The organism is Blastococcus sp. SYSU DS0510, assembly GCF_054050835.1.
Window position 1 is genome coordinate 171089 of sequence record NZ_JBJHAC010000004.1, and the last position, 56057, is coordinate 227145.

The window sequence follows — 56057 nt, forward strand, 5'->3', positions numbered from 1 at the left end:
GCCCGGTCCGAGCCCGCTCGCCGGCGCCCTCGCGCTCCCCGACGCCCCGCTGCCCGTCCCCGCCGTGCTCCTGGCGTCCGGCTCGGGCCCGCTGGACCGCGACTCGAACCACCGCCGCGCCCGCTTCGACGTCGCCCGCCAGCTGGCGCACGCGCTGGCCGGGGCCGGGATCGCCTCGCTGCGCTACGACAAGCGCGGGGTCGGCGGCAGCCCCGGTGACTGGCGGACCGCCGGCCTGCACGACAACGTCGACGACCTCGGCGCGGCGCTCGACCACCTGCGCGGTCGGCCGGAGGTCGATCCCGCGCGGGTGCTGCTCGCCGGGCACAGCGAGGGCGCGCTCCTCGCGGCCTCGCTCGCCGCGCGCGGCGCCCCGGTGGCCGGGCTGGTGCTCCTCGCGATGAGCGCGACGCCCGGCGAGGAGCTGCTCCGGTGGCAGGCCCGGCAGCTCGGCCCCACGCTGCCGCGGCCGGTGCGCGCCCTGCTCCGGCTGCTGCGCACCGACCTGGAGACGAAGGTGATCGCCAACCACGAGCGGATCCGGGCCACGACCACCGACGTCGCCCGGATCGGCGGCGCCCGGGTCAACGCCCGCTGGCACCGCGAGTTCCTGGCCCACGACCCGCGCGAGGACCTGCGCCGGATCGACGTCCCCGTGCTCGCGGTCACCGGCACCAAGGACCTGCAGGTGCGCCCGGAGGATCTGGCGGTGATCGCGGCGACGGTGGGCGGGCGGGTCGAGACCCGGCTGGTCCCCGACCTCACGCACACGTTGCGCCGCCAGCCCGGTCGCGCCTCGCTGACCGCGTACCGGCGGGAGCTGCGCGGTCCCGTGGACCCCGAGGTGCTCAGCACGGTCGTCACCTGGTGTGAGCACGAGGTCACACCCGCCGACGGCGCGACGCCCCGCTGAGCGGCGCGCCGGAAGCACTTCCGCCGCGGGGCGCCCGGCCGCAGGATCTCGATCCCACGATGGTCGCCGTCCGGTGGCCGGTCCGGAGGAGGTCCCGTGCGTTCCTGGAACAAGCGTCCAGCGGCCCATCGCCTGGCCGTCGCGATCACGGGCCTCGCCCTGGTCGTGGCCGGCTGCGGCTCCGACGACGGCGACACCGAGGCCGTGGCCGACGCCCCGGCCGAGGTCACCACCGAGTCGACGACGCCCAGCGCGGCCGAGACCTCGGCGTCCACCGCCTCCTCCGCGCCGGCCGGTGAGCAGCAGGCGGAGACCGTCGAGGCCCAGCTGATCGACTTCGCGATCGAGTTGGACGAGGACAGCTTCTCGGCCGGCACCTACGAGTTCGCCGTCTCGAACGAGGGCGACGCCAGCCACGACTTCATCGTCGAGCGCGACGGCGAGGACGTCACCGGTACCCAGGTGCTGCAGCCCGGGCAGTCGGAGACCCTCACGGTGGAGCTCGAGCCGGGCAGCTACGTCTTCTACTGCTCCGTGGGCAACCACCGGGCGATGGGCATGGAGGTCAGCGTGGAGGTCGCGTGAAGACGGCCCCTACCCGCGACCGGTCCGGGGCGCTCATCTGGCCGCTGCGTCTCATCGGCGGCGCACTGCTCGTCGCGATGGGCTGGCTGCACCTGGACCTGTGGCTCGACGGCTACCGGACCATCGACGTCATCGGTCCGCTGTTCCTGCTCAACGCGATCGCGGGGTTCGGCCTCGCCCTGCTGGTGCTCGTCACCCCCCGCCGGCTGCTGTGGCTCGCCGCGGCGCTGGGAGCACTGACCGCGCTCGGCACCCTCGCGGGCCTCCTGCTGTCGACGACCGTCGGCCTGTTCGGCTTCGTCGAGACCACCGCGGCACCGCTGTGGTGGGAGTCCTTCTGGATCGAGGCGGCGGCGGTCGTCGTGCTCGCGGTGCTCGCCGTCGAGGCCCGGCGGCGACCCGCCTGACCCGCGCGGGTGGGTGGGGGCCTCCCCACCCACCCGCGCGGGGCTGCGCTCAGCGGACGCCGAGCAGGTGCTCCATCGCCAGCTGGTCGAGCCGCTCGAAGTGCAGACCGCGGGCGCCGAGGGCCTCGGGGTCGTGCGCCTCGCTGCGCAGCGCGTCGAGCGACTCGCCCTCGCCCAGGGTCGGGACGGCGAGCTCGCCCACGCGCGCGGCCTCCAGGGCCTCGGCGACCTCGGGGTCGGCCCGGAACGCCTGCACCTTCTCCCGCAGGATCAGGTAGTTGCGCATGCAGGCGCGAGCGGTCTCCCAGACCCCGTCCATGTCCTCGGTCCGCGGCGGCTTGTAGTCGAAGTGCAGGTAGCCGTCGTAGGCCTTGCCCGTGCCCGAGCCCAGGAGGGTGTCGACGGTCCAGAACGCACCGCGCAGGTTGCCGGCGCCGAAGCGCAGGTCCTGGTCGAAGCGGGGGCCGTGCTGGCCGTTGAGGTCGACGTGGAAGAGCTTGTCGTGCCACAGCGCCTGGGCGATGCCCTGGGCGAAGTTCAGCCCGGCCATCTCCTCGTGCCCGACCTCGGGGTTCAGGCCGACGCGCGAGGGCTCCTCCAGCTCGTTGATGAAGGCGATGGCGTGGCCGATGGTCGGGAGGAGGATGTCGCCGCGCGGCTCGTTGGGCTTGGGCTCCAGGGCGAAGCGGATGTCGTAGCCCTTGTCGCGCACGTAGGCGCAGAGGACGTCCAGCCCCTCCTTGTACCGGTCGAGCGCGGCGGCGACGTCCTTGGTGGCGCCGGACTCCGCACCCTCGCGGCCGCCCCACAGCACGTAGGTCTTCGCGCCCAACTCGGCGGCGAGGTCGATGTTGCGCAGCACCTTGGCCAGGGCGTACCGGCGCACGGCGCGGTCGTTGGCGGTGAAGCCGCCGTCCTTGAACACCGGGGCGCCGAACAGGTTGGTGGTGGCCATCTCCACGCCGACGCCGGTCTCGGCCAGCGCCTTCTTGAAGCGCTCGAGGGTCGCCTCGCGGCTGGCGTCGTCGGGCACCAGGTCGTCGTCGTGGAAGGTGACGGCGGCCGCGCCGAGCTCGGCGAGCCGGTGCACGGCCTCGACCGGGTCGAGCGGGGGCCGGACGGCGCCGCCGAAGACGTCGACGCCCTGCCAGCCGACGGTCCACAGACCGAAGCTGAACCTGTCGTCCTTGCGGGGGGTGTAGTCGCTCATGCGGGGATCTCCGTCCGGGTCGATCGGTGGGGCGTGCTGGGCTCGGCGCCCTCCGGCGCGCGCTGGCTCGCGCGGCCGTCGGCGGACGAGGGGGTGTGCTGCTCGCCGGGGGCGAGGTCGGTCACCAGGTCGGCGACCTGGGCGTCGACGGGGCGGCCGCGGTCCGGGGCGGGCCGGGTGGTCACCGGGCGCCTGCCCCGGTCGGCTCGAGGGAGGGCACGGGGACCAGCGTCGGGTCGTCGAACACCGACTCGAGGGCGACGTGCGCGCCGCCGCGCACGGCAGCGGTGAAGCCCAGCGTGGAGAGGACGACGCGCGCGCCGGCCACCCCGGGCCCCAGCACCCGGACCTCCAGCTCGGCCATGAGCGGCTCCATCAGCCACTCCCCGAGCACCGCGAAGTAGCCGCCGAGGATGACCACCCGCGGGTTGAACAGGTTGATCAGGACGGCGGCGCCGGTGCCGAGGGAGGTGCCGACCTGGTGGAGCGCGGCGAGCGTGCGGGCGTCGCCGGCCTCGGCCCGGGCGGCCACCTCCGACAGGCGGGCCTCGAGGTCACGGGCCGGGTCGCCGACCGGGTCGCCGGGATCGGCGGCCGCGCGCAGGAGTGCGGCCATGCCGACCACGGTCTCCCAGCAGCCGCGCCGACCGCAGCCGCAGACGGCGTCCGGGTCGCCCAGCGACGTGTGCCCCACCTCGCCCGAGAGCCCACCGGCACCGCGCAGCAGCCGGCCCGCGACGATGACGCCGCCACCGACGCCGACCTCACCGGTCAGGTAGACCAGGTCGGGGGTGCGCGCCTCCGAGCCCATGGCCCACTCGGCGATGGCGGAGAGGTTGGCGTCGTTCTCCACGCGGATCGGGAAGTCGGCATCCAGGCGGGCGCGCAGGCCGTCCAGCACCGCGACGTCGTGCCAGCCGATGTTGGGCGCCAGCGTCACCACGCCGTCGACGCTCCGGACCAGGCCTGCGACCGCGACCGTCAGCCCGGCCGGGCGGGCGCCGGTGGCGGCGGCCGCCGCGACGGCGCCGGACACCAGGTCGGCGACGGCGTCCAGGGTCCGCTCGGCCCCGAGCGCGGGGAGGTCGAGCGCCAGCCGCTGCTCGAACAGCACCCCGCCGCGGAGGTCGAGCACCAGCACGGCGGCGTAGTCGACGTTGAGCTCGACCCCGATGCCGCAGACGCATGCCCCGTCGAGGTGCACGGTCAGCCCCGGGCGGCCCACCGACCCGGCCCGGTCGACCTCGCCGGCGGTGACGAGGCGGCGGTCGGAGAGCTCGGCCACGAGGCTGGAGACCGTCGCCTTGTTCAGGCCGGTCTCCTGGGCGATGCGGGCTCGGGAGCGCGGCCCGTGGTCGCGCAGGTGGCGCAGGACCAGCCCGAGGTTGGTGCGGCGCACGGTGGCCTGGTCAGCCGGGGCCCGACGCTCCGACGACCCGTCGTACAGCGACGGCGCCTCCCCCATGCCCACCTCCTCGGACGTCGGACCCGACATTCGTCGGATCAGCAAACAAATTAGGGGTCGCCGGTCGGGCGGTCAAGGCTGCGGGCTCCCCCGCGGCGCGGCGCCCTCCCGCGGGCGCGTGCCCGGCGGTCGGCCTAAGGTCCCGTTCCCATGACGCCCGTGTCCGCGCAGCCCCCCGCCGACCTCACCGCCACCCCGGGGCGGGAGCAGGTCCGATGACGCTCGTCGCAGGAGTCGACACCTCCACCCAGGCCTGCAAGGTGGTCGTCCGGGACGCGGCGACCGGAGAGCTCGTCCGCTCCGGGCGGGCGTCGCACCCCGCCGGCACCGAGGTCGACCCCCGCGCCTGGGAGGACGCCTTCCGCGCCGCGGCGGCGGAGGCGGGCGGCCTCGACGACGTCGACGCCCTCGCCGTCGGAGGTCAGCAGCACGGGATGGTCTGCCTGGACGAGCAGGGCGAGGTCGTCCGCGACGCGCTGCTGTGGAACGACGTGCGGTCGGCCCCCGCCGCCGCCGAGCTCATCCGGGAACTCGGCGACGGCGACGAGGACGCCGGCCGCCGCGCCTGGGCCGACGCCGTCGGGCTGGTGCCGGTCGCCTCCTTCACCGCGACCAAGCTGCGCTGGCTGGCCGACGCCGAACCCGGCAAGGCCGACCGCACCGCCGCCGTCTGCCTGCCCCACGACTGGCTGACCTGGCGGCTGCGGGCCGACCGCGACCTGGCCGCGCTGGTGACCGACCGCGGCGACGCCAGCGGCACCGCCTACTGGTCGGCGCGCACCGGCGAGTACCGCCTCGACCTGCTCGAGCGGGCCATGCGCGGGCGACTCCCGGCGGTCCCCCGCGTCGCCGGCCCCGCCGAGGGCGTCGGCACCCTCGCCGGCGGCCGCGCCGTCCTCGGCCCCGGCACCGGCGACAACGCCGCGGCGGCGCTCGGCCTGGCGGCGCGGCCCGGCGACGTCGTCGTCTCCATCGGCACCTCCGGCGTCGTGTCGGCGGTGACCCCCACGGCGGTCGCCGACGTGACCGGCACCGTGGCCGGGTTCGCCGACGCCACCGGCAACCACCTGCCGCTGGTGGCCACGCTGAACGCCGCCCGGGTGCTCGACGCCGCCACCGCCCTGCTCGGGGTCGACCACGCGACCCTTTCGGAGCTGGCGCTCTCGGCTCCCTCCGGCGCCGACGGCCTCGTGCTCGTGCCCTACCTGGAGGGCGAGCGGACGCCCAACCTCCCCGACGCGACCGGCGCCGTCCACGGCCTCACGCTGCGCACCTCCACGCCGGCGCACTTCGCCCGTGCCGCCGTCGAGGGGCTGCTCTGCGGGCTGGCCGACGGCATCGAGGCCGTCGTCGCCCAGGGCGTGGACGTGCAGCGGGTGCTGCTCATCGGCGGCGCCGCCCGCTCCGAGGCCGTGCAGCAGCTGGCCCCGGGGATCTTCGGCCGGCCGGTCCTCGTGCCGCCGCCCGGCGAGTACGTCGCCGACGGCGCCGCCCGGCAGGCCGCCTGGGTGCTCTCCGGCGCCGACACCCCGCCCGAGTGGGCGCAGCCGGGGCTCCGGGAGTTCGACGCCCCGGCGGCCACCCACGTCAGGGAGCGCTACGCCGAGGTGCGCAGCCGCACGGACGGCCAGTAGAAGGACCTCCCTGCCCCCCACCACTCGCTGCGCTCGCGGTGGGTCCCTGCAGGGAGGCCGTTCCAGCACGTCACCACGCTCCCGGCGGGTCCCTGCAGGGAGGCCGTTCCAGCACGTCACCGGGTCGACCTCGCGGTGTGCGGCGCGGTGGGGTGGCGTGCGGCGAGGACGACGGCGGTCAGAACGCGCCGAGCAGGGCGGCGAGGTCGGCGGGGTGGGTCTGCACGGTCATGTGCGCCGCACCCGGCAGCTCCACCAGCCGGCCGTGCGGCGCGGCGGCGGCCACCCGCTCGGCCCAGTCGTGGGGGCAGAGCGCGTCGCGGTCCCCGCGCACCACGACGACCGGCGCCGTGACCGCCGCCAGCCGCCCCTCGATCGCGTCGGGTGACGCCGACCGCCACAGGGAGCTCATCGCGCGCGGCCCCGTGCACAGCCACTGCCGGAGGATCAGCGGCACCTGCCACCACGGCTCGGCGAGGGCGGTGCGCACCCAGCGCGCCGCGAGCACCCGGAACCGGCGCATCCGCGGGTCGGTGGTGGGCCCGCACAGCAGGACGCCCACCACCCGGGGGGCGCGCGCGGCCGCCGCCACCACCTGGCAGCTCTGCGAGTGCCCGACCAGGACCACGGGCCCCGCGGGCAGTGCCGCGACGGGCCCGCGCGCCAGGTCGTCGACCGACGGCACCGGTGCGCGCCGCCCCATCCCCGGCAGGAGGACGACGTCGACCGCAAGTTCCGCGCGCAACCTGACCGCGGAACGTTCATCCAGGCCCAGACCGGGAACGAGAACGACGGACACCGATCGCGGCACCCGGATGGTCTACCGGGACCGCGGCCGACCCGCGAGCCGACCGAGGTCGACACGCTGTGACGTGCATCTCCCGGGGTGCTCCCGACCGGCACGGGGCCAAGTGGAAGGATGAAAACATCATGACGACATCACCAGCGCAGGCGTCCGCCCCGATCGACTCCCCCGGTGGCCGGCCTCGCGTCGTCATCGTCGGCTCCGGCTTCGGCGGCCTCTTCGCCGCGCAGGCCCTCAAGAAGGCCCCGGTCGACATCACGCTGATCGGCAAGACCGCCCAGCACCTGTTCCAGCCGCTGCTCTACCAGGTGGCCACCGGCATCCTCTCCGAGGGCGAGATCGCGCCCGCCACCCGCGAGATCCTGCGCCGGCAGAAGAATGCGCGCGTCGTCCTCGGCGAGGTCACCGACATCGACGTCGCCGCCCGCACGGTGACCTCCGAGATCCTCGGCCGGAAGCTCGTCCACCCCTACGACGAGCTGATCGTCGCCGCGGGCGCCGGGCAGTCCTACTTCGGCAACGACCAGTTCGCCGAGTTCGCGCCCGGCATGAAGAGCATCGACGACGCCCTCGAGCTCCGCGGCCGGATCTTCGGCGCGTTCGAGCTCGCCGAGATCGCGAAGGACCCGGCCGAGGTCGACCGGCTGCTCACCTTCGTGGTCGTCGGCGCCGGGCCCACCGGGGTCGAGATGGCCGGGCAGATCGCCGAGCTGGCGCGCCGCACCCTGCGCCGCGACTTCCGCAACATCAACCCGATGGGCGCGCGGGTCATCCTGCTCGACGCCGCCCCGGCGGTGCTGCCCTCGTTCGGCAAGAAGCTCGGCGAGGCCGCCCGGCGGCAGCTCAACGACATCGGCGTCGAGGTGCAGCTGGGCGCGATGGTCACCGACGTCGACGCCGACGGCCTCGAGGTCAAGGACACCGACGGCCAGGTCCGCCGCATCCAGGCGGCGACCAAGATCTGGGCCGCGGGCGTGCAGGCCAGCGGGCTGGGCCGGATCCTCGGCGAGCAGACCGGCGCCGAGGTCGACCGCGCCGGCCGGATCTCGGTGCAGCCCGACCTCACCCTGCCGGGTCACCCGGAGATCCACGTGGTCGGCGACATGATGGCCCTCGGCAAGCTCCCCGGCGTCGCCCAGGTCGCCATCCAGGGTGGCCGCTACGCCGCCGAGGCGATCGAGCGGCGGGCCACCGGCAAGCAGCCGCAGAAGCCGTTCGAGTACTTCGACAAGGGTTCGATGGCCACCATCTCCCGGTTCTCGGCGGTCGCCGACATCGGGAAGTTCAAGTTCAGCGGCTTCATCGCCTGGGTGCTGTGGCTGGTCGTGCACCTCATGTACATCGTCGGGTTCAAGAGCCGCATCACGACGGTGCTGCACTGGATGGTCAGCTTCCTCGGTCGGGGCCGCTCCGAGCGGGTGGCCACCCAGCAGCAGGTCTACGGCCGGCTCGCCCTGGAGCAGCTGGGCCCCAACTGGGAGGTGTCCAAGACCGGCGGCCCGAAGGACGTCGACCCCTCGAACGAGGACATCACCCAACGCGACTCCGCCTGACCCACCGCACCGGCGCGGGGCCCGGTCCTCGCGCCGGTGCGTATCGGCCCGGGAACGGGTAGGCGCGCCCCGTGACGCAACGGGGACAGGCGAGCGCAGCACGATCGCAGGCACCTCTCTGGGTCTGGCCCGCGGCCAGCGCCGTGATGGCCGCCGCCGCCGGGTGGGCCCTGGGCATGGTGGAACCCCGCGGCGGGTTCCTCGCCGCCCTGTGGCCGGCCGACACCAGCGCCGCCGGCACGCTCCTGCAGCTGGTGGCCACGGCCGCGGTCACCATCGCCACCCTGACCTTCAGCATCACGATCGTGGCGCTGCAGCTCGCCTCGCAGCAGTTCTCGCCCCGGCTGCTGCGCGACTTCGTCCGCGACGGGGTCACCAAGCGCGTCCTCTCGGTGCTGACCGCCACCTTCGTGTTCGCCGTCACCGGGCTGCGCGGCATCAACAGCTCTCAGCCGGTGCCGACGCTGGTGTGCCTCGTCGCCGCCCTGCTCGGCATCGCCTGCGTCGGCGGCCTGCTGGCCTTCATCAGCCACATGGTGCGCATGCTGCGGGTCGACACCATGATGACGCGGGTCCACGACGACGCGCGGCGGGCGATCGAGACGTTCTACGGCCCCTACACCGGCCACGGGCAGCGGTCCCCGGACGAGCTCGACCTGGAGACCAGCGCGGGGCGGCTGGTGAGCGCCGACCGCAGCGGGTTCGTCGAGGTGGTGGACACGGACACGTTGGTCGACGCCGCCCGCGACCACGACGCCGTCGTCCGCGTCGAGGTCCGTCCCGGCGACATGATCACCATGGGGAGCCCGATCGCCACGACCTGGGGCGGGGGCGAGGACCTGGGTGACGCCGTCCGGGCGGCCGTCGTCCTCAACAACGAGCGGACGATCGACCAGGACGCCGCATTCGGGTTCCGCCAGCTCGAGGACATCGCCGTGAAGGCGATGTCCCCCAGCATCAACGACCCGGTGACGGCGGCGACGGCGATCGGTCACATGGGCGACCTGCTGGTCCGGCTCACCGGCCGGCACCTCGGGCCGACCCTGCACGCCGACGGCGACGGCGTCGGCCGGGCGATCGTCCCCGACCGGGACATCCGGTACTACCTGGACCTGACGTGCGGCCAGGTGGCCCGGTTCGGCGGGAGCGAGCCGACGCTGATCACCGCCCTGCTCCGGATGCTCCGCGACGTCGCCGTCGTCTGCCGGGACGACGAGCAGCGCGCCGAGGTCGAGCGAGCCGCCGACCTGGTCGCCGGGGAGCTGTCCCCCGACTGGAGCCGGCCGGACGCCGACGGCGTCCGGCTGCACCGCGACCAGGTCACCGCGGCCCTCGACGGGCGGATCGCCGACGCCTTCGCCGACCGCGCCGGGGAGACCCGCTCGATGTGAGCCGGGCTCAGGCCGTGCCCAGCCACCAGTCCAGCGCCGTGCCCACGCCGTCCGGCCGCACCACGTGCCCGCCGTCGAACTCGTCGTAGGTGACCTCGTAACCCGACGCGTCGAACGCCGTCGCCAGGCGGCGGCCGCAGCGGTCCACCGGCAGCACCCGGTCACCGGTGCCGTGGGTGATCCACAGCCGCGGCGCCCCCACCTGTGCCGGCGGGTGCGCGAAACCCGGGGAGAAGGCGAGGACGGCGTCGAACAGGTCGCCGTTGGCAGGGCCGACGGAGAGCGCGTAGGAGGCGCCGTCGGAGAACCCGCCGACCGCGCGGCGGGAGACCGGTGCCCGCTCGGCCACCTGCGCGAGGGCGGCGTCCAGCACGGCGACGTCCCGGCCCAGCCGCCCGGTGATCAGGTCCCAGGTGGACGCGCCCGAGCGCGGCGCGAGGACGAGGACGCCACGCCCGGCGGCGGCCGCGCCCACCGCGGAGAGGCTCTGCGCCGGGGTCCCGCCGGCGCCGTGGAAGAACACCAGCAGCGGACGCGGGACCGGCTCGCCCGGCGGGACGGCGAGCAGCACCTCCGCTCCCCCGCCGAGGTCCAGCGCGTGCACCCCGGCCGGCCAGGCCTCGCCCGGCGGCGTGACCGTCGGGCGGCTGACCAGGCGGCCGGTCGCGGCGGCGGCGGGGCCGCTCACGCGTCGAACGCCCCGACCGGCACGTGCTCGTCGGCCCGCTCGAGGTGCAGCGGCTGCAGCGGCGTCGTGTCGTCGAGGTGGAGGAAGGCGTCGTAGCGCTCGCCGAGGACGGTGGGCACGTAGTTGCCCCACTTCTCCCGCTCGGGCCGGTAGACGACGCCGATGGCCCGGTGGTCCAGCCGCCGGGCCAGCCACTCCGGCCGCTCCCCGCGCGGGAAGACGAAGAGCGCGTCCTCCCCGAGGGCGTCGTGCAGCAGGGCCTCCAGGCTGCCGGGCCGGGCCGGGGGCACCGTCATCCGCTCCATCTGCGCGCCCCACTGCCGCCCCGCGACCACGCCGCCGCGGTAGCCGCCGAACCCCACGAGGACGACGTCGTCGACACCGTGCCGCTCGCGCAGCAGCTGCCCGACGTTCGTCATCCCGGCCGCGGCCATGTCGGTCGCCCGGGCGTCGCCGATGTGGGTGTTGTGCTCCCAGACGACGGCCTTCGGGCCGGCATGGTCCAGGAGCCGGTCGAGGGTGTCGACCATGTGCACGTCGCGGACGTTCCACGACTCCGCCGAGCCCCGCACCATGGCGCGGTAGTACCGCTCGGCGCCCACCACCACCGCCGCGTTCTGCTCCGCGGCGAAGCGCGCGTCGGCCCCGGTGACGGCCTCGGCGTCGCCCCGCCGCTCGCACAGCGCCTGCAGCAGGTCGACGGCGGCCTGCTCGCAGGACGTGGGCGCGAACCGGCTGGCGAAGGCGTACTCCGCGCCGTCCTCTCCAAAGGGCTCGAAGCAGGCCAGCGCCTGCTTGGCCTGGTCGACGTGGCCGGGCTCGTGCGCGGCGAGCCAGTCCACCAGCGCGTGCATCGAGTCCCACAGGCTGTAGACGTCGATGCCGTAGAAGCCGACGCGGCGCTCCTCGGGCAGCCCGGCGTTGTGGTCGCGCAGCCAGCGGCAGAAGTCGACGACGTCGTCGTTGGCCCACATCCAGGTGGGCCAGCGGGCGAAGGCGTCGAGGGCGTCGCGGGGGTCCTCGTCGGCGCCGGCCCGCAGCCGCACGCTGCGGTCCACCCGGTAGCAGTCGGGCCAGTCGCCCTCGACGGCCACCAGGTCGAAGCCGAGCTCCTCGACCAGCCGCCGGGTCAGCGCCGCCCGCCACGCGTAGTACTCGTGGGTGCCGTGGCTGGCCTCGCCGATGGCCACGATCCGGGCGTCGCCGATCCGCTCGAGGAGGGGGTCGAGGTCGGCAGGGCTGCGCAGCGGCCGGGCCAGCTCGCGGATCGGGGCGTGCCGCAGACCTCTCATCGCCGGCTCCCTTCGTGCACGACGGCGGCGGCCACCTCCCGCAGGTCGCCGGTGCGCCGCCAGACGGACCGTTGCCGGTCGGCGGAGGTACCCCGCGCGAACAGCCGGTCAACCAGGTCGCGCACCTCCCCTTCCTCCCCGCGGTCGGCGAGGTCGTCGGCGAGCTCGGCGAGCAGCCCGTCGACCGCGACGCGGGGGTCCACCAGCACCCCGGCGACCGGGTCGAACAGCGATCCGGAGAGGCCGTCCCGGGCGGCCCGCCAGCGCGCCGCGCGCAGCAGTTCCGATCGCGGCTGCTCGAAGGGCTCGTCGCGCCGCGCACGGGCGACGAGGACGCGGACCAGCGAGGCGGCGAGCGTGGCGTGCAGCACGGCGTCGTCGAGGTCGGTGCAGACGTCGGCCAGCCGGAACTCCACGGTGGGCAGGTGCGCCGAGGGCCGCAGGTCCCAGTACAGGTGGGAGGCGTCCTCGATGACGCCGGCGGCGACCAACCCGTCGACGACCGCCCGGAAGCGGTCCGCGGACCCCAACGGCTCGGGGATGCCGGTGTGCGGCCAGCGGCCCCACCACAGCGTCCGGTAGCTCTCGTAGCCGGTGTCCCCGCCGTCGTGGAACGGGGAGCTGCCGGTCATCGCCAGCAGCACCGGCAGGTACACCCGCGCCCGGTCGAGGACGGCGATCGCCGTGTCGAGGTCGGGGACGCCGACGTGCACGTGGCAGCCGCAGATGTCCTGGCGCTGGGCGAGCCCGGCCCACCGCCGCACCATGGCCTCGTAGCGCGGCTCCGGGGTGATGACCTGCTCGCGCCAGCCGGCCGACGGGTGCGTGGAGGCCGCGAGGAGCGCGGCCCCGGCGCCGCCCGCCGCGGCCTGCGCCTCCGCCCGGGTGCCGGCCAGCGCGCTCCGCAGCTCGCCCAGGGTGCGGCAGATGCCGGTGGCCGTCTCCAGCTGGGTGGTGGTGATCTCGGCGTGCACCCGCTCGCCGAACTCGCGCCGCGCGGCGGCGCGGACGAGCTCCGGCCTCGGGGCGAGCGCGAACGACTCGGGGTCGACGAGGTGGAACTCCTCCTCCACCCCGACGGTGGCGCCCGCGACACCCGGACGACCGGCGGTGGACTGCACACGCCCTCCTGTCCCGGGCTGGACCCCTGGCCGCACCGTACGGCCCCGGCGACGCCGCCGCACCCCCCCTGCCCCCCGCCGGACGAGCGTGGCGGCACCACCCGGACGGGTCGTTGCCCCCTTCCCCCCGGGCGCGCAGCCGGGCTCGCCCCGCAGGATGGAGGGGTCGACCTCGGGGGGAGGACGCGGAGGAACTGGGTGCACACCGGACCACGGACGGCCGCGACCCTGCTGGCGGTGGTCTACGGCATCAGCGGTCTCCTCTGCTGGTTCGGCGCCGCGGCGCCGATGGACGACGCCACACCCGTCGGGCTGCTGTGGGCCCTCGGAGGGCTCGGCCTGACCGCGGGCGCGCTGCTGCGGTCGACCGCCGGCCGTGTGCGGCCGTGGCTGCTGCACGCCGGCGTCGCCCTCCTCTCCGTGCTCATCGGCGTGGTCGCGTGGCGCTCGGCGACCGCCGTGGGCGTGGTCGGCCTCGGGCCGGCGCTGATCGCGGTGAGCCTGTACGCCGCGCACTTCCTGCCGCTGCCCGCCGCCCGGGTGCACGGCGCGATCGCGGTCCTCTGCGGCAGCGCCGGTGCGTGGGCCGCCGCCCCCTCGGACTTCCTGTCGGCGTGGGTCGCCGTCGTCGTCTCGGTGGTCGTGCTGACCGAGGTGCAGGGCCGGCTGGCCCGGCAGCTTCGCAGGGCCGCGAGCACCGACCCGCTCACCGGCGTGGCCAACCGCCGCGCCTGGGAGGAGCAGGCGGCCGGGCACCTGTCGCGGGCGGCGCGCACCGGTGAACCGCTGAGCTTCGCGATCCTGGACCTGGACGACTTCAAGGAGGTCAACGACCGCGAGGGGCACCGCGCCGGCGACGACCTCCTCCGCGAGCTCACCGTCGGCTGGCGCCGCCGGCTGCGGCGGGCCGACCTGCTCGGCCGCTACGGCGGCGACGAGTTCGTGCTCTGCCTGCCGGCGACCGACGAGGCCGCCGCGTGGGAGCTGATGGTCGCCCTGGACGGCACGCACCCCTTCGCCTGGACCGCCGGGGTCACCACGGCCCGGCCGGGCGAGGAGCTCGCGACCGTGCTGGCCCGCGCCGACGCCCAGCTCTACCGGCGCAAGCGCGACCGGCTCAGCTGAGTCCCCGGCGCGCGGTCGCGGTCAGCCGCGGCGCCAGTCGTCGGCCGCCAGGTGCGACCCGGCCATGGGGCCCATCTGCAGCATCCCGCCGTCCACCGCCCACGACGCCCCGGTGACGTAGCCGGCTGCCGGCGAGGCGAGGAAGGCGACCACCGCGGCGACCTCCCGGGCGTCGCCGGGCCGGCGCAGCGGGACGCCGGGGCGCTCGTGGCCGGGTGCGGTCGGGTCCTCGTCCTCCTGACCGGTCATGGGGGTGGCGATCTCGCCGGGCGCGACGGAGTTGACGGTGATCCCGTGCTCGGCGAGCTCCAGGGCGGCGACCTTCGTGAGCAGGCCCAGCCCGCCCTTGGCGGCGCAGTAGCCGGCCGCGCCGACGCGCGGGGCGTGCTCGTGCACGCTGGTGATGTTCACGATCCGCCCGCCCTCGCCGGCGGCGACCATGCGCCGGGCGGCGCGCTGGAGGCACAGGAACGCGCCGTCGAGGTCGGTGGCCAGCACCTCGCGCCAGGTCGCGAACTCCAGGTCCAGCAGCGGGGTCGAGTGGCCGGTGCCGGCGTCGTTGACCAGCACGTCGACGCCGCCGAGCGCGTCAGCCAGCTCGTCGACGACGTCGGCGGCGCCGGGGAGCCGGGTGAGGTCGAGGTGGCGCACCTCGGCGCGCCGGCCGAGCGCCCGCACCTGCTCGGCGGTGGCCTCGCCGGCCGCCCGGTCGCGGTACCAGGTGATGCCCACGTCGCAGCCCTGCTCCGCCAGGGCGAGCGCGATCGCCCGCCCGATGCCCGACTCCGACCCCGTGACGAGGGCGACCCGCCCGCTGCTCCCGGCCATGCCGGCGACGCTAACGATCCCGTGACAGCCCCGCACCGCGACGCGTCCGGCGACCCCGCCGGGTAGGAGACCGGCATGGCCGTCACCCGATCCCTGCTCGCCCGGCTCCTGCTCGCGCTCGCCGCCGTCCTCCTCACCTCCACCGGGTGCGTCGCCGTGGAGACCTCGCCCTCGCCCGGCGCCGGGACCGCGTCCGCGCCCGAACCCGACGAGCCGCCGTCGGCCGAGGACGGCGACCCCGCCGCCCGGATGGCCCGCGACGTCTTCGATCGGGTGAACGACGAGCGCGCGGCGCGGGACCTGCCGCCGCTGGAGTGGGACGAGGGGCTGGCGACCGTGGCGCGGGCGTGGAGCGAGGAGATGGCCGGCGCCGGCGGGATCTCGCACCAGGACCTGGGTGAGGTGCTCGGCCGGAACGAGCTGGAGGGCTTCACCGGGGTCGGGGAGAACGTCTTCACCGCGTCCGGCCCGGTGTCCGCCGGGACGGCGCACGTCGGGTGGATGCGCTCGGACGGCCACCGGGTGAACGTGCTCAACCCCGGCTGGAACCGCATCGGCATCGGCTTCTTCTGCGCCCCCGACGGCTCGGTGTGGGCGACGCAGCAGTTCGGCCGCACGGCCGGCGCCGACCGCCCCGAGGTCAGCGACGAGACGCCGCCGGAGCAGCCGATCGCTCGACCGGAGGAGGACGGCCCGAGCTGTGGTTGAGGCCCGCGAGAGGGTCCGCCGGCTCCGGAGGCGGCTGGGGAAGGGCTACCGGCGGGTGCCCCGCCGGGTCCGGCGGTTCGTGGCCTGGCTGCGCAGCCCGGAGTTCCTCACCACCAGCGCGAGCCTGGCCTTCTACGCGATGGTCTCCCTGCCGCCCATGGTGCTGCTGGGGTTCTGGGTCGCCGGTCTGGTGGTCGACGACTCCACGCTGCAGGACCTCGGGACCCAGGTGGAGGACCAGGCGCCGGACCGGCTCCCGGTGGCCGACGTGCTGCGCGCCCTGATCGACGTGGCGTCGACGACCGGGCCCGTGGCGGCCGTCGCGGCGGTCTGGCCGGCGACCACCTACGGCGCCGCCCTGGCCCGGGCGTTCAGCGCCGTCGCACCCGAGACCGAGCGGCGGATCCGCGGCTGGACGGGGCGGCTGCTGGCGCTGGCGATCATCGCCGTGCTCCCGGTCGTGGTGTTCTCGGGGCTCGCCTCGCTGTACCTGGTGCCGCGGCTGCTGGGCTCGGGTCCGGCCCTGCGGATCACCCTGGGTCTGGGCGTGCTGCTGCTCCTGGGCCTGGTCATCGGGCTCATCTACACGCTGTTCCGCCTCTGGGAGACCCGGGTCGGCGACGTCGTCGTCGGCGCCGCCACCGCCACCGGGCTGGTGGCCGCCACCACCGGCGGGTACCTCGTCTACCTGGAGTTCGCCGACTTCACCGCCCGCTACGGGGCGACGGCACTGGCGACAGCGGTGCTGCTGGGCCTCTGGCTGCTGCTGGGCAACGCGGCCCTGATCGCCGGGTACCGCGTGATGGCGCGCCGGGTGCACGCCCGGCGCGCCGCAGGAGCCGACGCCGGCCCCGTCAGCGGGTCGCCCGGCCGAACCGCTGGGCCCACTCGGCCAGCAGGGTCCGCAGCTCCGGGGGCGACTCGACGGTGAACCCGGCCCCGACCGTGCCCAGCGCGAAGGCGGCCCAGCCCAGCTGGTCGGTCTCCATGCGGACCCGGCAGGCCCGGTCCCCGTCGTCCTCGACCGCCGCCCAGGTGCCCGTGCGCGACCGGACCACCGCGGCCGGGGCGTCCACCCGGGCCACGACGGTGAACGACCCGGTGCGCGTGTCCGTGCCGGCGCGGACGAACGCCTCGGGGCTCTCGGCCGGCAGCCGGCGGGGCGCGAAACGGGCTCCGGTCGGCCGGGGCCCGGTCACCCGGTCGAGGCGGAAGCTGCGCCAGTCCCCCCGCCCGGTGTCGTGGGCGACGAGGTACCAGCGGCGGCCCAGGGCCACCAGGGCCGTGGGCTCGACGAGCCGCTCGGTGCGCGCACCGGCGGCGTCGGTGTAGCCGAAGGCGAGCCGCTCGGTGTCCCGGCAGGCCTCGGCGACCGTGGTCAGCACCCCCGGGTCCACGAGCGGCCCCCCGCCCCACGCCCCCCGGGTCGTCACGCGGTCGAGCGCCTCGGCCCGGCGCCGCAGCCGCGCCGGCAGCACCTGCACCACCTTCGTGAGGGCCCGCACCGACGCCTCCCCCATGCCCGCGACCGCCGTCTGCGCGGCCGCCTGCAGCCCGACGGTCAGCGCGACGGCCTCGTCGTCGTCGAGCACCAGCGGTGGCAGCACCGCGCCCGGCGCCAGCCGGTACCCGCCGTCGACACCCGGGCGCGCCTCCACCGGGTAGCCGATCTCGCGCAGCCGCTCGACGTCCCGCCGCAGGGTCCGGAGCGAGACCCCGAGCCGGTCGCACAGGTCGGCACCGGACCACTGGCGTCGGGTCTGCATGAGGGCAAGCAGTCGCAGGGTGCGGTTCCCGGTGTCGGCCACGGGTGGAGATCCTCCTCGATCGAGGCCGGAAAGTGGCACCGATGGCCCCTACCGTCACTCCTGACCGCCCCACCCGACGGAAGGAACCTCCCGATGACCGACAGCGCCCTCAGCCCCGAGCGCGCCGACCTGCTGGAGACCCTCGCCGCGCACCGGTACTTCCTGCGCCACACCGTGCAGGGGCTCAGCGACGAGCAGGCGCGGCAGCGGACGACCGCGAGCGAGTTGACGCTCGGCGGCCTGGTCAAGCACGTGGCCGCGACCGAGGCGGGCTGGGCCCGCTTCGTCGTGGAGGGCACCCAGGCCATGGCCGCGCCGGCCGACGCGGCCGGCGTCGGTGACTGGCAGGACGGCTTCCGTCTGCTGCCGGGCGAGACGCTCGCCGGCGTGCTCGCCGACTACGCCGAGGTGGCCCGGCGCACCGACGACCTGGTGCGCACGCTGCCCGACCTGGACGTCTCGCACCCCCTGCCGGAGGCGCCGTGGTTCGCGCCGGGCGCCACCCGGTCGGCGCGGAGGGTGTTCCTGCACATCGTCGCCGAGACCGCCCAGCACGCGGGCCACGCCGACATCCTGCGGGAGTCCCTGGACGGCCGGAAGACGATGGGCTGAGCCGCTCAGGTGCCCGGCCTGGCCACGGCGGCCGGGCTCCGCAGGACCGGTCCTCGGAACCTCCGCGCGACGTCGGCGGATGCGGGCAGTCCGGCGCCCCCACCGGCAGGAGTTCGGTACCGGCGGCTCCGGTCAGCCGGTCCGGCTCTCCCGGTCGTAGTTGCGGCCGAGGAACTGCGGCACCCGCGCCCAGCGGAAGGCGAAGATCATGACGACGAGGGTCGCCACGTAGGGGATCACCAGGAGCAGCTGCCCCGGGATGTCGGTCCCTGCGATCTCGGTGCGCAGGGCGACCACCTCCATCGCGGCGAAGAACAGGGCTCCCGCCACGATGAACTGCGGGCGCCAGCCGCCGAAGAAGGTGAGCGCGATCGCCAGCCACCCCCGGCCACCCACGATGCCCTCGGTGAAGGTGCCGGTGTAGATCAGCGGCAGGAACGCTCCGGCGATGCCCATGAGCGCGCCGCCGGCCGTCGTCGTCCACAGCCGGGTGCGGACGACGGCGATGCCGAGGCTGTCGGCCGCCCGCGGGTTCTCCCCGACCGATCGCAGGTCGAGCCCGGCCCTGGTCCGGTACAGGAAGAAGTAGAGCGCCACGGCGAGCACCCCGGCGAAGTACACCAGCGCGTTGTGCGAGAAGAAGACCGTGCCCAGGACCGGGATGTCGCTGAGCAGCGGGATCTCCAGGCGCGGCAGGGTGTCGGTGCGCGGAGTGGTCGCGGTCTGGCCGATCACCACCCGGTAGAGGAGCCCGGCCAGCCCGGTGGCGGCGAAGAACAGCGCCAGACCGACGACGAACTGGTCCAGTCGCAGGATGGTCGTCGCCCACCCGAGCGCGAAGCCGAAGACGGCGCCCACCCCCGCGGCGAGCAGGATGCCGAGGGTGCTGCTGTCCGTGGCGAAGCTGATCAGGAACCCGACCGAGGCGCCCAGCAGCATGATGCCTTCCTGGGAGACGCTGAAGACGCCGGCCAGCCCACCCAGCATGGTGCCCAGCGACGCCAGCAGGTACGGGACCATCGCGATCACCGTGAGCTGGGCCAGGGACGTGAACTCGGTCATGCGACTCTCCTCGCCAGACGGGCTGCGATCACGTCGGAGAGCAGCAGGAAGATCAGGATCAGGGCCTCGATGATCAGGACCATCTCGGCCGGGACGCCGACGGTGCGCTGCATCGAGCTCGCGCCGACCTCGAGGATCGCGATGCCGAAGGCGACCACGGGCACCCAGAGGGCGCTGCCGCGGGCGATCAGCCCGATGATGATGCCGAGCAGCAGGAAGTTGGCCTGCATGCCCTCGATGGCCCGGCCGTGCACACCGACGACCTCGAGGGCGCCGGCCAGGCCGCCGAGCGCGCCGCCGATGATCAGCGCGACGACGGCGATCTTCTCCACCCGGATGCCGTTGATCGCCGCCGCGCGCGGGTTGGTACCGGCCGCCCGCAGCTCGAAGCCCGCGGGGGTGCCCCGGGTGACCACGATCGTCGCCAGCGAGACGAGCACGGCGAGCAGGATGCCCGCGTGCACGCCGGGCGGCCCGCCCATGTCGGGCAGCAGCGCGCCGGCGCCGACGCGCTGGGTGGCCGCCACGCCCGCGGCCGGGTCGGACCAGATCTCGGTCGCGGCGTAGTCGACCACCTGGAAGGCGACGAAGTTGAGCAGGACGGTGCTGAGGATCTCGTTGACCCCGAACCGGCCCATGAGGAACGCCGCGATCCCGGCCCAGACCGCGCCTGCCAGCACACCGGCGACGATCGCCAGCGGCAGGAGTGCGGCGGCCGGCAGGCCGGCGTAGACGATCCCGACACCGGCCGACGCGGTCGCGCCGACCAGGAGCTGGCCCTCACCGCCGATGTTGAACCGGCCGACGGCCAGCGGGATCGTGAAGGCGAGGGCCAGCAGCGTGAGCGGAACCCACTTGGTCAGGGTCTCGGTGAAGCCGAACCCGGTCCGGAAGGACGTCGTGAGGATGGTCCGGAAGGCCCCGCCGACGTCGTAGCCGAGCGCGGCGATGACGATCCCGGAGACCGCGAAGGCGGCCGCCAGGGCGAGCACGTAGGGCAGCAGGCCGCGCAGCAGGCGGGCGAGCAGGCTGGGCGCCGCCGGTGCGACGGCGTCCGGCTCGGTGAGCACGGGGCTGGTCATGCGGTCTCCTGGACGCCGGCCATGAGGCGGCCCAGCGCGTATGCGTCGTAGTCGCCGCGCCGGCGCTCGCCGACGATCCGGCCCGAGTAGAGGACCACCATCCGGTCGGCCAGCAGGCTGAGCTCGTCGAGGTCCTCGGAGATCAGCACCACGGCGCACCCGCGGTCGCGTGCCTCGTTGACGCGGTCGTAGACGAACCGGGCCGACCGCAGGTCCAGGCCGCGGGTCGGGTTCTGCAGGACCAGGACCGAGGGCTCCCGATCGAACGCCCGCGCCAGCACCAGCCGCTGGATGTTGCCGCCGGAGAGGTTGCCGGCCGGCGCATCGGGCCCGGGGGTCTTGATGGTGTACCGCTCGATCGTCTGCACGGCGTGCTCGCGCACCCGCCGCCACTGGATCAGGCCACCGCGGCGGTGCGCCGGGTTGCGTTGCGAGCCCAGCAGCAGGTTGTCGGTGACCGAGGCGGCGCCGAGGATGCCGTCGCGGTGCCGGTCCTCCGGCACGTAGGCGACGCCGGCGTCCAGCCAGTGCCGGGTCGGCCGGCCGGCCAGGCCGGTGCCGCCGATCCGCACCTCGCCCGAGTGCACCGGGCGGACCCCCGCCAGTGCCTCGGCGAGCTCGACCTGCCCGTTGCCGGCCACGCCGGCGACACCGACGACCTCCCCCGCTGCGACGCCGAAGTCCACCCCGTGCAAGGCCGGCACGCCCTGGTCGTTGTGCACCACCAGGCCGGAGACCTGCAGCAGGGTGGCGGACCCGGCCGTCGTCCCCGCGTGGTGCTCGACCGGCTCGGCGCCGACCGCGCCGAGCCCCAGGGCCGCGGCCAGGTCGGAGGACGGCTCGGCGAGCTCGCCGACCATGAGCGAGGCGAGCCCCTGCGCGTCGGTGTCGGCGCGGCGCACCGTGGTCATCCGGCGGCCGTCGCGCATCACGGAGATGCGGTCGCAGATGGCCAGCACCTCGCGGACCTTGTGCGAGATGAACACGATGCTGGTGCCCTCGGCGACGATCTCGCGCAGGGACGCGAACAGGTCGTCGACCTCCTGCGGCGTGAGGTTGGTCGTCGGCTCGTCGAGGATGACCACCCGCGCGCCGCGATACAGCACCTTGAGGATCTCCACCCGCTGCCGGGCGCCCACCGAGAGGCGGTCGGTCCGCTGCCGGGGATCGACCGCGAGGCCGAACCGGTCGGACAGCTCCGACACCCGGGTGGCGGCGTTTCGCAGGCCGCCGGACCTGCCGCTCGTGCCCAGCACCACGTTCTCGACCACCGAGTAGGTCGACACCTGCAGCAGGTGCTGGTGGACCATGCCGATCCCCAGCTCGATGGCGTCGCGGGGTGAGCGGATCTGCACCGGGCGGCCGTCCACCCGGATCTCGCCCGCATCCGCCCGGTAGAGCCCGTAGAGCACGTTCATCAGCGTGGTCTTGCCCGCGCCGTTGCCGCCGACCAGGCCGTGCACCTCGCCGGGAGCGAGTTCGAAGTCGGCGTCCACGAGGGCGCGGACCGGTCCGAAGGACTTGCTGATCCCCGTCATCGTGAGGGGCCGGGCCTGGTCGGGGCCTGCGCCCCCGACCAGGCCGGTGGTTGCCGGGCCGCTCATTCGACCGGCGTCACGTCACGGTCGACCTCGACCTCACCGGCCGAGAGCTGCTCGAGGACCGTGTTCACCTGCTCCAGCACGGCCGGGTCGACGTTCTGCGGGTCCTGCAGCGAGATGCCCTGGTCGTAGGTCATCCCGAGGTAGCCGCCCGTCTCCCCCTCCTCGACCGAGGTCAGGATCTCGTCGAGCATGACCTCGAAGTCGTAGAGCACCGAGGTCAGGTAGTGCTCGGGGGCGAGGTTGGACTTGTCGGTGTACTTCGCGGTCATGAGAGCCCCGGGCGGGCCGTCGCCGACCGCCTCGAACGCCCCCACGACGCCGAGGTTCAGCGACGTGAGGATGACGTCGTTGCCGGCGGCGAGGAGCTGGCTGGTGAACTGCTGCGCCCGCGTCGGGTCGTTGAAGTCACCGGTCCACACCGCCGTCAGGTCGGCGTCCGAGCCGGTGTCCTCGAGGGCCTGCTCCACGGCGTGCACCTCGGAGTAGGAGAAGGGCAGGGTGACCCCGCCCAGGTAGGCGATCTGGCCGGTCTGCGAGGCGGCGGCGGCCAGCACCCCGAGCGGGTAGAAGGCCAGGTGGAAGTTCCGGTCGAGGACCCAGACGTTGTCCGGCACGTCGGCGGGCTCGGTGTCCTGCTCGGCGATGAAGACGACGTCGGGGGCCTCGGCGGCGACCGCGACCGTGGCGTCGTAGAACTGGCTGCCGTGCGTCCAGATGACGTTGTAGCCGTCGGCCACGTACTCGCGCAGGACGCGCTCGGCGTCGGGCACCTGGACGCTCTCCGAGTAGGTCGTCTCGGCGCCGTGCTCCTCCTCGGCGGCCTCCAGCGCCTGCAGGCCGAGGAACGTGTAGTCGGCGTCGGTCGTCACGCCGGAGAAGACGGCGGCGATCCGGGGCGCCTCACCGCCGCCGGCCGCACCCCCGCCCCCGGCCCCGGCGTCACCGGCTCCGCCTCCGCAGGCGCTGACGGTGAGCAGCATCGCGGCGCCGAGGGCGCTCGCGGACAGTCGGGCGGATCGCATGGACGACACCATCCTCGGGATCGGTGGACGTAGGAAGAGACACTTACCTCAGCGCTAAGGTGTGGCCCAGGGCACAGCTTGCACCGCAACGCAATCGAGATCGAGCTCCCCGCCCCCGCGCGGCGCGGCGGATCCACCTGGGGCAGGGCGGGCAACGGCACGCTAGGTGCCCGGCGTGACCAACCTGTGGCGGGAACATTTCCGGCAGTGACGTCTCGTGTTCCGATCCGGTCACGCTCTGCCGCTGACGCCCTCTCCGACCCTGGACACCCGGTGCGCCACAGCCGGGAGGGAGCCCGCGGTACCGACGGCCTGCCGAACAGGCGGGGGGCGCGGGGCCGTGCGCATCAGCCCGGCGCCTCGTCGGACAGCGAGGCGAGCCTGGCGACGGCGCGGTCGTGCGCCTCGGCCGCCTCCGCGGCGTCCCGCTCGGCACCGGCCCGCCGGCGCTCCTCGCGCCGCAGAGCCGCCGCCGCGTCCCCCGCCTGGCGCTCGGCGTCGGCCAGCTGGTCGGCCAGCTCGTCGACGCGGGCCCGGAGCTCCTGCTCGCGGGCGGCCAGCTCCGCCGTGACGCGGCGGTGCTCCTCCAGCACCTCCGCCGCCTCCGCGGCGGCCGCCTCTGCCCGGTCGACCGCCTGCTGCGCGGCGGCCAGCTCGCGCCGCCGCTTCTCCTCCGCGGCCCGGGTCCGCTCCTCGTCGGCCCGGCGTCGCCGGGCGGCCGCCGACTCCCCCGCCTCCTCCCGCTTCGCGCGTGCCGGCGGCCGGGCTAGCTTCTCGGCGGGCTTCGGGCGCGGTGGGTGGACCAGCCGCAGGTCGGGCCGGGCGACCGTCGTCCCCATGCCGCTGTAGGACATGGGTGAGGTCAGCCGGCCGGTGAGCAGCGCCCGGCCCGCCTCCGGGTCGGACATCGCGGCCCGCAGTGTCTCCTCGACCTGCGTCGCCACCGACGCGCTCACCGGGTGACCCTGGGCGTGCGCCAGCGCCCGCGCCTGGCGGGTCAGGGCGGTGAGCAGCTGGCGCCGCTGCACGTCCAGGGCCCGCAGCTGGTCGCCGGCGAGGTTCTCCTGGGCCTCCCGCAGCAGCTCGCCCAGCTCGACGAGGCCCTCGATCTCGGTGCGCTGCTCCCGCACGAGCACATTGCACGCCCACGCGGCGGCCGAGGCCTTGGGCAGCCCGCCGATCTCCTTGGCCAGCGCCTTGTCGCCCTCGGCCCGGGCCTCGTCCTGGCGCGCCTTCCGCAGGGAGACGAACTCCTCGGGCGGGACGGCGTACAGCTCGTCGGCCACCTCGTCGAGATCCACGGCGGCATCCTGCCCTCCCGTGTCGACCAGGTCACCTGGTTCCCCGGGGTCCTGGCTCACGGTCGGTGCTGAGCCGGGACCCCGAGCGGTGAGCCAGGAGCGGCGGGGGCTCCGCTCGCGCGGCGTCAGCAGCAGGCGGCGGCGGGTTGCGCGTCCGTCCGGCAGCAGGTGCCGTCCCCGGAGACGGCGGAGAGCTCCGCGTCGGTCTTCCCCTCCAGGTCGGGACGCGCGTCCGCCGTGACGGTGTAGACCTCCCACGGCTCCCCACCGGGCCCGGTCACCCAGACCTTGTCCTGGACGGCGTAGCAGCAGGTCGTGCCCTCCTCGGCCCGCGTGGCCAGCCCCGCCTCGGCGAGCCGGCCGGTCGCGGCGGTGACCTCGTCGGTCGAGGCGACCTCGACCCCGAGGTGGTCCATGCGGGTGGGCTCCCCGGCCTCGCCCTCCAGCAGCACGAGCTTCAGCGGCGGCTCGACGACCGCGAAGTTGGCGTAGCCGGGGCGGCGCTTGGCCGGCGCGGTGCCGAAGAGGCGCGAGTAGAAGTCGACGGCGGCGTCGAGGTCGGCGACGCGGAGGGCGAGCTGCACACGGGACACGGGGGCCTCCTGGAGGGACGTGACATAGACGGACGTCGATGTCTGAACGCAGAATGAACACCTCGTATCGATGCTTGTCAATACGATGGTCATCGTTACGATGTCGGTCGACGTCCGACGAAGGAGACCCGATGAGCGAGCCCGCCCTGGCCTGCTGCACCCCGCTGTCCGGCACCGCGATGTCCGCCGAGCAGGCCGAGCAGGTCGCGCCGCTGCTCAAGGCGCTGGCCGACCCGGTCCGCCTGCGGCTGGTCAGCCTCATCGCCTCCAGCGCGAGCGGCGAGGCCTGCGTGTGCGACCTGAACGACGCCTTCGACCTCACCCAGGCGACGATCAGCCACCACCTGAAGGTGCTGCACTCGGCGGGGCTGCTGGACCGGGAGAAGCGCGGGGTGTGGGTGTACTACGCCGTCCGCCCGGCCGCGCTGCGCGCCGTCGCCGGCCTGTTCGAGACCGCGGTCCCCGCGTGAGCGACGCCGTCCGCGAGACCGCGCGCACCGACGTCCCGGACGACGCCCCCGTCCTCCGGAAGCTCTCCACCCTCGACCGCTTCCTGCCGGTCTGGATCGTCGCGGCGATGGCGCTCGGCCTGGTGCTGGGCCGCTGGGTGCCGGGCCTGGACGACGTCCTCTCCGCCGTCGAGGTGGGCGACGTCAGCCTGCCCATCGCCATCGGCCTGCTGCTGATGATGTACCCCGTGCTGGCCAAGGTCCGGTACTCCGAGCTGGACCGGGTCACCGGCGACCGGCGGCTCCTCAGCGCCAGCCTGGTGCTCAACTGGCTGCTCGGCCCCGCGCTGATGTTCGCCCTCGCGTGGCTGCTGCTGCCCGACCTCCCCGAGTACCGGACCGGGCTGATCATCGTGGGCCTGGCCCGCTGCATCGCGATGGTGCTCATCTGGAACGACCTGTCCTGCGGCGACCGCGAGGCGGCCGCCGTCCTGGTCGCGATCAACTCGGTGTTCCAGATCCTCGCGTTCGCCGCGCTGGGCTGGTTCTACCTGCAGGTGCTGCCCGGCTGGCTGGGGCTGCCGACGACGTCCGCGGAGTTCAGCGTCTGGGCGATCCTGCTGTCGGTGCTGGTGTTCCTCGGGATCCCGCTGCTGGCCGGCTTCCTCACCCGCACGCTGGGCGAGCGCCGCAAGGGGCGCGACTGGTACGAGGGCACGTTCCTGCCGCGCATCGGCCCGGTCGCCCTCTACGGCCTGCTCTTCACGATCGTGATGTTGTTCGCGCTGCAGGGCGACGCGATCACCTCCCGCCCCTGGGACGTCGCCCGCATCGCCCTGCCCCTGCTCGCCTACTTCGTCCTCATGTTCGGCGGGTCCTTCCTGCTCGGCATGCGGCTGGGCCTCGGCTACGCGAAGACGGCGACGCTCGCGTTCACCGCGGCCGGCAACAACTTCGAGCTCGCCATCGCCGTCGCCATCGGCGCCTTCGGCGTCACCAGCGGGCAGGCCCTCGCCGGCGTCGTCGGCCCGCTCATCGAGGTGCCGGTCCTCGTCGCCCTCGTCTACGTCTCCCTTTGGGCCGCCCGGCGCTGGTTCCCCGGCGACCCGACCGTCCCCACGACCGCCAGGAGCACCCGATGACCGCCAGCGTCCTGTTCGTCTGCGTGCACAACGCCGGCCGCTCGCAGATGGCCGCCGGCTGGCTGCGCCACCTGGGCGGCGACGCCGTCGAGGTGCGCTCGGCCGGCTCGCTGCCCGGCGACCAGGTCAACCCCGCCGCGGTCCAGGCCATGGCCGAGGTCGGCATCGACATCTCCGACCAGCGCCCGAAGGTGCTCACCACCGAGGCGGTCGAGGCCTCCGACGTGGTGATCACCATGGGCTGCGGCGACGCGTGCCCGGTCTTCCCGGGCAAGCGCTACCTCGACTGGGCCCTCGAGGACCCGGCCGGCAAGGGCGTCGAGTCGGTGCGGCCGATCCGGGACGAGATCGAGCGGCGCATCCGCGGGCTGCTCGCCGAGCTGGGGGTCAGCTCTCCCGCGTGAGCAGGAAGAAGAACGGGTCGGGCAGGCCGCGCAGGTCCATCAGGCCGAGCACGGTGCGGCCGTCCACCCGCCGGAAGACGTCGATGATCGGCAGCCGGTCGTAGACCATGGCGGCGGTGACGACGCCGCGGTGCTCCAGCGCGCGGAGCCGCGCCGTGGGGCGGGTCGTCGTCAGCAACGGCCGGACGGCGGTGAACGCCAGCCGGGCCGCCGTCGAGCGGGCCACTCCGGGGAGGCCGCGCAGGACCCCGACGGGGACGAGCGCCGGCTCCACCGGGCGCGGGCCCGAGCGGGTCGCGAACAGCAGCGGGTGCGCGGTCTCGGCGTCGAGGAACTCCTTGCCCCACCAGCCGTAGGCCTCCAGCAGCCCGTCCAGCGGCGACCCGGTGGGCACCCCGCTCCCCCGCCACCGTCCGGTCATCTCCTCCACGGCGACCGCCGAGCCGCTGTCGAACATCGAGAGGGCCTCGTCGCGGGGGATCCCCCGGACGGCCCTCGCGACCCGCGGGTCGCTGCTCCGGGAGTCCGTCGTCACGCCACCGGGCGCTCGAAGGTGACCAGCACGCCGTCGACGCCGCCGGGGCCGATGCGGCCCTTCACCTCCACGGAGGTGATCGCCTTGAGCTGCCAGCCCGACCGGGCGTGCTCGTTGAGCACCTTCTCCAGCTTCCCGCCGGACATCTTGCCGCCGATGAGCCCCTCGCGGATCTCCTCGACCTTGTACTCGTAGCGCGCCGCAGCCATGGTCGCCCGTCCTCTCAGCCGTCCGGTCGGTCACCCGCCAGCCTGCCGACGTCGTGACGAACCTGCCACCGCGCCCGGCGGGACCCAGCGCCACCGCCGGGCGCTACCGGCCGTCGGCACCGGAGAGCGCGCGCTCCAGCTCCGGCGTCAACCGCGGGATCGGCCGGGTGTCGTCGTCTCCCGGGCGCCGGGCGAGCGGGGAGACGAACGGGCTGCGCACCGCGGCGGCCACCGCGTCCGGGTTGGCCCGGGCGGCCGGCACCCGGCCACCCGCGACGGCAGGCTCGACCGTCACCGGCGTGACCTCCACGGCCGCCGAGCGGGCGGCGCCCGCGCCGAACGCCGTCGCCGAGAGCGCGGCCAGCTCGCGCCACTGCCGCCCGACGAACTGCAGGCGGTGGACGTCCTCGGCGCGGGACCGGACGACCGCGCGGAACACGACGTGCGCGGCGCGGTCGGGCACGCGGATGGCCAGCGCGACCTCCGCACCGACGGCGACGCCCCCGCCGCGGACCCGCACCTGCGCACCGCCGAGCGAGACGTCGACCAAGCGGGCGGGGGCGCCGTCGACGACGGCGGGCAACGCGGCCGGGAAGCGATGGCCGTCCCGGCGCTCGGCGGAGAAGCGCGGGTCGCGGATGCGGCGGATGCCGGCGACGACGAAGCCCAGGGTGCTCGCCACCCAGAAGACCGGCACCAGGGTGGTCCCGCCCAGCCGGTGCTCGACCGGCGTCCAGCCGGCCAGGCTCGCGGCGGTCCAGAGCAGGCTTCCGCCGAGCACGGCCGCGAGCACGAGCAGCAGCGCGGGCACCCGGGCGCGGGTGCGGTCCTCCCCCGTGCGCCCCTTCGCGGTGACCGCGAAGCGACCCGTGCCGCGGAGCACCAGCGACAGCGTGGCGGCGAGGTTGGAGGGCAGCCGGACGACCTCGAACAGCAGGGAGAAGCGCGCCGGGGCGAAGCCGCGTGACAGGAGACCCAGCGCCACCTGCTGCAGGAGGAACGGGATGCCCGCCATCACCGCGAACAGGACGGGCGGCGCGTCCACCGGGAAGACGCCGGTCAGGAGCACGGCGACCGGGACCAGGGCCAGACCCAGCGTCCGCCACGAGTCGAACCACGCCGACAGCGAGTAGAGGTAGCCCAGCCGCTGCCGAGCGGTCAGCCCCGTCGCGGTCAGCGGGTTGTCGTGCTGCAGCACCTGCATGGCACCCCGGCCCCAGCGCCGGCGCTGGGCGTAGAAGGCGTCCGGGCTGCCCGCCGCCAGGCCCCGGGCGAGCACCTCGTTGTGGTAGGCGCTCCGCCACCCGGCGCGGTGCAGCTTCATGGTCGTGTGGAAGTCCTCGGTGAGCGACTCGGTGGCCACTCCCCCGATCTCGCGGAGCGCCTCGGCCCGCAGCACGGCGTTGGTCCCGCACCAGAAGGCGGCGCCCGCGTGGTGCTTGCCGGCCTGGATCACCCGGTAGAACAGCGACTCCTCGTGCAGGTCGACGCCCGGGCGCAGGTGCTCGAAGGAGCTCGTGTTGTAGAAGTGCTGCGGCGTCTGGACCAGCGCCAGCCGCTCGTCGGCGAAGTAGGGCAGCGTGCGGGTGAGGAAGTCCGGATCGGGCACGTGGTCGGCGTCGAACACGGCGACGAGGTCCGTCCGCACCAGCGTCAGCGCGTGGTTGAGGTTGCCCGCCTTGGCGTGGTCGTGCTCCGCGCGGGCGACGTAGCGGGCGCCCAGCGCGGTCACCATCTCCTCGACCTCGAGCCGGTCGCCGTCGTCGAGCACCCAGGTCTCGTGCTCGCCCTCCATGGCCAGGCAGGCGGCGACGGTGGGGAGCAGCACGTCGAGGTGCTCGTTGTAGGTCGCGACGAGCACGGTGACCGACGGCGGCGGCCCGGAGCCGGGCGCCGGCACGGTCGCCGGCGCGACGTCCCAGGTGGTCATCACGAACAGCACCAGGGCCAGCCCGCCGTAGAGCTCCAGCGCCAGGAAGGGCACGCCGAGCCAGAGGGCCGGCCCCTCGGGCAGGGTGACCAGCAGCCGCCAGGTGAGGTAGCCGGCGGTCGCCAGGACGGCGGCGACGGCGACGGCGCGCACCACGAGCAGCCGCGCGGCGCTCTCCGGCGCCGGAACGGCATCCCGGGTCCCGCTGGGGCGGCCCAGGGCCGCCCGATCGATGCTCACCCCGGGGTGATCGACACGCTCGCCCTGCGTGCACATCCCCCCGAGGGGTGAGGTCGCTGCGGCGGTCAGCCCCCGGTGAGGCGGAGCCGCTCGGCGGTCCGGTCCGCCATGTCCGCGACGTGCTCCCCCTCGTGCAGCAGCGTCCAGGACATGACGAGCTCCACCGCCGTCGGCACGCCGTGCACGTCCACCGCTCCCGGCGGCGCGACCAGGTGGCGGACGCTCTCGACGAGCAGGCCCTCACCCGGCCCGCCGGTCTGCCGCGCCACCCGTCGGACACGCAGCGCCGGGCCGGCCGGGAGCGCGACCAGAGCGACGGCGGACGGCGCGAGCCCCCGCCCCACGGTGGCCCGCTCCTGCTCGGCCAGCTCCGTCAGCCCGGTGGTCAGCCGGTACCGGTCCGCGCGGAGGGTCGCGAGGACGCCGTGGGCGGGGTCGGGGACCCACATCGCGACGAGGTCGGGCGTGCCCTCGCGGAGCGCCTCGCCCAGCGAGCGCAGCTGCGCCCCGAGCCAGGCCGCCTCCGCTCCGCGGGCGTGGAGGTCGTCGCAGACCTGCTGCGTCCAGGCGGTGACGTCGCCGGTCCCCGGCAGCCACACCCACCCGTCGTCGGGCGGCGCCACGGTGTAGCTCCAGCGGTGCGCGGCGCCGGTCACGGGAGCCACCGGAAGGAGCCCGCCACGGCGTCGAAGAGCGCGGTCAGCGGTTCGAGCAGCTCGAGCAGGGGCGTCGAGAAGCTGAGCAGCACGAAGCCGCCGCCGGGCATCGGGTGCTGGTACTGCACCAGCTCCGTCGCGACCTGCCGGCCGTCCGGCGCGGGCGCGTGCGTCCGGCGGCGCACGCGGGCCACGGGGCCGCAGGCGAGCTCGACCACCTCGGCCGACGCTCCCCCGCGCCCCGCGGCGAGGAACGCGGTGACCTCCGCACCGGGCCGGTCGCCCGGGTGCGGCGGGACCACCCCCACCGCCAGGGCGCAGGCGACCGGCGGGGCCCCCTCCTCGAGGACCGAGAGGTGCACCTCGACGGTGCGGCTGTCGCGGCGCGCGGCGACCGCACCGTGCAGCAGGCGGGCGACCTGCGGCTCCAGCCGGTCGCGGTCGGGCCGGCCCCGGGTGACCGCCCGGGCGATCCGGCGGACGTCCGCGTCCCGCTGCGCGTCGTCGAGGACCCGGATCCGCACCCAGTTCCCGGGCACCGCGAAGGTGAAGTCGCGGGGCTGCCCCACGGCTGTTCCCGCCGCCACGGCCGTCACCGGGCCGCCCGGACGTGGGGGTGGGCAGCGGACGGGCCCCCGCTGCCGGCGAAGGCGTTGGCCGCGGGGATGCCGCCGACGGCGTTGGCCATCAGGGTCCCGCCGTTCGCCCGTGCCGCACGGGCCAGCCCGGCCTGCACCTGGGGGGCCGCCGTCGTGGCCGGGTGGACGAAGGGGTGCGGGCCGGCGACCGGACCCCGCAGCAGACCCGACGGGCGGTACGCCTGGCCCCACTCCCCGCGGGTGGGCAGCCAGCCGCGCGGGTCGCGCGCCCGGGACGCGAGCGCAGCGGCCGCCCGTCCGGGCGCCGGGACGACGGCCACCGCGCGCTGCGCCTCCCGGCGGGTCATGCCCGAAGCCCGCAGGTGCTGGATCAGCGAGGGGCTGGCCAGCCCGCGGGTGCCCGTGGCGACCGCGTGGCCGGCCAGCGCGAAGGCGCGACCGGCCCCGAAGGTCAGTACCCCCACCGCGTCCCACAGCACCGCCGAGAGCTCCGCCCGGCCGCTCACGAGCAGCACGGTGTTGCCCACCAGCGAGACGGCGCCGGCCACGACAGCCAGCCCGGCGGACGCCGCCGCGAAGGGCTGGAGGCCCGGGATCGCGCCGAGGAACAGCGCCACGAGGCCGAGGGCCCCCGAGAGCTTCCCCGCCCAGCCGGTGACGGCGGCGACCACGTCCAGGACGTCGTCCCAGAGACCGTCCGCGAGGTCGTCCGCGCCGAGGACGTCGTCGATGGCGTCGGCGGCGGTGGTCCCCGCGGCGCACCACTCGGCCTCCAGCTCCTCGAGCTCCACGTCGGCGGCCCGGATGCCCCCGGTGGCCGCCGCGGCGTCGTCGTGCGCCCGGCGCTCGGCGACCGGGTCGGGCTCCGGCTGTGCGGCGGCCCGTTCGCGGGCCCGCCAGGCGGCGTCGCGGGCCTCCTCGGCCCGCTTCGCACGCGCGAGGACGACGTCGGCGCGGGCCTGGACGTCGTCGAGCGTGCGCGCGTACCCGGCGAGTGCCCGCGCCGTCCCCTCGTACCGGGCGAGCGCCTGCTCGATCGTGCCGGCCACCTCGGCGGTGCGCTGCCGGAAGGCCCGCCCCGCGTCGGAGTCCCACGCCGTCGCGCCGTCGTGGATCTCGCGGAGCGCCCTCGCCGCGGTGGTGATCGCCACGGCCGTGTCCGCGTACCGCTGCGCGAGCCGGGCGATCGCCGCGGCGTCGCCACCGACCGGGTCCGACGGGCGCAGCGGCGACCAGTCCCGCGGGCGGCTCACCGCTGACCGGCCAGCGCGGCGACCAGTTCGGTCTCGATCCGCTCGTAGATCTCCGCCGCGTCCTGAGCGGCCTGGCCGAGCCCCGCGATCAGCCCCGTCATCTCGGTCCGCCGCCGGTCCCAGTTGCCGCCGAACTCCCGCAGCCGCTCCCGCAGCCGGTCGTGCGCGATCACGTCCCCGCCGACGTCGGCGGTGTCCCGCGCGCCGTCGAGCTCACCGTGCACGACGAGCAGCGCGCGTCCCGCGTCGCGCAGGACCGCTGTCTCCACCTCCAGGCCGTCACCCACACCGCGGACCCTAGGCAGCGACGGCCCTCCGCCGGGTCCGTCGTCCACAGGCGGCTCAGGCGGTGCGGGGGCCCTCCCACAGGTCGATGCCGCCCTCGACGGCGTGCTGGTCGATCGCCGCGAGCTCGCCGTCGGTGAACGCGAGGTTCTCCAGCGCCCCGACGTTCTGCTCGAGCTGTGCCACGCTGCTGGCCCCGATGAGCACGGTGGTCATCCGTGGGTCGCGCAGAGCCCAGGCCAGCGCCATCTGGGCCAGCGACTGCCCGCGCTCCCGGGCCAGGCCGTCGAGGGCGCGGACGTGGGTGAGGGTCTGCTCGGTGAGCAGGTCGGGCGAGAGCGACTTGCCCTGGCTGGCGCGCGACCCCTCGGGCACCCCGCCGAGGTACTTGTCGGTGAGCATGCCCTGCGCGAGCGGGGAGAAGGCGATGCACCCGGCCCCGACGTCGGCGAGGGCGTCGAGCAGGTCCTCGCGCTCGATCCAGCGGTTGAGCATCGAGTAGGAGGGCTGGTGGATCAGCAGCGGCGTGCCGAGGTCGGCGAGGATCGCGGCGGCGCGCCGGGTCTGCTCGGGCGAGTACGACGAGATGCCGGCGTAGAGCGCCTTCCCGGAGCGGACGGCGGTGTCCAGCGCGCCCATCGTCTCCTCGAGCGGCGTCGTGGGGTCGGGCCGGTGGCTGTAGAAGATGTCGACGTACTCCAGGCCCATCCGCCGCAGCGACTGGTCCAGGCTGCCCAGCAGGTACTTGCGCGAGCCGCCGCCCTGGCCGTAGGGCCCGGGCCACATGTCGTAGCCGGCCTTGGTGGAGATGACCAGTTCGTCGCGGTAGGGCCGGAAGTCGTCGGCCAGGTGGCGCCCGAAGTTGGTCTCGGCGCTGCCGTGGGGCGGCCCGTAGTTGTTCGCGAGGTCGAAGTGCGTGATGCCCAGGTCGAAGGCCCGCCGCAGGATGTCGCGCTGGCGGTCGAAGGGCATGTCGTCGCCGAAGTTGTGCCACAGGCCCAGGCTCAGCGCGGGGAGGTCCAGGCCGCTCCGCCCGGTGCGGCGGTAGCTCATCGAGTCGTAGCGGTCGTCGGCTGCGGTGTAGGCCATGCACCGATCCTGCGTCACCGGCGGCCGGCCCGCCGCACCCACCCCGGATCGCCGGCGCCCGTGGGAGGGTCCCCGGCCCCATTAGGGTGGACGGCGGCCGCCCCGCCTTCCCCCTGGAGCTCCCGTGCTGCTGCGCCTGATCGGTCTCCTGCTCGTCGTGTGGCTGGTGCTCTCGATCATCGGCGCGCTGGTGGAGGGGCTCTTCTGGCTGCTGCTCGTCGGCGCGGTGCTCTTCGTGGCCACCGCCGCCTACGGCTGGCTGAAGCGCGACGACCGGGTCTGACTCCGGCGGCTGCCCGCCCGGGGGTCAGTCGCCGTCGGCGTCGCCGGCCGCCCCGCCGGCGTAGGGGTGCGGGTCGCCCACCTGGCCGGTGGGCGGCGGGCCGGACGCCGGCTGCTCGGGGACCTGGTCCGCGGGCGCGACGCGGACCGTGGCCTCGAGCGCGTCCAGGCCGATGGCGAAGCGGTTGTCGGTCACGGGGTCACCATCCACCCGCGGGAGCCGGTCGTCCAGACCGGCGGTCCGCCGGGTGCGCCGAGGTCAGGCTCCGCCCGGCCGGTGGGCGTAGGTGTGGCGGTAGTAGTCGGCCAGGCGCAGCCGCGAGGCGGCCGCCTCGTCGAGGTAGACCCCTGCCCGGCGGTGCAGCTGCAGCACCGAGGCGGGGCACATGCTGCTCAGCGGACCCTCCACCGCCGCCGCGACGGCCTCGGCCTTGGCCTCGCCCTGCGCGACCAGGACCAGCTCCCGTGCCTCCAGGATGGTGCCGAGCCCCTGGGTCACGCAGTGCACCGGCACCTCCTCCGGCGAGGCGAAGAACCGGGCGTTGTCCGCGCGGGTCCGGGGCGCGAGCGCCTTCACCCGGGTGCGCGACGTCAGGGACGACGTCGGCTCGTTGAAGCCGATGTGCCCGTTGGCGCCGATCCCGAGGAGCTGCACGTCGATGCCACCGGCCGCGCGGATCAGCCGCTCGTAGCCGGCCGCCTCGGCGTCCGGGTCCGCCGCGCAGCCGTCGGGCACGCGCACCCGCGCCGGATCGAGCCCCAGCGGTTCGACGACGGTGCGCCGGATGACCGACGCGTAGCTCTGCGGGTGCGCCGGCGGGAGACCGACGTACTCGTCCAGCGCGAAGCCGCGGACGCCGGAGACGTCGAGCTCACCGGCGGCCACCTGCCGGGCGAGCTCGGCGTAGGTGCCCAGCGGCGAGGAGCCGGTCGCCAGCCCGACGACGGCGTCCCTGCGCCGGCGGACCGCCTCGGCGACCCGCCGAGCGGCGACCCGGGCCACCTCGTCCGGCCCGGGCAGGATGACCACCTCCACCGGCCCAGGATCCCACCGGCGGGGGCCCGGGTGGCGCCTGCTCCTGCGACCTGCGGGTGGTCGCCGGCCGAGCGCTTCAGCCGCGGCCCCGGGCGGCCGATGGGATGGGGTGCGACGACTGCCCACCGTGATCCTGTCCGCGCTGACCGCGACCGCACTCCTCGCCGGCTCCGCCTGCGGCACGGCCGAGGACGGCGGCACGGAGGCGGGCGGTGTGACGTGCCGCGTCGCGGAGCTCCACCGACCGGGCGCGGGCGACGGGGTCTACCTGGGGGTGAACCTCGACTGGGGCGACCGGACGCTGGCCGAGCACGCCGCCGCGCTCGGCTCGCAGCCCGCCGTCGCCGTCTCCTTCACGGGCTTCCCGTTCTCCCCCGCCGACGAGGGCAACCTCGACGCCGCCGTCGAGCAGGTGCGCGGCGAGGGCGGCCTGCTGCTGCTCACCCTGGAGCCGCACGAGGGCCTGGCCGCCGTCACCGAGGACGTCTCGATCGGCCTGGCCGAGCGGCTGGCCGGCTACAACGAGCGCGGCGTGCCCGTCGTGGTCCGGTTCGCCCACGAGATGAACGGCTCCTGGTACCCGTGGGGCCAGCAGCCGGGCGCCTACGTCCAGGCGTTCCGGCGGGTGGCCGCCGCCGTCCACGCGGGGGCGCCGGGCTCGGCGGTGATGTGGGCACCCAACTACGGCGGCGGCTACCCCTTCATCGGCGGCGCCCACGCGGCGACCGGGCCCGGCGACGTCGCCGCGCTGGACACCGACGGCGACGGCGCGGTCTCGGCGGCCGACGACCCCTACGCCCCGTACTGGCCGGGCGAGGACGCCGTCGACTGGGTCGGGATGTCGCTCTACCACTGGGGCGACGCCCACCCGTGGGGCGAGAACGAGGTGCCCGAGGCCGGCAAGTTCCTCGCCCAGCTGACCGGCAGCTACGCCGGGCGGGGCGGCGACGACCGCGGGCTACCGGACTTCCACGCCGAGTACGGCGAGCGGTACGGCAAGCCGGTCGCCGTCCCGGAGACCGCGGCGTTCTTCGCCCCGGGCGGCGGCGGCGCCGGCGAGCTGGCCGTCAAGCAGGCATGGTGGCAACAGCTGTTCGACCCGGGGCTGCCCGAGCGCCTGCCCCGCCTGGCGATGGTCAACTGGTTCGAGTGGGCCAAGGAGGAGCCGGAGGTCGGCGGCCGGGTGGACTGGCGCGCGACCGGGTCCGCGCCGGTGCGCGACGCCTTCCGCGCCGACCTGCCGGAGTGGGCCCTCGGCGCCGGCGACGTCCCCCGCTGCGGCGGCTGACCCGGCAGCCGGCAGCACGGCCCGCCGGGCGCGCAGCACCCCGCAGACGACCAGCGAGCAGCACAGCCCGACGCCGGCGGACAGCCACACCGCGGCCTGGTCGAGGCACCACCCGTAGCCGGTCCACGCGGCGCAGGAGCCCGAGCCGAGCCACCACCGCGCCGGCGAGAGCCCGGAGAGATCCTGGGTGCGGTCGCGCAGCAGGCTGACCGGCTGCGGCAGCGCCGCCGCCGCGCCGACCACGGAGGCGACGCCGCCCAGCAGCGCCGCGGCCGCCGCCGGGTCGGCGCCGAGCAGCCCCGCGCCGGCGAGCCCCCCGGTGGCCAGCGCGGCGAGGACGGCGGCGCCGGACGCCGTCCGCAGGAGCACCCGCCCGGCGCGCAGCCGCGGCTGCGTGAGCAGCAGCGCCACGAGGACGGCGGCGTTGCCGGAACCGACGACGGCGTTGGTGGCGATCTGCACGGGATCGCGGGAGAGCAGGCCGAAGGCGAGCCAGCAGAGGTTGAGCGCGACGGCGAGCCAGGCGCTGGTGGGCGAGAGACCGAGGGTGCGGCGGTGCCGGCAGGAGAGCCAGACCTGGGGCCAGACGACGGCGATGCTGAGCGCGGCCGCGAGGATGCCGAGAGCGGCGGACATGGTGGAGCCGGGATCCGTTCGGAGTCGGTGCGAGGAGTGGCCACCGGGACGGGGGGGCGCGCTCGTCGGGAGCGACGCCCGGCGGAGGCCAGGCGGTGACCGGGGACGTCATCGGCTTCCCGCCTCCGTGACCGGAACGTGATCTTCTGCTTCCGCCGTGTGACCTCCGCCGCACGCTCCTAGGCTGGGCGGCCGTGACCCCCCGGACCGAGACCATCCGCGCCGCCGCGGGCTACCTGCGGTCGTGGCTGGACGCGCAGGTGCGGCACCGCCGCGTACCGGGCGCGCAGGTGGCGGTCCGCCACGGCGGTGAGCTGGTGCTCTCGGCCGCGTTCGGGGTCGCCGACGTCTCCACCGGCGTTCCGCTGACCCCCGCACACCTCTTCCGCGTCGCCTCGCACTCCAAGACGTTCACCGCGACCCTCGTGCTCCAGCAGGTGGAGGCGGGGCGGATGCGGCTGGACGACCCGATCGGCGGGCACGTGCCGGAGCTGGCGGCGGCCGGCTCACCGGTGGCCCGCGTGACCGTCCGGGAGCTCCTCGGCCACCAGGCCGGCGTCACCCGGGACGGCGCCGACGCCGATTTCTGGCAGCTGGAGCAGCCGTTCCCGGACCGGTCGGGGGTGATCGCGGCGGCGCTGCGGGCGGGCCCCGTGCTCCGCCGCAACGAGCACTTCAAGTACTCCAACGTCGGCTACGCGCTGGTCGGCCTGGCGATCGAGGCCGTCACCGGCACTCCCTACGCCGAGGCGGTGCGGACCGGGATCCTCGAGCCGCTCGGCCTCACCCGCACCGGGGCCGACCACGACCCCGCGCGGGCCGGCGAGCACGTCAGCGGGCACACCGGGCTGCTGCTGGGCGAGGACACCCGCGAGCCCCTCGGCTCGGTCGGCACCGGGGCCTTCGCGGCGGCGACCGGGTTCTTCTCCACCGCCGAGGACCTGGCCCTCTACGGCTCGGCGCACGCGCTCGGGGACGACCGGCTGCTCGGCGACGACGCGAAGCGGCTGATGCAGCGCGTGGAGTCCGTGGTCACCGCCTACGGCACCGAGGTGGCCCGGTACGGGTTGGGGCTGGCGCTGACCACCGTCGGCGAGCGGCAGCTGATCGGGCACAGCGGCGGGTGGCCGGGGCAGATCACCGTCACCTTCGTGGACCCCGCCGACGGGCTGGTCGTCAGCGTGCTCACCAACGCGATCGACGGCCCGGCCGAGGAGCTGGCGACCGGGCTGGTGAAGCTGGTCGACGTCGCGCTGCACCCGCGCGCCGAGGTGCCGGCCGCGCCGCCCGGCGCGCCGCCGCCGTCGTCGTCCACCGGCCGGTTCGCCGGCCTGTGGGGCGTGGTCGACGTCGCCGAGCTCGCCGGGCGGCTGGTGCTCGTGCGGCCGACCTGGCCCGACCCCCTGCCCGGGGTCGAGGAGCTGCAGGTGGTCGACGCCGGCACGCTGCGGATCGCCCCGCAGCCGGGGTTCGGGCCGGCCGGCGAGCTCGTGCCGCTGGAGCGGGACGCCGGCGGCCGGTTCGTGTCGCTGCGGCTGGGCGGCGTGACCTACCGGCGGCTCCCCGACTAGGAGCCTGCTGGACAAGGGGGCTTGCCGGCGGACCCGCACGCCATGGAGGAGGCCGCGACCAGCCACCCGTCGGCGGCCGGGCGGCGGTGGCCGGGCGGCGGTGGCGGTGACCTGCCGGCTGCCCGACCGGCGCCCCGCCCGTCCCGCTCCGTCGGCGGCGCCTCCGGCCCGCGAGCCCGTCGGGAGCCAGGCGCGACGGTCAGCGGACCGTCGCGGGTCCGGGGTGGAAGGGGGCGCCGTGCGCGCAGACCACGAGGGTGGCGAGGTCGAGCACGCGCTCGCGCTGCCGGCGCAGCTCGTCGCGGTCGTGGCTGTAGGGGTCGTCGGCCGGTCCCTCCTCGGTCCACCACAGGTGCGTGAGGGCGACGACGTCGTCGGGCGTGCCGACCAGCGTGGTGATGTCCTGCGGGGTGTGCCCGGGCGTGGCCAGCAGCCGGATGCCGGGACTGAGCTGCACGCCGTCGGCGGCCCTGCGGGTGAAGGTGTCCCCCTCGATGACGGACTGGAAGTCGTGCACCGGCACCACCGGGAAGAGCGCGACGTTGAGCGTGTGGTCCAGGTGGTGGTGGCTGACGACGATGTCGGTGACGTCCTCGGGGCGGACACCGAGTGCGCGCATCGGGGCGAGGATGAGGTCCCGGTCGGACACCATGCCGGGATCCACCACGACCACCCGGTCGGCGTCCCGGACGAGGCTCACCGTGCCCGCCACGTGCGGCATGCGCACGTACCCCTCGACGAGGACGTCCAGGCGGGCGGTGCGCGACAGCTCCGGCATGCGCGGACCGTAGCAACCGCGGCGCCCCGGCGCCGGGTCGCCGTGGGGCCCCGACCCGGCGGTGGGCCGGACCCGGCCAGGGATCCGCCGGGCCTACCCGCCGGCCGGTGCCGGGGCGCGCGGGCCGCTCGCGGAACGGCCGAGCTCCTGCTGGTGTGCGGCGACGTCGCGCGCCGATACTCGGTAGTGCCGGCAGGACGATCGACCGCGCCGACCGTGGGCCGGCCCGGCCCGGCGATGTCGTACGAGGACGTCCCGCCGCCCACGGCCCACCGCGCCGGACGGCTCCAGCGCCGGCACCGCACCGGGGCATGAGCACCGGGAGCCCGCTGCGACTGGCTGCTCCAGCCCGACGGCACCGGCGTCGTGGAGCTGGCGGCGGCGAGCGGCCTGCCGCTCATGCGCCGTCCGGCCCCGTTCGCCGCGCACACCCTCGGCTTCGGGCAGGGCGTCGCGGCCGCGCTGGACCACGGGGTGCGCCGGCTGCTGCTCGGCATCGGCGGGAGCGCGAGCACCGATGGAGGAACCGGCCTGCTCACCGCGCTGGGCGCCCGGTTCCTGGACGCCGGCGGCCGGTCGATCGGGCTGCGCAACGCCGGCCTGGCCGACCTCCACCGGGTGGACCTCGGCGCGCTGCGCCCGGTGCCCCCGGACGGCGCCGTGGTGCTCGGCGACGTCGACGCCCCGCTGCTCGGGGTCCGCGGCGCCGCCGCCGTCTTCGGGCCGCAGAAGGGCGCCGGCCCGGCCGACGTCCCCCTGCTCGAGGCGCGGCTGCGCCGGCTCGCCGAGCTGACCGGCGGCGATCCGGCGGCGGCCGGGACCGGCGCCGCCAGCGGGACGGGCTTCGGCCTGCGGCTGTGGGGTGCCGCGCTCTCCGCCGGCGCGGTGGCCATCGGGGAGGCGCTCGGGCTGCCGCGGCTGATCCCGGCGGCGGACGTGGTGATCACCGGCGAGGGTCGGTACGACGACCAGAGCGCCGCGGGGAAGGTCATGTCGCACGTGCTGTCGCTCGCCCGCCCGGCCGGCGTCCCGGTGCTCCTCGTCGCCGGCGGCGCGACCGCCTCGACCGGGGTGTTCGCCGATGCCGTCTCGCTGATCGACGTCGCGGGCGGAACGGAGGCGGCGCTCGCCGATCCCGGCCGGTGGCTGCGGTCGGCCGCAGCGGGCCTCGCCGCCCGCCGGCAACCGCCCGCGGCTCCGTGACGCTCGCGCGGCCCCGGAGGCGCCTCCTCCCGCGCCGCAGCGGACGCGGGCGGCACGGAGAGCTGAGACGCCACTGGCCCGGTCCCTCGCGGGACCGGGCCAGTGGAACGGGTGGCTCAGGCCACGGGGAGTCGGTGCACCCGAGCCCGGGACACCGCCGTGGCCGACCGCATCAGCTGCAGCCGCTGGTGGAGCCGCAGCCCTCGCAGACGTAGCAGCTGCCGGCGGGGCGCATCTTCGTGCCGCAGGTCATGCACAGCGGCGCGTCGGTGGCGGTGCCGGTGACCAGCTCGAGGAGCTCGGCCGAGGAGTGTGCCTCCTTGACCGACTTCGGGCCCTCGGGGGTGACCTTCTCCTCCGTCTTGGCGGTCTCGATCGGCGCGGAGCCACGCAGCTGCTCCAGGTCGACCTCCTCCTCCTGGACGGTGGCCGTCGACGCGGAGGCCCCGTAGCCGGAGACCTGCGCCGCCCGCTCCTCGGCGGTGAAGATGCCCAGGCCGGCCCGCTTCTCGACGGGCAGGTGGTCCAGCGCCAGGCGCCGGAAGATGTAGTCCATCACCGACTGGGCGATCCGGATGTCCGGGTCGTCGGTCATGCCGGCCGGCTCGAAGCGCATGTTGGTGAACTTGGAGATGTAGGTCTCCAGCGGCACACCGTGCTGCAGCGCCAGCGAGATGCCGATCGAGAAGGCGTCCATGACACCGGCCAGGGTCGAGCCCTGCTTGCCGAGCTTCAGGAAGACCTCGCCGAGGCTGCCGTCCTCGTACATCCCGGCGGTCATGTAGCCCTCGGCGCCGGCGACGCTGAACGAGGTGGTGACGCTCGTCCGCTTCTTGGGCAGGCGCTTGCGGACCGGGTGCGACAGGGCGGTGGAGGCGGTGGCCTCGACCTTGACCTCGTCCTTGGTCCCGTCGTTCTTGCCCTTGCCACCGGAGAGCGGCTGACCGACCTTGCAGTTGTCGCGGTAGATCGCGAGCGCCTTCAGACCCATCTTCCAGCCCTGGAAGTAGATCGTCTCGACGTCCTCGACGGTCGCCGTCTCCGGCATGTTCACCGTCTTGCTGATCGCGCCGGAGATGAAGGGCTGGACGGCGGCCATCATGCGGACGTGGCCCATCGGGGAGATGGCCCGCTCGCCCATGGCGCAGTCGAAGACCTCGTAGTGCTCCGGGCGCAGGCTGGGCGCGTCGACGACGTGGCCGTGCTCGGCGATGTACTCGACGATCGCCTCGATCTGCTCCTCCTGGTAGCCCAGGCTGCGCAGCGCCCGCGGCACCGTCTGGTTGACGATCTGCATGGAGCCGCCGCCGACCAGCTTCTTGAACTTGACCAGCGAGAAGTCCGGCTCGATGCCGGTCGTGTCGCAGTCCATCATGAAGCCGATCGTGCCGGTGGGAGCCAGCACCGAGGCCTGGGCGTTGCGCCAGCCGTTGTCGGCGCCGATCTCCAGGCACTCCTGCCACTGCTGGGTGGCGATCTTGAGCACGTCGGCGTCGTCGGCGCCGACCGGGCGGATGGCGTCGTTGGCCGCGGCGTGCTTCCGCATGACCCGGGCGTGGGCGTCGGCGTTGCGGGCGTAGCCCTCGTACGGGCCGACGATCCCGGCGAGCTCGGCCGAACGCCGGTAGGCGGTGCCGGTCATCAGCGAGGTGATCGCCGCGGCCAGCGTCTGGCCGCCGCGCGAGTCGTAGGCGTGGCCGGTGGCCATGAGCAACGCGCCCAGGTTGGCGTAGCCGATGCCCAGCTGGCGGTAGGCCCGGGTCGTCTCACCGATCGGCTCGGTCGGGAAGTCGGCGAAGCAGATCGAGATGTCCATCGCGGTGATGACCAGCTCGACGGCCTTCACGAAGTTCTTGGCGTCGAACGTGCCGTCGTCCTTGAGGAACTTCATGAGGTTCAGCGACGCCAGGTTGCACGAGCTGTTGTCCAGGCTCATGTACTCCGAGCACGGGTTGGACGCGTTGATGCGGCCGGTCTCGGGGTTGGTGTGCCAGTCGTTGATCGTGTCGTCGTACTGGATGCCCGGGTCGGCGCACTCCCAGGCGGCCTGGGTGACCTTGCGGAACAGGGCCTTGGCGTCGACGGTCTCGATCACCGAGCCGTCGAGGCGGGCGCGCAGCCCGAACTCGTCGCCCTCCTCCACGGCGCGCATGAACTCGTCGGAGACGCGGACCGAGTTGTTGGCGTTCTGGTACTGGACGCTGGTGATGTCCTTGCCGCCGAGGTCCATGTCGTAACCGGCGTCGCGCAGCGCGCGGATCTTGTCCTCCTCGCGCGCCTTGGTCTCGATGAACTCCTCGATGTCGGGGTGGTCGATGTCGAGGACGACCATCTTCGCCGCGCGGCGGGTCGCGCCACCGGACTTGATGGTGCCCGCGGAGGCGTCGGCGCCGCGCATGAAGGAGACCGGCCCGGAGGCGGTGCCGCCGGAGGACAGCAGTTCCTTGGAGGAGCGGATCCGGGAGAGGTTCAGGCCGGCACCGGAGCCGCCCTTGAAGATCAGGCCCTCCTCGCGGTACCAGTTGAGGATCGAGTCCATCTCGTCGTCGACGGCGAGGATGAAGCAGGCGCTGACCTGCTGCGGGGCGCTCGTGCCCACGTTGAACCAGACGGGGCTGTTGAAGCTGAAGTACTGGTGCAGCAGCATCCAGGTCAGCTCGTGCTCGAAGATCTCGGCGTCGCCCTCGGTGGCGAAGTAGCCGTGCTCGCGGCCGGCCTCGGTGTAGGTGAGCACCACCCGGTCGATGAGCTGGCGCAGGCTGGTCTCGCGCTGCGCGGTGCCGACGGCGCCGCGGAAGTACTTCGTGGTGACGATGTTGGTGGCGTTGATGCTCCACTCGGCGGGGAACTCGACACCGCGCTGCTCGAAGTTGATCGAGCCGTCCCGCCAGTTGGTCATGACGACGTCGCGACGCTCCCAGGTCACCTCGTCGTAGGGGTGCACACCAGCGGTGGTGAAGACGCGCTTGATCTTGAGGCCCTTGCCCCGGCTGGGCGTCTTGGTGCTGCGGCGGGTGCGGGGGCCGGCCACGCGGTCGTCGGTGTCGGTCATGGTGTGGAGCTCTCCCTGGTCGTGTGTCGCGTGGTGCGTCGCGGGGTTGCGCGGTGGTGCTGCGCGGTGGCGGATCGAGGGCTGGGGAAGAGCCGCGATCGGTAACTGCTCGAACTGCTGTCTATCGGGTGGTACCGACACTTCTAGGTGCCGGCGCCGGTGCCGGTGGGGACCGGCTGCCGGGGCGCGGGCGGACCCGTCTCCCCCGGTGACGAGGCGGGCTGCCGGGCCTTGAGCTCGGCGATCTCCCGTTCGAAGTCCGCCACCGAGGTGAAGGACCGGTAGACGCTGGCGAACCGCAGGTAGGCCACCTCGTCGAGCTCGCGGAGCGGGCCGAGGATGGCCAGGCCGACCTCGTGGCTCGGCACCTCCGCGGCGCCGGTGGCGCGGACGGCGTCCTCCACCTGCTGGGCGAGGAGCTTGAGCTGGTCCTCGTCGACGGGCCGGCCCTGGCAGGCCCGCCGGACGCCGGCGACCACCTTGCTGCGGTTGAACGGCTCGCTGACGCCGTTGCGCTTGACGACGGCGAGCACCGCTTCCTCGACGGTGGTGAACCGCCGCCCGCAGGCCGGGCACGAACGACGACGACGCGTGGTGGCGCCCTCGTCGGTCTCCCGGGAGTCGATGACCCGGCTGTCGGAGTTGTGGCAGAACGGGCAGCGCACGGTGGTTCACCTCCTCCGCCGGTGGGCCTGCCACGGGCCGCCTGTGGACCCCCCTGGGGACATCCGGTGGATGCGACGGGGAGAACCTGAGGATCGGCCTGTGGACGGGCTTACAGCTTTGTAACTACTAGATGTAGGGGAACCCTAGGACGGCCCACACAAGATGTGCAAGTGATCGTCGGCTCGGCGTGTTCCGCCCCGACACTGCCGTGCGCAGGCGGAACAGCGGGCGCCAGCCGTCACAGACACACCGCGGCGACACGCCGGCGCGGGCCCCGCCGCGGCGGCCCGGCTGCACAGGGGTCGGTCGGCGCGCGGCGGGCAGGAGCTCCGGCCGCCCGCGCCGGCGCGGGGGCGCAGCCGCCGGGCGCCCCGCCCGCACAACCACGGACGCAGGGCCGGACGCGGCGGGGCGCGCAACCGCGAAGGCCCGGCGCCGGTGCGCGCGCCGCCTGCCGATCAGGCGCTGAGGGACCCGTCCACCCGGGGTCGGCGGGAGTGCGGGATCTGGTCGCTCAACCGCATGGGGCGGGTCAGCAGCTCGGGCTCGAGATCCGCCGGCGGGGTCCAGTCGCGCCCGAGCGGTCGCAGCTCCACGGGCGGCGCGGAGCGCGCGGCCGGGATCGCCCAGGCAGGTACACCCCCGTCCCGGACCGGGGACGACGCGGCCGGCGTGCCCCCGGCGACGAGGGGGACGAGGTCGGCGTCGGCCGCCCGGTGCCGCCCGACGACCGGGCCCGGCGCGATGGCCGGTGCGCGGTGCCGACCGGGCGGGTGCACGGGCACGGAGGAGGCGGTCGCCGCCCGGACCTCGTCGCCCTCGGGTGCGCGTCGGCGACCACCCGTGCGAGCCGGAGCCGACCGCTCGGGGCGGCTGTCGCGCACCCGAGGGAGGCTGGCGGTCGCCTCGGGGTCGGTCGGCCGACCACCACCCGACCGAAGCGCCGGCTGCGCGGCCATCAGCTGCGTCCCGGGACGAGCGGACGCGGGTTCCGGGAGCCGCACGGTGTCCAGCGCCGTCCACATCGCCTGCTCGACCCCGTCGACCACGGTCCGCACCCACATCTGGCACGCGCCGGAGTCGTCGTGCCGCCAACCCAGCAGCTCCCCTGCCCGCCAGGCACCGGCGTGCAGTACGTCGACGGCCTGGGGATGACGGGTGAACACGGCGGCGCGGTTCTCCATGACGCTCGACACGCGACGACCGTAAGCGGATGACCAGCACTCAGCGTGAACGTGCCCATACGCAGGGTTGACGAAGTCGCCGATCCGCATTGTGAACGTCTCGCGTGGTGCAGGGGCACCCGTCAGGGCAGCAGCAGCACCTGACCAGGGGTGATCTGTGCGGTGTCGAGCCGGTTCAGCTGTCGGATGTCCACGATGACGTCCCGCACGTCCCGCCCCTCGGCCACCGCGCCGGCGATGGACCACAGGGTGTCGCCCGGCTCGACGATGACCTGGGTCGTCCCCATCAGCTCGAGCCCGCCGTCGGCCTCGCCCAGCACCGCACCGGCCAGGGCGACCAGCCCGAGGCCGAGCAGCAGAACGGCCACCGCCACCGCCCGGCGCCCACGCGCGGTCAGCCGCAGCGGCGGCCGCGGAGCGGCGCTCCTGCTACCGGGGGCCGTTCGCACGACGGTCAGGCGCCGCGCGGGCTCCCCCACCCGGTGCGCGACGGCCGCTGAGTAGGACGTCGGCGGGGGCAGCACCCGGAGGTGCCGGCCGGGCGGGGTCCCGGCGCCCGCCTCACCTCCACCGACCGGCGACCCGCCGGGAACCCGCAGCGCAGCGCCGCCGTTCATGTCTCCCACCCTCCCGACCGACGTGAGCCGGTCCGAACACACGTTCGATTCGAACGTCTGTCCGATGTCTACCGGACGGGACCGACAGAAGCGATGCGACACGGGGAACTTTCGAACACCTGTTTGAACTGGGCGGCGATCGGCGCTACGGTTCCACTCGACGACGACGGTCGAGCGCTGCACGGGCAGCCGGCGAGGAGGAGACGTGGCGGACTCGAAGGGGACCTCCGGCGCCGGTCGCGGCACCAGGGCAACGGCCCGGGAGGCTGACGGTTCCGCGTCGGTGCGGGCATTCCCCGACCGCACGGCGGACGGCGACGGCCTCACCCAGCGGCAGCGCCGGGTCCTCGAGGTGATCCGCGACTCGATCGATCGCCGTGGGTACCCACCCTCGGTCCGCGAGATCGGCGAGGCGGTGGGCCTGTCCTCGGCGTCCTCGGTCGCGCACCAGCTGTCGGTCCTGCAGAAGAAGGGGTGGCTGCGGCGCGATCCGAACCGTCCGCGCGCCCTCGACGTCCGGCTCCCCGGCGACGCCGCCCGCGGAGTGGCCGCGCACGCCGAGCCGCCGGTGGTCGGTGACGGCATGCAGGCGTCGGCGCCCACCTACGTCCCGCTCGTCGGGCGGATCGCTGCCGGTGGTCCCGTCCTGGCCGAGCAGGCGGTGGAGGACGTCTTCCCCCTGCCGCGCGAGCTGGTCGGCGAGGGCACGGTCTTCATGCTCAAGGTGGCCGGTGACTCGATGGTCGAGGCGGCGATCTGCGACGGCGACTGGGTCGTCGTCCGCCAGCAGCCGACGGCCGAGAACGGCGAGATCGTCGCCGCGATGATCGACGGCGAGGCGACGGTCAAGACCTACAAGCGGCGCGACGGCCACGTGTGGCTGCTGCCGCACAACCCGGCGTACGAGCCCATTCCGGGCGACGAGGCGACCATCCTCGGCCGGGTGGTCTCGGTCCTGCGGCGCGTCTGACCCTCAGGTCCGGCGGCGCAGCCGTCCGGTCAGCCAGACCGCGATCGTCGCCACGCCGGCGGCGATCAGGGCCGCGGCGATCGGCGACCGGTCCGACCGGGTGAGCTCGGCGAAGGAGGGCAGCGGGACAGCGTCGGGGGGAGCCGTGCTCGCCGCTCCGGCCGGCACCGGCACCACCGTGACGGGGCTGGGCAGCCCCTCGCTCGCGACCACGAGCGCTCGGCTGTCGGCGGTGAAGCTGATCGCCTCGCCCTGCGGCGACTCCGGGAGCGCCACCCGCGTCGGCTCCCGGGCCAGCGCACCGACGATGTCGGAACCGGCCAGGGGCCAGACGTAGGCGTCGGTGTAGGTGCGCAGGGCCAGCGCACTGCCGTCGACCGCCACGGCGCCTCCGGTGATGAGGAGCTGCCCGGCTCGGCCCACCGGCCCACCCGGGGTCCCCGTCAGGGTGATGTTCACCGTGCCCACCCGCTCCAGCGGCACCACGCCGCCGTCCACGAGCGCGCCGGCCGGCCGGTACACGCCGCTGGACCCGAGGACCTCCTTGGTGACGAGGTAGGGGGTCCCGTCCGGGGCCAGGAGCAGTGCCTCGGCGTCGTGCGCGCCGTCGGGGTAGGTCATCCGGTGCAGCGCGGCCGTGCCGTCGGGCCAGAGCACGTGGAGCGCCACGGTCGGGCGGACGCCGCCGTTGTCACCGATGTCGGCCACCCAGACGCTGCCGTCGGACGCCACGCCGAGGTCCTCGGGGTCGAACGGGTCGGCCGCACCGGTCTGGACGTCGACGACGGCGCAGGAGGAGTCCAGCCCGTGCACCGCGACCTGGTCGCCGCCGTCGGTGAGGGCGAGCATCTGCTCCCCCACGACCACCAGGCCGGAGAGCTCGGCGAGCCGCGGGTCGGTGATCGAGCACCGGACCTCAGGGGCCGGTGCCGGCGGGGCGGGCGAGGCGGCGGTGGGTGCCACCGGGGCGGGCGCCTCCGCGTGAGCCGGATCGGGCGCCAGCACGACCGTGCCGACGACCAGGGTGCTCGCGGCGAGGAGCCGGCACGTCCGGGCGCGGTCAGGGACGGGGACGGCCTGCTCGGGCACGTACCCAGCGTGACAGAACCACCGCGTCCAGTGCATGAACCACGCCCAACAGGACGATGCCGACGGCGGCCCCGACGAGCGCGTCGGTGACCCAGTGGAAGTCGAGCGACACCATCGCCACCCCCGTGGCGACCGGTCCGACCACGCTCAGCCACCAGAACGCCCGCTGCACGGTCGCCGGCAGCCCGTACTCGACCGCCTGCCAGCGGGCCACCCCCCACATGAGCACCGCATTGGCCACGTGCCCGGAGGGGAACGAGACGCCGTCGGCGTGGAAGAAGTAGGACCCCGGGAACGCCGGCGCCGTGCGCCCGAGGCCGTGCTTGATGGCGTAGACCACCGCGGTCAGCACCCCCAGGGCGAGGAGCACCCGGACCGCCGGCAACCAGGCGCCCCGTCGCCAGAGGAGGTGGCCGACCAGGACGGCGAGCACGACGAGGATCGTGACCCGCCCGCCGAGCTGGGTGACCACCCACACCGCCGGGTAGCCCGGCGTGTCCCGCAGGCCCCAGTCGCTCACGATCTCGGAGACCCGCAGGTCCAGCCGCTCGGACGGGCCGTGGGCGAGGAGGTCGGCGGTGATGAGCACCGCCACGACCAGCGCCGCGGCGACCAGCCACCACGGCGGCCGGCCGACGGGGACCACGGGCACGGCCCGCGGTGCCTCCGTCGCCTGCACGGCTCCCCTGGTCACGCCGCCACGGTACCGGGCCGTGACCGGATCGTGATCAGCGCAGGCCGGTCAGCCGACCGGGACCGCGAACTCCTCGAGCACCGCCGCCAGGGCGCCGTCGACCCGGGCGGTGAGCCGGGTGCCGCCGGCCTCGTGCAGCTCGCCGAGCACCTCGCCGTCGCGGTGCACCCGCGCCACCAGGTCCCCGCGCTCGTAGGGCACCAGCACGTCGACGTCGACGTCCGGGTGCGGCAGCCGCTCGGCCACGAGCCTGCGCAGCGAGTCGATGCCGAGCCCCGTGCGCGCGGACACCCACACCGCACCCGGCAGGGCCTGCCGGAGCATGATGATGTCCTCCTCGCTCATCGCGTCGACCTTGTTCACCACGATCAGCTCGGGCACCGCGGCGGCGTCGATCTCGTTCAGGACCACGCGCACCGCGTCGATCTGGCCGAGCGGGTCGGGGTCGGAGCCGTCGACGACGTGCAGCAGCAGGTCGGCCGCGGCCACCTCCTCCAGCGTGGAGCGGAAGGCGTCCACCAGCTGGTGCGGCAGGTGGCGCACGAAACCGACGGTGTCGGTCAGCGTGTACTCCCGGCCGTCGGGCGACTGGGCCCGGCGGACCGTCGGGTCGAGGGTGGCGAACAGCGCGTTCTCCACCAGCACGCCGGCGCCCGTGAGCTGGTTGAGCAGGCTGGACTTGCCGGCGTTGGTGTACCCGGCGATTGCGACGCTCGGCGTCGCGTTGCGGTCCCGGCTGGAGCGCTGGGTCGCCCGGGCGGTCGCCATGCCGGCGATCTCCCGCCGCAGCTTGCTCACGCGGGCGCGGATGCGCCGCCGGTCGGTCTCGATCTTCGTCTCACCCGGACCGCGGGTACCGATGCCGCCACCGCCGGCGACCCGGCCACCGGCCTGCCGGGACATCGACTCACCCCAACCGCGCAGCCGCGGCAGCATGTACTGCATCTGGGCGAGCTCGACCTGCGCCTTGCCCTCCCGGCTGGTGGCGTGCTGGGCGAAGATGTCGAGGATCAGCGCCGTCCGGTCGACGACCTTGACCTTGAGCACCTTCTCCAGCTGGTTGAGCTGGCCGGGGGTCAGCTCGCCGTCGCAGATCACGGTGTCGGCACCGGTGGCGGCGACGATGTCGCGGATCTCGGCGGCCTTGCCCGAGCCGACGTAGGTGGCGGCGTCGGGCTTGCCGCGTCGCTGGCTCACGGCCTCGAGGACCTGGGAGCCGGCGGTCTCGGCGAGGGCGGCGAGCTCGGCCAGCGACCGGTCGGCGTCGGCCTGCGTGCCCTCGGTCCAGACGCCGACGAGGACGACGCGCTCCAGCCGCAGCTGGCGGTACTCGACCTCGGTGACGTCGGCGAGCTCGGTGGAGAGGCCGGCCACCCGGCGCAGGGCGCCGCGCGCCTCGAGCGCGTAGGAGCCAGTGGTGTCGTCGGCCTCGTCCCACCGCTCGGTCGGGGCGGTACGGGGCTCGAGGTCGGCCTGCTCGTCGACGGGCAGGGCATCGGGGGCGGTCGTCATCGTGTCCAGCGTGGCACGGTCCTTCGAGGAAAGCACCTGAGTTGTCATCGCCGCGTACAACGCATCTGCCCTCCTCCTGCATCCCGATCGGCGGCACGAGTACGGCCTCCGCGAGCGGAGGGCCCCGGGGACCCACGCCGACTCAGCCCGTGAGCCACTCCGCGCACAGGGTGCCGGCCGAGACCAGCACGGCCGGGCCGCTGAGCACCGTCGTCGTCGCGGTCACCTGGACCGACAGGCGGCCCCCGGGGACGTCGACGACGACGGTCCCCTCTCCGGCGCCCTCGGCCCGGAGTGCCGCGTAGGCGGCGGCACACGCGCCCGTGCCGCAGGACCGGGTCTCGCCCACGCCTCGCTCGGAGACCCGCAGCCGCACGTGCGCGCCGGGCTCGAGGACGTTGACCAGCTCGACGTTGACCCCCTCGGCGAACAGCGCCGGGTCGAACCCGGGCGTGCCGGTCAGGTCGAGCTGCTCGACGGGCACCTCGGTGAGGCAGGCCAAGTGTGGGTTGCCCATGCTGACGGCGAGCCCGGCGAAGGTCCGGCCGTCGACCACCGCCGTCCCCTCGCCGAAGGGGCGCGCCGGGCCCATGTCCACCCAGTAGCCGCCGTCGGCACCGGCCCCGACCCGCCGGGCCCCGCCGCGGGTGCCCACCAGCAGGTCGCCGGTGCAGGAGCCGCGGTCCACCAGCCCCTCGCCGACGAGCGCGTGCAGGAACAGGCGGATGCCGTTGCCGCACATCTCGGCGTAGGAGCCGTCGGCGTTGCGGTGGTCCATGAACCACTCGCACCGCTCGAGGTCATCCCCCAGCACGTCCGCCGCGTCCGGGACGTGGGCGCTGCGCACCAGCCGCAGCACGCCGTCACCGCCCAGGCCCGCCCGCCGCTCGCAGAGCCGCCGGACCATCGCGGCGTCGAGGCGGTCGCCGGCCCACACGGTGCCGTCGGGGTCGGGCAGCACGACGAAGTCGTTCTCGGTGCCGTGGCCGATCAGCACGCGGGGCGAGGAGGTCATCGGTCGATCGTAGGCCCGGTGATCACCGCCGCCGCGGCGTCGGCCAGGTCGGTCCGGGCGGCGTCGAACCACGTCGTCGCGGCGTCCCGGCGGAACCACGAGCGCTGCCGCCGGACGAAGCGGCGGGTCGTGGTGACGGTGCGCTCCCTCGCCTCGTCGGGCGTCAGGACGCCGTCGAACTGCGCCAGCACCTGCGCGTAGCCCAGGGCGCGGGAGGCGGTCGGTCCCTCGCGCAGCCCGTCGGCGGCGAGCGCCGCGACCTCGTCGACGAAGCCGGCGGCCCACATCCGGTCCACGCGCGCCGCGACCCGCTCGTCCAGCTCGGCGGGCTCGCGGTCCAGCCCGAGCACCACGGCCGGGTAGTGCGGGCGCGGCTCGGGCAGCTGGGCGCGGAACGGCACGCCGGTGAGCTCGACGACCTCCAGCGCGCGCACGATCCGCCGTCCGTTGCTCGGCAGGACGGCGGCGGCGGCCTGCGGATCGAGCTCGGCGAGCCGGGCGTGCAGCGCGGCCGGGCCGACGGCGGCGAGCTCTTCCTCCAGCCGGGCGCGGACGGCCGGGTCGGTGCCCGGGAAGTCCAGCTCGTCGAGGACGGCCCGCACGTAGAGCCCCGAGCCGCCGACGAGCAGCGGCACCGTGCCGGCGGCCCGCAAGCGGTCGATCTCCGCCCGCGCCCGCCGGCGGTACTCCGCGACCGAGGCCGGCTCGCGCACGTGCCAGAGGTCCAACAGGTGGTGCGGCACACCACCCCGCTCGGCGAGGTCGGGTTTGGCCGTGCCGATGTCCATGCCGCGGTAGAGCTGCATCGAGTCCGCGTTCACCACCTCGCCGCCCAGCCGCCGGGCCAGTTCGACGGCGAGCGCGGTCTTGCCGGTGGCCGTCGGCCCGACGACCGCGACGACCGGCGGCGGCGTCACGCGACCACCCAGTCGGCGACGGGGTAACCGACCCCGAACGGCGCGGCGTCGTGGCGCAGCCGGGCGGTGACGTGCCGGCCGGCGAGCGCGGCCCCCACCGCGCGCCAGACGGGCACCCCCGCGGCCAGCAGACCCGCCTCCGCGGCGGGGTCCAGCGCCGCCAGCGCGGCGGCGTCGCCCGACGCCAGGGCGGTGGCGACCGCGGCGTCGAACGGCTCGGCCGCCGGGTCGAGATACCCGGGCGCCTTCACCGAGCGCCGTGCCGAGCCGTCCCCCATGACCAGCACCCCGACCGGCGCCGGCAGGTCGCGCATCAGCTGGCCGACGTCGGCCGGGCCGACCCCCACGCGGGTGCCGGCGAACGCCGCCTGGTCGAGCAGCCAGGCACCCACCGTGTGCGCGAGCGGGAGCCGCCTCCCCTCGGGGCGCAGCCGGCCGTCGAACGGCAGGTCGAGGTCGACGCCGAAGCCACGGAGGTCGCCGCCGTCGCCGGGACCGAACCGCTCCCCCGGCAGCGGCCCCGGCCCGACCACCACGACCACCTCCGGTCCGGCGCCGAGCAGCGCGGTGACCGCCTCCGCACAGGCCTCGCGCAGGGCGGCGCTCTCCGGCGAGGGCCGCCCCTCCACATCCGTGACCAGCAGGGGCGGGCACGGGCAGAAGGCGACGGCGGCCGACGGACGGGGCGCCCGGACCGGGACGCCGCCGGGGAAGGAGGTCACGGCAGCAGTCTCGCCGATGCGACGTGGGACACTGCCGGACGTGTCGAGCACGGACGACCCCGGCAACGGGGTGCAGCAGGCCGCTCCGCCGATTGCGGAGACCACCGAGACCCCTGAGACCCCCGCCCCGGAGGAGGCGACGCCGACCGGCGGCCCGGACGCGGTGACCCCCGCGGCTGGCACCCCGGCCGCGCCATCGCCCGCGGAGGCGGCGCTCGCCGACCCCACGGCGGATCCGGGCGCGCCCACCGGGGACCCGGACGCCTCCGTCGAGGCCCCGGGAGCGGCGGTGGCAGCCGCCGCGCCGACGCCGACGCCGGCGCCCGCGCCGGCGCCGACGGCCGCCCCGGTGGAGACCGTGGTGAGCGACCCGTCGCAGTGGGGTCGCGTGGACGCCGACGGCACCGTCTTCGTGCGCACCGCCGACGGCGAGCGCGAGGTGGGTTCCTGGCAGGCCGGCGAGGCCGAGGCGGGGCTGGCCCACTACGGCCGCCGCTACGACGACCTCGCCACCGAGGTCTCCCTCCTCGAGGCGCGGCTCAAGGCGCACACCGGCAACCCCGCGGAGATCAAGGCCAAGGCCGAGGCGCTGGCCGGGTCGATCCCGACCGCCGCCGCCGTCGGCGACCTGGAGGGCCTGGCCGCCCGGGCCCGCGCGATCGTGGAGACCGCCGAGGCCGCCGCCGTCGAGTACCGCGCCGAGAAGGCCGCCGCCCGCGCCGCGCAGGTGGCGCGCAAGGAGGCCCTGGCCGCCGAGGCCGAGCAGATCGCGGCCGAGTCGACGTCCTGGAAGGCCGCCGGCGACCGCCTCAAGGCGATCGTCGAGGAGTGGAAGACCATCCGCGGCATCGACCGCAAGACCGACGACGCCCTGTGGACGCGGTTCGCCGCCGCCCGGGACGCCTTCGGCCGCCGCCGCGGTGCCCACTTCGCCCAGCTCGACGCCCAGCGCAGCGAGGCCCGCTCGGCCAAGCAGGAGCTGATCCAGGAGGCGCAGCGGCTGTCGGCGTCGACCGACTGGGGCCCCACCAGCGCGGCGATGCGCTCGCTGATGGACCGCTGGAAGGCGGTGCCGCGCACCGGCCGCGACGGCGACGACGACCTGTGGAAGCAGTTCCGCGCAGCGCAGGACGTCTTCTTCAGCGCCCGTGCCGAGCAGGACAAGGCGCGCGACGCCGAGCAGGTCGCCAACCAGCAGGCCAAGGAGCAGCTGCTGGCCGAGGCCGAGCAGCTGGACCCCAGCAAGGACCTGCGGGGGGCGCAGAACGCGCTGCGCAAGATCCAGGAGCGCTACGACGCCATCGGTCACGTGCCCCGCGGCGTGATGCGCCAGCTCGAGGACCGGATGCAGGCCGTGGAGCAGAAGGTCCGCGGCGCAGCCGACGCCGGTCGCGTGCGCACCACCCCGGAGAACCCGATGGTCGCCTCCATGCGGGCCGCCGTCACCAAGGCCGAGGAGCAGCTGGCCAAGGCCGAGGCGGCGGGTGACGAGCGGCGGATCGACGAGGCGCGGGCCAACCTGCAGACCCGCCGGGAGTGGCTCGCCGAGGCGGAGAAGTCCGCCCGCCGGTAGCCCCCCGGGCATAGGAAGCTTCACCTGCGGAATCGCCCCGCGGGACGCAGGTGAAGCCTCCTATGCCTCCGTCAGCAGCCGGTGACCACCGGCAGCGGTGCAGGGACGCCGACCTGCGGCATGCCCAGCGAGACGCCGGGCGTCGTCGGCCGGGTGCCGGCCTCGCTCGCGTCGCCGGCCCGCGTGCGGCGGTGGGACACCAGCGGGCCGTCGGCGACCAGGTGGTGCGGCGCGGCCTGGGTGACGACGGTCTCGACGACGTCGCCGGGCCGCACCCCGTCGGCCGCGGTGAAGTGGACGAGGCGCCCGTCGCGGGCCCGGCCGGAGAGGCGGCCGCGTGCGGCGTCCTTGCTCCCCTCCCCCGCGGCGACGAGCAGCTCCACCCGCCGCCCGACGAGCCGGCGGTTCTCCTCCCAGCTGATCTCGTCCTGCAGCGCGGTGAGCCGGAGGTAGCGCTCCTGCACGACCTCCTTGGGCAGCTGCCCGTCCATCTCGGCGGCCGGGGTGCCGGGCCGCTTGGAGTACTGGAAGGTGAAGGCGCTGGAGAACCGGGCGGCCCGGACCACCTCGAGCGTCTGCGCGAAGTCCGCCTCGGTCTCGCCGGGGAAGCCGACGATGATGTCGGTGGTGATCGCGGCGTCGGGCATGGCGGCGCGGACGCGGTCGATGATCCCCAGGTAGCGCTCCTGCCGGTACGCGCGGCGCATCCGCTTGAGGACGTCGTCCGACCCCGACTGCAGCGGCATGTGCAGCTGGTGGCAGACCGCCGGCGTCTCGGCCATCGCGGCGATGACGTCATCGGTGAACATCGCCGGGTGCGGGCTGGTGAACCGGATGCGTTCCAGCCCCTGGATGCGGCCGGTGGCGCGCAGCAGGTCGGCGAACGCGCCGCGGTCGCCGAAGTCGCTGCCGTAGCTGTTGACGTTCTGCCCGAGCAGGGTCACCTCGAGCACGCCCTGGTCCACCAGCGCCTGCACCTCGGCCAGGATCTCGCCGGGGCGGCGGTCCTTCTCCTTGCCGCGCAGCGCCGGGACGATGCAGAACGTGCAGGTGTTGTTGCACCCGACGCTGATCGACACCCAGCCGGAGTAGGCGGAGTCCCGCTTGGCGGGCAGCGTCGAGGGGAAGACCTCGAGGGACTCCACGATCTCGACCTGCGCCTCGGCGTTGTGCCGGGCGCGGTCGAGCAGGGCCGGCAGCGACCCGACGTTGTGCGTGCCGAAGACCACGTCGACCCAGGGTGCCCGCGTGACGATCTCGCCGCGGTCCTTCTGCGCGAGGCAGCCGCCGACGGCGATCTGCATGCCGGGGCGGGCGTCCTTGACCGGGCGCAGGTGCCCGAGGTTGCCGTACAGGCGGTTGTCGGCGTTCTCGCGCACCGCGCAGGTGTTGAGGACGACGACGTCGGCGTCCTCCCCGTCCGCGGCGGCGGTGTACCCGGCCGCCTCGAGCAGGCCGGAGAGCCGCTCGGAGTCGTGCACGTTCATCTGGCACCCGTAGGTGCGCACCCGGTAGGTGCGGGCGGGGCTCGCGGTGGGGCTGCTCATCTCGACACGGAGGATACGGCGCGGCCCGGGACGACCGGGGCGTTCCGGCCGACCGTCACGGAGCGGGTTCGGCACCCAGCGCCGCAGCGGTCACCCGAACGGGCG

56 protein-coding genes and 1 pseudogene (1 of these 57 cut by a window edge) are annotated in these 56057 nt (G+C 75.1%); 19 read left to right on the plus strand and 38 right to left on the minus strand.

Annotated elements, in window-relative coordinates:
- The 3 genes from ACI79P_RS05170 to ACI79P_RS05180 form a co-directional block, all read left to right on the plus strand.
- A protein-coding gene (locus ACI79P_RS05170; RefSeq protein ID WP_456579958.1) for an alpha/beta hydrolase family protein crosses the window boundary here: on the plus strand, window positions 1-913 show its 3' portion. It extends 23 nt beyond the left edge of the window; the window shows 913 of its 936 coding nt (coding positions 24-936); its start codon lies beyond the left edge, outside the window; its stop codon occupies window positions 911-913.
- A 96-nt stretch (window positions 914-1009) separates the two neighbouring features.
- Window positions 1010-1498: a cupredoxin domain-containing protein gene (locus ACI79P_RS05175; protein WP_456579959.1), complete on the plus strand. Its 489-nt coding sequence runs from the start codon at window positions 1010-1012 to the stop codon at window positions 1496-1498.
- Window positions 1495-1905 carry a hypothetical protein gene (locus tag ACI79P_RS05180; RefSeq protein ID WP_456579960.1) on the plus strand — a complete coding sequence of 137 codons (411 nt, stop codon included), beginning with the start codon at window positions 1495-1497 and terminating at the stop codon, window positions 1903-1905. Before ACI79P_RS05175 ends, ACI79P_RS05180 begins: the two co-directional genes overlap by 4 nt.
- A gap of 49 nt (window positions 1906-1954) precedes the next feature.
- Here the strand turns inward: ACI79P_RS05180 and xylA are convergent, their stop codons facing one another.
- The 3 genes from xylA to ACI79P_RS05195 are packed head-to-tail and all read right to left on the minus strand — an operon-like array spanning window position 1955 to window position 4580.
- Window positions 1955-3115 carry a xylose isomerase gene (gene xylA / locus ACI79P_RS05185; RefSeq protein WP_456579961.1) on the minus strand — a complete coding sequence of 387 codons (1161 nt, stop codon included), beginning with the start codon at window positions 3113-3115 and terminating at the stop codon, window positions 1955-1957.
- Window positions 3112-3300 carry a hypothetical protein gene (locus ACI79P_RS05190; RefSeq protein ID WP_456579962.1) on the minus strand — a complete coding sequence of 63 codons (189 nt, stop codon included), beginning with the start codon at window positions 3298-3300 and terminating at the stop codon, window positions 3112-3114. Before ACI79P_RS05190 ends, xylA begins: the two co-directional genes overlap by 4 nt.
- A complete protein-coding gene (locus tag ACI79P_RS05195; RefSeq protein ID WP_456579963.1) occupies window positions 3297-4580 on the minus strand; it encodes an ROK family transcriptional regulator in 1284 nt (427 codons plus the stop codon). The genes ACI79P_RS05190 and ACI79P_RS05195 overlap by 4 nt, the downstream gene beginning before the upstream one ends.
- Window positions 4581-4795: 215 nt before the next feature.
- Here ACI79P_RS05195 and ACI79P_RS05200 point away from each other — a divergent pair, with 215 nt between their 5' ends.
- Window positions 4796-6214: a xylulokinase gene (locus tag ACI79P_RS05200; protein ID WP_456579964.1), complete on the plus strand. Its 1419-nt coding sequence runs from the start codon at window positions 4796-4798 to the stop codon at window positions 6212-6214.
- A 178-nt stretch (window positions 6215-6392) separates the two neighbouring features.
- Here the strand turns inward: ACI79P_RS05200 and ACI79P_RS05205 are convergent, their stop codons facing one another.
- Window positions 6393-7025, minus strand: a complete 633-nt coding sequence (locus ACI79P_RS05205) for an alpha/beta fold hydrolase (RefSeq protein ID WP_456579965.1) — start codon at window positions 7023-7025, stop codon at window positions 6393-6395.
- Window positions 7026-7144: 119 nt separating this feature from the next.
- Here ACI79P_RS05205 and ACI79P_RS05210 point away from each other — a divergent pair, with 119 nt between their 5' ends.
- Entirely contained in the window at window positions 7145-8572 is a 1428-nt protein-coding gene (locus tag ACI79P_RS05210; protein ID WP_456579966.1) for an NAD(P)/FAD-dependent oxidoreductase, read from the plus strand.
- A gap of 71 nt (window positions 8573-8643) precedes the next feature.
- Entirely contained in the window at window positions 8644-9963 is a 1320-nt protein-coding gene (locus ACI79P_RS05215) for a DUF2254 domain-containing protein (RefSeq protein WP_456579967.1), read from the plus strand.
- A 7-nt stretch (window positions 9964-9970) separates the two neighbouring features.
- Here the strand turns inward: ACI79P_RS05215 and ACI79P_RS05220 are convergent, their stop codons facing one another.
- The 3 genes from ACI79P_RS05220 to ACI79P_RS05230 are packed head-to-tail and all read right to left on the minus strand — an operon-like array spanning window position 9971 to window position 13064.
- Window positions 9971-10651, minus strand: a complete 681-nt coding sequence (locus ACI79P_RS05220; protein ID WP_456579968.1) for an alpha/beta hydrolase — start codon at window positions 10649-10651, stop codon at window positions 9971-9973.
- Entirely contained in the window at window positions 10648-11943 is a 1296-nt protein-coding gene (locus ACI79P_RS05225; protein ID WP_456579969.1) for an erythromycin esterase family protein, read from the minus strand. The genes ACI79P_RS05220 and ACI79P_RS05225 overlap by 4 nt, the downstream gene beginning before the upstream one ends.
- Window positions 11940-13064, minus strand: a complete 1125-nt coding sequence (locus ACI79P_RS05230; protein ID WP_456579970.1) for a carboxylate-amine ligase — start codon at window positions 13062-13064, stop codon at window positions 11940-11942. Before ACI79P_RS05230 ends, ACI79P_RS05225 begins: the two co-directional genes overlap by 4 nt.
- 198 nt (window positions 13065-13262) lie before the next feature.
- Here ACI79P_RS05230 and ACI79P_RS05235 point away from each other — a divergent pair, with 198 nt between their 5' ends.
- The gene (locus tag ACI79P_RS05235) at window positions 13263-14189 is read left to right on the plus strand and encodes a GGDEF domain-containing protein (RefSeq protein ID WP_456579971.1); all 927 of its coding nucleotides are present in this window, start codon (window positions 13263-13265) and stop codon (window positions 14187-14189) included.
- Between the two features lie 21 nt (window positions 14190-14210).
- On the opposite strand, the gene ACI79P_RS05240 is transcribed toward ACI79P_RS05235, so the two are convergent.
- Window positions 14211-15017, minus strand: coding sequence for an SDR family oxidoreductase (locus ACI79P_RS05240; RefSeq protein ID WP_456579972.1), 807 nt, complete (start codon window positions 15015-15017; stop codon window positions 14211-14213).
- A 75-nt stretch (window positions 15018-15092) separates the two neighbouring features.
- Here ACI79P_RS05240 and ACI79P_RS05245 point away from each other — a divergent pair, with 75 nt between their 5' ends.
- Window positions 15093-15725, plus strand: a complete 633-nt coding sequence (locus ACI79P_RS05245) for a CAP domain-containing protein (protein WP_456579973.1) — start codon at window positions 15093-15095, stop codon at window positions 15723-15725.
- Window positions 15718-16656: a YhjD/YihY/BrkB family envelope integrity protein gene (locus tag ACI79P_RS05250; protein WP_456579974.1), complete on the plus strand. Its 939-nt coding sequence runs from the start codon at window positions 15718-15720 to the stop codon at window positions 16654-16656. The genes ACI79P_RS05245 and ACI79P_RS05250 overlap by 8 nt, the downstream gene beginning before the upstream one ends.
- Here the strand turns inward: ACI79P_RS05250 and ACI79P_RS05255 are convergent.
- On the minus strand, window positions 16580-17533 hold the full coding sequence (locus ACI79P_RS05255; protein ID WP_456579975.1) for a helix-turn-helix transcriptional regulator: 954 nt from the start codon (window positions 17531-17533) through the stop codon (window positions 16580-16582). The genes ACI79P_RS05250 and ACI79P_RS05255 overlap by 77 nt on opposite strands.
- A gap of 93 nt (window positions 17534-17626) precedes the next feature.
- On the opposite strand from ACI79P_RS05255, the gene ACI79P_RS05260 reads away from it, so the two are divergent.
- Entirely contained in the window at window positions 17627-18145 is a 519-nt protein-coding gene (locus tag ACI79P_RS05260; protein WP_456579976.1) for a DinB family protein, read from the plus strand.
- A 132-nt stretch (window positions 18146-18277) separates the two neighbouring features.
- Here ACI79P_RS05260 and ACI79P_RS05265 read toward each other — a convergent pair whose 3' ends face one another.
- The 6 genes from ACI79P_RS05265 to ACI79P_RS05290 all read right to left on the minus strand — a co-directional run bounded on the left by ACI79P_RS05265 (window position 18278) and on the right by ACI79P_RS05290 (window position 24809).
- Entirely contained in the window at window positions 18278-19207 is a 930-nt protein-coding gene (locus tag ACI79P_RS05265; protein ID WP_456579977.1) for an ABC transporter permease, read from the minus strand.
- Window positions 19204-20289 (minus strand): ABC transporter permease, encoded by a 1086-nt coding sequence (locus ACI79P_RS05270; RefSeq protein ID WP_456579978.1) that lies wholly within the window; start codon window positions 20287-20289, stop codon window positions 19204-19206. The genes ACI79P_RS05265 and ACI79P_RS05270 overlap by 4 nt, the downstream gene beginning before the upstream one ends.
- Window positions 20286-21893, minus strand: coding sequence for an ABC transporter ATP-binding protein (locus ACI79P_RS05275; protein WP_456579979.1), 1608 nt, complete (start codon window positions 21891-21893; stop codon window positions 20286-20288). The genes ACI79P_RS05270 and ACI79P_RS05275 overlap by 4 nt, the downstream gene beginning before the upstream one ends.
- On the minus strand, window positions 21890-22915 hold the full coding sequence (locus ACI79P_RS05280) for a BMP family ABC transporter substrate-binding protein (protein ID WP_456579980.1): 1026 nt from the start codon (window positions 22913-22915) through the stop codon (window positions 21890-21892). Before ACI79P_RS05280 ends, ACI79P_RS05275 begins: the two co-directional genes overlap by 4 nt.
- Window positions 22916-23262: 347 nt before the next feature.
- Window positions 23263-24216: a hypothetical protein gene (locus ACI79P_RS05285; protein WP_456579981.1), complete on the minus strand. Its 954-nt coding sequence runs from the start codon at window positions 24214-24216 to the stop codon at window positions 23263-23265.
- Window positions 24217-24341: 125 nt separating this feature from the next.
- Window positions 24342-24809, minus strand: coding sequence for an ArsI/CadI family heavy metal resistance metalloenzyme (locus ACI79P_RS05290; protein ID WP_456579982.1), 468 nt, complete (start codon window positions 24807-24809; stop codon window positions 24342-24344).
- A 131-nt stretch (window positions 24810-24940) separates the two neighbouring features.
- On the opposite strand from ACI79P_RS05290, the gene ACI79P_RS05295 reads away from it, so the two are divergent.
- The 3 genes from ACI79P_RS05295 to ACI79P_RS05305 are packed head-to-tail and all read left to right on the plus strand — an operon-like array spanning window position 24941 to window position 26804.
- Entirely contained in the window at window positions 24941-25279 is a 339-nt protein-coding gene (locus ACI79P_RS05295; RefSeq protein WP_456579983.1) for a metalloregulator ArsR/SmtB family transcription factor, read from the plus strand.
- Window positions 25276-26400, plus strand: a complete 1125-nt coding sequence (gene arsB / locus ACI79P_RS05300) for an ACR3 family arsenite efflux transporter (RefSeq protein WP_456579984.1) — start codon at window positions 25276-25278, stop codon at window positions 26398-26400. Before ACI79P_RS05295 ends, arsB begins: the two co-directional genes overlap by 4 nt.
- Complete coding sequence (locus tag ACI79P_RS05305; protein WP_456579985.1) at window positions 26397-26804, plus strand: arsenate reductase ArsC; 408 nt, start codon at window positions 26397-26399, stop codon at window positions 26802-26804. Before arsB ends, ACI79P_RS05305 begins: the two co-directional genes overlap by 4 nt.
- Here the strand turns inward: ACI79P_RS05305 and ACI79P_RS05310 are convergent.
- The 8 genes from ACI79P_RS05310 to mgrA all read right to left on the minus strand — a co-directional run bounded on the left by ACI79P_RS05310 (window position 26788) and on the right by mgrA (window position 33600).
- Window positions 26788-27339, minus strand: a complete 552-nt coding sequence (locus ACI79P_RS05310; protein ID WP_456579986.1) for a DUF4334 domain-containing protein — start codon at window positions 27337-27339, stop codon at window positions 26788-26790. The two genes, ACI79P_RS05305 and ACI79P_RS05310, sit on opposite strands and share 17 nt — an antisense overlap.
- The gene (locus ACI79P_RS05315; protein ID WP_091930363.1) at window positions 27336-27548 is read right to left on the minus strand and encodes a DUF4177 domain-containing protein; all 213 of its coding nucleotides are present in this window, start codon (window positions 27546-27548) and stop codon (window positions 27336-27338) included. The genes ACI79P_RS05310 and ACI79P_RS05315 overlap by 4 nt, the downstream gene beginning before the upstream one ends.
- Window positions 27549-27651: 103 nt before the next feature.
- Entirely contained in the window at window positions 27652-29718 is a 2067-nt protein-coding gene (locus tag ACI79P_RS05320; protein WP_456579987.1) for a glycosyltransferase, read from the minus strand.
- A gap of 65 nt (window positions 29719-29783) precedes the next feature.
- Window positions 29784-30374 (minus strand): hypothetical protein, encoded by a 591-nt coding sequence (locus tag ACI79P_RS05325; RefSeq protein WP_456579988.1) that lies wholly within the window; start codon window positions 30372-30374, stop codon window positions 29784-29786.
- Window positions 30371-30943, minus strand: coding sequence for a hypothetical protein (locus tag ACI79P_RS05330; RefSeq protein ID WP_456579989.1), 573 nt, complete (start codon window positions 30941-30943; stop codon window positions 30371-30373). Before ACI79P_RS05330 ends, ACI79P_RS05325 begins: the two co-directional genes overlap by 4 nt.
- Window positions 30944-30966: 23 nt before the next feature.
- A complete protein-coding gene (locus ACI79P_RS05335; RefSeq protein WP_456579990.1) occupies window positions 30967-32226 on the minus strand; it encodes a hypothetical protein in 1260 nt (419 codons plus the stop codon).
- Window positions 32223-32513: a hypothetical protein gene (locus ACI79P_RS05340; protein WP_456579991.1), complete on the minus strand. Its 291-nt coding sequence runs from the start codon at window positions 32511-32513 to the stop codon at window positions 32223-32225. The genes ACI79P_RS05335 and ACI79P_RS05340 overlap by 4 nt, the downstream gene beginning before the upstream one ends.
- A gap of 55 nt (window positions 32514-32568) precedes the next feature.
- On the minus strand, window positions 32569-33600 hold the full coding sequence (gene mgrA, locus ACI79P_RS05345) for an L-glyceraldehyde 3-phosphate reductase (protein WP_456579992.1): 1032 nt from the start codon (window positions 33598-33600) through the stop codon (window positions 32569-32571).
- Window positions 33601-33724: 124 nt separating this feature from the next.
- On the opposite strand from mgrA, the gene ACI79P_RS05350 reads away from it, so the two are divergent.
- A complete protein-coding gene (locus ACI79P_RS05350; protein ID WP_456579993.1) occupies window positions 33725-33883 on the plus strand; it encodes a hypothetical protein in 159 nt (52 codons plus the stop codon).
- A gap of 24 nt (window positions 33884-33907) precedes the next feature.
- On the opposite strand, the gene ACI79P_RS05355 is transcribed toward ACI79P_RS05350, so the two are convergent.
- The gene (locus ACI79P_RS05355; protein WP_456579994.1) at window positions 33908-34078 is read right to left on the minus strand and encodes a hypothetical protein; all 171 of its coding nucleotides are present in this window, start codon (window positions 34076-34078) and stop codon (window positions 33908-33910) included.
- Window positions 34079-34141: 63 nt separating this feature from the next.
- Window positions 34142-34918: a glucosamine-6-phosphate deaminase gene (nagB, locus tag ACI79P_RS05360; RefSeq protein WP_456579995.1), complete on the minus strand. Its 777-nt coding sequence runs from the start codon at window positions 34916-34918 to the stop codon at window positions 34142-34144.
- A 127-nt stretch (window positions 34919-35045) separates the two neighbouring features.
- Here nagB and ACI79P_RS05365 point away from each other — a divergent pair, with 127 nt between their 5' ends.
- Window positions 35046-36206, plus strand: coding sequence for a glycoside hydrolase family 26 protein (locus tag ACI79P_RS05365; RefSeq protein ID WP_456579996.1), 1161 nt, complete (start codon window positions 35046-35048; stop codon window positions 36204-36206).
- Between the two features lie 45 nt (window positions 36207-36251).
- Here the strand turns inward: ACI79P_RS05365 and ACI79P_RS05370 are convergent.
- Window positions 36252-36842 (minus strand): annotated as a pseudogene (locus ACI79P_RS05370) (SemiSWEET transporter); the annotation flags it as partial.
- A 194-nt stretch (window positions 36843-37036) separates the two neighbouring features.
- Here ACI79P_RS05370 and ACI79P_RS05375 point away from each other — a divergent pair.
- Entirely contained in the window at window positions 37037-38413 is a 1377-nt protein-coding gene (locus tag ACI79P_RS05375; RefSeq protein WP_456579997.1) for a serine hydrolase domain-containing protein, read from the plus strand.
- Between the two features lie 199 nt (window positions 38414-38612).
- Here ACI79P_RS05375 and ACI79P_RS05380 read toward each other — a convergent pair whose 3' ends face one another.
- Window positions 38613-39191: an MBL fold metallo-hydrolase gene (locus ACI79P_RS05380; protein ID WP_456579998.1), complete on the minus strand. Its 579-nt coding sequence runs from the start codon at window positions 39189-39191 to the stop codon at window positions 38613-38615.
- Between the two features lie 339 nt (window positions 39192-39530).
- On the opposite strand from ACI79P_RS05380, the gene ACI79P_RS05385 reads away from it, so the two are divergent.
- Window positions 39531-40394, plus strand: a complete 864-nt coding sequence (locus tag ACI79P_RS05385) for a glycerate kinase (protein ID WP_456580048.1) — start codon at window positions 39531-39533, stop codon at window positions 40392-40394.
- Between the two features lie 172 nt (window positions 40395-40566).
- Here the strand turns inward: ACI79P_RS05385 and ACI79P_RS05390 are convergent, their stop codons facing one another.
- The 4 genes from ACI79P_RS05390 to ACI79P_RS05405 all read right to left on the minus strand — a co-directional run bounded on the left by ACI79P_RS05390 (window position 40567) and on the right by ACI79P_RS05405 (window position 45664).
- Window positions 40567-43446 carry a vitamin B12-dependent ribonucleotide reductase gene (locus tag ACI79P_RS05390; protein ID WP_456579999.1) on the minus strand — a complete coding sequence of 960 codons (2880 nt, stop codon included), beginning with the start codon at window positions 43444-43446 and terminating at the stop codon, window positions 40567-40569.
- 143 nt (window positions 43447-43589) lie between these two features.
- Window positions 43590-44111, minus strand: a complete 522-nt coding sequence (nrdR, locus tag ACI79P_RS05395) for a transcriptional regulator NrdR (protein WP_456580000.1) — start codon at window positions 44109-44111, stop codon at window positions 43590-43592.
- A 459-nt stretch (window positions 44112-44570) separates the two neighbouring features.
- Window positions 44571-45308 carry a hypothetical protein gene (locus ACI79P_RS05400; protein ID WP_456580001.1) on the minus strand — a complete coding sequence of 246 codons (738 nt, stop codon included), beginning with the start codon at window positions 45306-45308 and terminating at the stop codon, window positions 44571-44573.
- 110 nt (window positions 45309-45418) lie between these two features.
- Window positions 45419-45664 (minus strand): LysM peptidoglycan-binding domain-containing protein, encoded by a 246-nt coding sequence (locus ACI79P_RS05405; RefSeq protein ID WP_456580002.1) that lies wholly within the window; start codon window positions 45662-45664, stop codon window positions 45419-45421.
- 532 nt (window positions 45665-46196) lie between these two features.
- On the opposite strand from ACI79P_RS05405, the gene lexA reads away from it, so the two are divergent.
- Entirely contained in the window at window positions 46197-46883 is a 687-nt protein-coding gene (gene lexA, locus ACI79P_RS05410; RefSeq protein WP_456580003.1) for a transcriptional repressor LexA, read from the plus strand.
- 3 nt (window positions 46884-46886) lie between these two features.
- Here lexA and ACI79P_RS05415 read toward each other — a convergent pair whose 3' ends face one another.
- From ACI79P_RS05415 to ACI79P_RS05440, 6 genes are all read right to left on the minus strand, one after another.
- A complete protein-coding gene (locus ACI79P_RS05415) occupies window positions 46887-47972 on the minus strand; it encodes a hypothetical protein (RefSeq protein ID WP_456580004.1) in 1086 nt (361 codons plus the stop codon).
- Window positions 47944-48666: a phosphatase PAP2 family protein gene (locus ACI79P_RS05420; protein ID WP_456580005.1), complete on the minus strand. Its 723-nt coding sequence runs from the start codon at window positions 48664-48666 to the stop codon at window positions 47944-47946. Before ACI79P_RS05420 ends, ACI79P_RS05415 begins: the two co-directional genes overlap by 29 nt.
- A gap of 48 nt (window positions 48667-48714) precedes the next feature.
- A complete protein-coding gene (gene hflX / locus ACI79P_RS05425; protein ID WP_456580006.1) occupies window positions 48715-50178 on the minus strand; it encodes a GTPase HflX in 1464 nt (487 codons plus the stop codon).
- 142 nt (window positions 50179-50320) lie between these two features.
- Entirely contained in the window at window positions 50321-51193 is an 873-nt protein-coding gene (gene dapF, locus ACI79P_RS05430; protein WP_456580007.1) for a diaminopimelate epimerase, read from the minus strand.
- Window positions 51190-52110, minus strand: coding sequence for a tRNA (adenosine(37)-N6)-dimethylallyltransferase MiaA (miaA, locus tag ACI79P_RS05435; protein ID WP_456580008.1), 921 nt, complete (start codon window positions 52108-52110; stop codon window positions 51190-51192). Before miaA ends, dapF begins: the two co-directional genes overlap by 4 nt.
- Window positions 52107-52832 (minus strand): hypothetical protein, encoded by a 726-nt coding sequence (locus tag ACI79P_RS05440; RefSeq protein ID WP_456580009.1) that lies wholly within the window; start codon window positions 52830-52832, stop codon window positions 52107-52109. Before ACI79P_RS05440 ends, miaA begins: the two co-directional genes overlap by 4 nt.
- A gap of 40 nt (window positions 52833-52872) precedes the next feature.
- Here ACI79P_RS05440 and ACI79P_RS05445 point away from each other — a divergent pair, with 40 nt between their 5' ends.
- The gene (locus ACI79P_RS05445) at window positions 52873-54405 is read left to right on the plus strand and encodes a DUF349 domain-containing protein (RefSeq protein WP_456580010.1); all 1533 of its coding nucleotides are present in this window, start codon (window positions 52873-52875) and stop codon (window positions 54403-54405) included.
- A gap of 71 nt (window positions 54406-54476) precedes the next feature.
- Here ACI79P_RS05445 and miaB read toward each other — a convergent pair whose 3' ends face one another.
- On the minus strand, window positions 54477-55952 hold the full coding sequence (gene miaB / locus ACI79P_RS05450; RefSeq protein ID WP_456580011.1) for a tRNA (N6-isopentenyl adenosine(37)-C2)-methylthiotransferase MiaB: 1476 nt from the start codon (window positions 55950-55952) through the stop codon (window positions 54477-54479).
- Window positions 55953-56057 lie beyond the last annotated feature (105 nt).

What these genes read in the sequence shown, in the direction of transcription:
- xylA (WP_456579961.1), bottom strand. Translation starts at nt 3,115, where the DNA reads ATGAGCGACTACACCCCCCGCAAGGACGACAGGTTCAGCTTCGGTCTG.
- ACI79P_RS05195 (WP_456579963.1), bottom strand. Translation starts at nt 4,580, where the DNA reads ATGGGGGAGGCGCCGTCGCTGTACGACGGGTCGTCGGAGCGTCGGGCC.
- ACI79P_RS05200 (WP_456579964.1), top strand. Translation starts at nt 4,796, where the DNA reads ATGACGCTCGTCGCAGGAGTCGACACCTCCACCCAGGCCTGCAAGGTG.
- ACI79P_RS05210 (WP_456579966.1), top strand. Translation starts at nt 7,145, where the DNA reads ATGACGACATCACCAGCGCAGGCGTCCGCCCCGATCGACTCCCCCGGT.
- ACI79P_RS05225 (WP_456579969.1), bottom strand. Translation starts at nt 11,943, where the DNA reads ATGAGAGGTCTGCGGCACGCCCCGATCCGCGAGCTGGCCCGGCCGCTG.
- ACI79P_RS05240 (WP_456579972.1), bottom strand. Translation starts at nt 15,017, where the DNA reads ATGGCCGGGAGCAGCGGGCGGGTCGCCCTCGTCACGGGGTCGGAGTCG.
- ACI79P_RS05245 (WP_456579973.1), top strand. Translation starts at nt 15,093, where the DNA reads ATGGCCGTCACCCGATCCCTGCTCGCCCGGCTCCTGCTCGCGCTCGCC.
- ACI79P_RS05260 (WP_456579976.1), top strand. Translation starts at nt 17,627, where the DNA reads ATGACCGACAGCGCCCTCAGCCCCGAGCGCGCCGACCTGCTGGAGACC.
- ACI79P_RS05265 (WP_456579977.1), bottom strand. Translation starts at nt 19,207, where the DNA reads ATGACCGAGTTCACGTCCCTGGCCCAGCTCACGGTGATCGCGATGGTC.
- ACI79P_RS05270 (WP_456579978.1), bottom strand. Translation starts at nt 20,289, where the DNA reads ATGACCAGCCCCGTGCTCACCGAGCCGGACGCCGTCGCACCGGCGGCG.
- ACI79P_RS05275 (WP_456579979.1), bottom strand. Translation starts at nt 21,893, where the DNA reads ATGAGCGGCCCGGCAACCACCGGCCTGGTCGGGGGCGCAGGCCCCGAC.
- ACI79P_RS05280 (WP_456579980.1), bottom strand. Translation starts at nt 22,915, where the DNA reads ATGCGATCCGCCCGACTGTCCGCGAGCGCCCTCGGCGCCGCGATGCTG.
- ACI79P_RS05295 (WP_456579983.1), top strand. Translation starts at nt 24,941, where the DNA reads ATGAGCGAGCCCGCCCTGGCCTGCTGCACCCCGCTGTCCGGCACCGCG.
- ACI79P_RS05305 (WP_456579985.1), top strand. Translation starts at nt 26,397, where the DNA reads ATGACCGCCAGCGTCCTGTTCGTCTGCGTGCACAACGCCGGCCGCTCG.
- ACI79P_RS05315 (WP_091930363.1), bottom strand. Translation starts at nt 27,548, where the DNA reads ATGGCTGCGGCGCGCTACGAGTACAAGGTCGAGGAGATCCGCGAGGGG.
- mgrA (WP_456579992.1), bottom strand. Translation starts at nt 33,600, where the DNA reads ATGGCCTACACCGCAGCCGACGACCGCTACGACTCGATGAGCTACCGC.
- ACI79P_RS05380 (WP_456579998.1), bottom strand. Translation starts at nt 39,191, where the DNA reads ATGCCGGAGCTGTCGCGCACCGCCCGCCTGGACGTCCTCGTCGAGGGG.
- ACI79P_RS05390 (WP_456579999.1), bottom strand. Translation starts at nt 43,446, where the DNA reads ATGACCGACACCGACGACCGCGTGGCCGGCCCCCGCACCCGCCGCAGC.
- hflX (WP_456580006.1), bottom strand. Translation starts at nt 50,178, where the DNA reads ATGACGACCGCCCCCGATGCCCTGCCCGTCGACGAGCAGGCCGACCTC.
- dapF (WP_456580007.1), bottom strand. Translation starts at nt 51,193, where the DNA reads ATGACCTCCTCGCCCCGCGTGCTGATCGGCCACGGCACCGAGAACGAC.
- miaB (WP_456580011.1), bottom strand. Translation starts at nt 55,952, where the DNA reads ATGAGCAGCCCCACCGCGAGCCCCGCCCGCACCTACCGGGTGCGCACC.